Source organism: Mogibacterium kristiansenii (assembly GCF_009695905.1).
Classification (GTDB): domain Bacteria; phylum Bacillota; class Clostridia; order Peptostreptococcales; family Anaerovoracaceae; genus Mogibacterium_A; species Mogibacterium_A kristiansenii.
Map to the genome: position 1 here is coordinate 1 of NZ_VUNA01000002.1, position 57671 is coordinate 57671.

At 50.2% G+C, this 57671-nt stretch carries 48 protein-coding genes, 2 tRNA genes and 2 other RNA genes (1 of these 52 running past the window's edge); 49 read left to right on the forward strand and 3 right to left on the reverse strand.

Annotation, left to right across the window (positions count from 1 at the left end; genetic code table 11):
* The first annotated feature begins 800 nt into the window (after nucleotides 1-800).
* Nucleotides 801-3665, forward strand: coding sequence for an excinuclease ABC subunit UvrA (uvrA, locus tag FYJ65_RS01195; RefSeq protein WP_154553531.1), 2865 nt, complete (start codon nucleotides 801-803; stop codon nucleotides 3663-3665).
* Between the two features lie 52 nt (nucleotides 3666-3717).
* Here uvrA and FYJ65_RS01200 read toward each other — a convergent pair whose 3' ends face one another.
* Together FYJ65_RS01200 and FYJ65_RS01205 are read right to left on the reverse strand one after the other, a co-directional pair.
* Entirely contained in the window at nucleotides 3718-4194 is a 477-nt protein-coding gene (locus tag FYJ65_RS01200) for a pyridoxamine 5'-phosphate oxidase family protein (protein ID WP_154553532.1), read from the reverse strand.
* Between the two features lie 148 nt (nucleotides 4195-4342).
* Entirely contained in the window at nucleotides 4343-5707 is a 1365-nt protein-coding gene (locus FYJ65_RS01205) for a YjiH family protein (RefSeq protein WP_154553533.1), read from the reverse strand.
* A gap of 420 nt (nucleotides 5708-6127) precedes the next feature.
* Between FYJ65_RS01205 and thiC the strand changes: the two genes are divergently transcribed.
* The 8 genes from thiC (at nucleotide 6128) to FYJ65_RS01245 (ending at nucleotide 12853) form a co-directional block, all read left to right on the forward strand.
* On the forward strand, nucleotides 6128-7417 hold the full coding sequence (gene thiC, locus FYJ65_RS01210) for a phosphomethylpyrimidine synthase ThiC (RefSeq protein WP_334296001.1): 1290 nt from the start codon (nucleotides 6128-6130) through the stop codon (nucleotides 7415-7417).
* A 142-nt stretch (nucleotides 7418-7559) separates the two neighbouring features.
* Entirely contained in the window at nucleotides 7560-7754 is a 195-nt protein-coding gene (gene thiS / locus FYJ65_RS01215; RefSeq protein WP_154553535.1) for a sulfur carrier protein ThiS, read from the forward strand.
* A gap of 109 nt (nucleotides 7755-7863) precedes the next feature.
* Complete coding sequence (locus tag FYJ65_RS01220) at nucleotides 7864-8634, forward strand: thiazole synthase (RefSeq protein ID WP_154553536.1); 771 nt, start codon at nucleotides 7864-7866, stop codon at nucleotides 8632-8634.
* 12 nt (nucleotides 8635-8646) lie between these two features.
* Complete coding sequence (thiH, locus tag FYJ65_RS01225; RefSeq protein WP_154553537.1) at nucleotides 8647-9900, forward strand: 2-iminoacetate synthase ThiH; 1254 nt, start codon at nucleotides 8647-8649, stop codon at nucleotides 9898-9900.
* Nucleotides 9884-10531: a thiamine phosphate synthase gene (locus FYJ65_RS01230; protein WP_154553538.1), complete on the forward strand. Its 648-nt coding sequence runs from the start codon at nucleotides 9884-9886 to the stop codon at nucleotides 10529-10531. The genes thiH and FYJ65_RS01230 overlap by 17 nt, the downstream gene beginning before the upstream one ends.
* Entirely contained in the window at nucleotides 10531-11325 is a 795-nt protein-coding gene (locus FYJ65_RS01235; RefSeq protein WP_235898154.1) for a HesA/MoeB/ThiF family protein, read from the forward strand. The genes FYJ65_RS01230 and FYJ65_RS01235 overlap by 1 nt, the downstream gene beginning before the upstream one ends.
* Before the next feature lie 5 nt (nucleotides 11326-11330).
* Nucleotides 11331-11618, forward strand: coding sequence for a hypothetical protein (locus FYJ65_RS01240; protein WP_154553539.1), 288 nt, complete (start codon nucleotides 11331-11333; stop codon nucleotides 11616-11618).
* Nucleotides 11579-12853, forward strand: coding sequence for a RyR domain-containing protein (locus tag FYJ65_RS01245; protein WP_154553540.1), 1275 nt, complete (start codon nucleotides 11579-11581; stop codon nucleotides 12851-12853). The genes FYJ65_RS01240 and FYJ65_RS01245 overlap by 40 nt, the downstream gene beginning before the upstream one ends.
* Before the next feature lie 81 nt (nucleotides 12854-12934).
* Here the strand turns inward: FYJ65_RS01245 and FYJ65_RS01250 are convergent, their stop codons facing one another.
* The gene (locus tag FYJ65_RS01250; protein ID WP_154553541.1) at nucleotides 12935-13486 is read right to left on the reverse strand and encodes a transcription repressor NadR; all 552 of its coding nucleotides are present in this window, start codon (nucleotides 13484-13486) and stop codon (nucleotides 12935-12937) included.
* Between the two features lie 166 nt (nucleotides 13487-13652).
* Here FYJ65_RS01250 and FYJ65_RS01255 point away from each other — a divergent pair, with 166 nt between their 5' ends.
* From FYJ65_RS01255 to FYJ65_RS01450, 40 genes are all read left to right on the forward strand, one after another.
* Nucleotides 13653-15422: a Na/Pi cotransporter family protein gene (locus FYJ65_RS01255; RefSeq protein WP_154553542.1), complete on the forward strand. Its 1770-nt coding sequence runs from the start codon at nucleotides 13653-13655 to the stop codon at nucleotides 15420-15422.
* Nucleotides 15423-15590: 168 nt separating this feature from the next.
* The gene (locus tag FYJ65_RS01260; RefSeq protein ID WP_235898155.1) at nucleotides 15591-16607 is read left to right on the forward strand and encodes a serine O-acetyltransferase; all 1017 of its coding nucleotides are present in this window, start codon (nucleotides 15591-15593) and stop codon (nucleotides 16605-16607) included.
* A 90-nt stretch (nucleotides 16608-16697) separates the two neighbouring features.
* Nucleotides 16698-18023 carry a uracil-xanthine permease family protein gene (locus tag FYJ65_RS01265; protein ID WP_154553543.1) on the forward strand — a complete coding sequence of 442 codons (1326 nt, stop codon included), beginning with the start codon at nucleotides 16698-16700 and terminating at the stop codon, nucleotides 18021-18023.
* A gap of 167 nt (nucleotides 18024-18190) precedes the next feature.
* On the forward strand, nucleotides 18191-18691 hold the full coding sequence (locus tag FYJ65_RS01270; protein WP_154553544.1) for a hypothetical protein: 501 nt from the start codon (nucleotides 18191-18193) through the stop codon (nucleotides 18689-18691).
* Nucleotides 18692-18705: 14 nt separating this feature from the next.
* Nucleotides 18706-19140, forward strand: a complete 435-nt coding sequence (dut, locus tag FYJ65_RS01275; RefSeq protein ID WP_154553545.1) for a dUTP diphosphatase — start codon at nucleotides 18706-18708, stop codon at nucleotides 19138-19140.
* A 7-nt stretch (nucleotides 19141-19147) separates the two neighbouring features.
* Nucleotides 19148-20170 (forward strand): deoxyguanosinetriphosphate triphosphohydrolase, encoded by a 1023-nt coding sequence (locus FYJ65_RS01280; protein ID WP_154553546.1) that lies wholly within the window; start codon nucleotides 19148-19150, stop codon nucleotides 20168-20170.
* A 22-nt stretch (nucleotides 20171-20192) separates the two neighbouring features.
* Nucleotides 20193-21965: a DNA primase gene (dnaG, locus tag FYJ65_RS01285; protein ID WP_154553547.1), complete on the forward strand. Its 1773-nt coding sequence runs from the start codon at nucleotides 20193-20195 to the stop codon at nucleotides 21963-21965.
* Complete coding sequence (rpoD, locus tag FYJ65_RS01290) at nucleotides 21965-23089, forward strand: RNA polymerase sigma factor RpoD (RefSeq protein ID WP_154553548.1); 1125 nt, start codon at nucleotides 21965-21967, stop codon at nucleotides 23087-23089. Before dnaG ends, rpoD begins: the two co-directional genes overlap by 1 nt.
* Before the next feature lie 3 nt (nucleotides 23090-23092).
* Nucleotides 23093-23845, forward strand: a complete 753-nt coding sequence (locus FYJ65_RS01295; protein ID WP_154553549.1) for a tRNA (adenine(22)-N(1))-methyltransferase — start codon at nucleotides 23093-23095, stop codon at nucleotides 23843-23845.
* Complete coding sequence (locus tag FYJ65_RS01300; protein WP_154553550.1) at nucleotides 23820-24887, forward strand: YkvI family membrane protein; 1068 nt, start codon at nucleotides 23820-23822, stop codon at nucleotides 24885-24887. Before FYJ65_RS01295 ends, FYJ65_RS01300 begins: the two co-directional genes overlap by 26 nt.
* Before the next feature lie 32 nt (nucleotides 24888-24919).
* An RNA gene (gene rnpB, locus FYJ65_RS01305) (RNase P RNA component class A) lies at nucleotides 24920-25264 on the forward strand.
* Nucleotides 25265-25327: 63 nt separating this feature from the next.
* Entirely contained in the window at nucleotides 25328-29650 is a 4323-nt protein-coding gene (locus FYJ65_RS01310; RefSeq protein ID WP_154553551.1) for a 2-hydroxyacyl-CoA dehydratase, read from the forward strand.
* Nucleotides 29651-29748: 98 nt separating this feature from the next.
* Nucleotides 29749-30468: a YebC/PmpR family DNA-binding transcriptional regulator gene (locus FYJ65_RS01315; RefSeq protein WP_154553552.1), complete on the forward strand. Its 720-nt coding sequence runs from the start codon at nucleotides 29749-29751 to the stop codon at nucleotides 30466-30468.
* An 8-nt stretch (nucleotides 30469-30476) separates the two neighbouring features.
* A non-coding RNA gene (gene ssrS, locus FYJ65_RS01320) (6S RNA) lies at nucleotides 30477-30656 on the forward strand.
* A 139-nt stretch (nucleotides 30657-30795) separates the two neighbouring features.
* Nucleotides 30796-31890 (forward strand): P1 family peptidase, encoded by a 1095-nt coding sequence (locus FYJ65_RS01325; RefSeq protein WP_154553553.1) that lies wholly within the window; start codon nucleotides 30796-30798, stop codon nucleotides 31888-31890.
* A gap of 26 nt (nucleotides 31891-31916) precedes the next feature.
* Nucleotides 31917-34508 carry a DNA polymerase I gene (polA, locus tag FYJ65_RS01330; protein ID WP_154553554.1) on the forward strand — a complete coding sequence of 864 codons (2592 nt, stop codon included), beginning with the start codon at nucleotides 31917-31919 and terminating at the stop codon, nucleotides 34506-34508.
* Nucleotides 34509-34536: 28 nt separating this feature from the next.
* Entirely contained in the window at nucleotides 34537-35139 is a 603-nt protein-coding gene (gene coaE / locus FYJ65_RS01335; RefSeq protein ID WP_206157251.1) for a dephospho-CoA kinase, read from the forward strand.
* 46 nt (nucleotides 35140-35185) lie between these two features.
* Nucleotides 35186-35267: transfer RNA gene (locus FYJ65_RS01340), tRNA-Leu, on the forward strand.
* Nucleotides 35268-35368: 101 nt separating this feature from the next.
* Nucleotides 35369-35455: transfer RNA gene (locus tag FYJ65_RS01345), tRNA-Leu, on the forward strand.
* Nucleotides 35456-35481: 26 nt separating this feature from the next.
* Nucleotides 35482-35898, forward strand: coding sequence for a preprotein translocase subunit YajC (yajC, locus tag FYJ65_RS01350; RefSeq protein ID WP_235898156.1), 417 nt, complete (start codon nucleotides 35482-35484; stop codon nucleotides 35896-35898).
* A 172-nt stretch (nucleotides 35899-36070) separates the two neighbouring features.
* The gene (gene secF / locus FYJ65_RS01355; protein ID WP_154553556.1) at nucleotides 36071-38317 is read left to right on the forward strand and encodes a protein translocase subunit SecF; all 2247 of its coding nucleotides are present in this window, start codon (nucleotides 36071-36073) and stop codon (nucleotides 38315-38317) included.
* A gap of 79 nt (nucleotides 38318-38396) precedes the next feature.
* Nucleotides 38397-40541 (forward strand): RelA/SpoT family protein, encoded by a 2145-nt coding sequence (locus tag FYJ65_RS01360; RefSeq protein ID WP_235898157.1) that lies wholly within the window; start codon nucleotides 38397-38399, stop codon nucleotides 40539-40541.
* Entirely contained in the window at nucleotides 40538-41155 is a 618-nt protein-coding gene (locus FYJ65_RS01365) for an MBL fold metallo-hydrolase (RefSeq protein WP_154553558.1), read from the forward strand. Before FYJ65_RS01360 ends, FYJ65_RS01365 begins: the two co-directional genes overlap by 4 nt.
* Nucleotides 41148-42542, forward strand: a complete 1395-nt coding sequence (gene hemZ / locus FYJ65_RS01370; RefSeq protein ID WP_206157253.1) for a coproporphyrinogen dehydrogenase HemZ — start codon at nucleotides 41148-41150, stop codon at nucleotides 42540-42542. The genes FYJ65_RS01365 and hemZ overlap by 8 nt, the downstream gene beginning before the upstream one ends.
* Complete coding sequence (gene hisS, locus FYJ65_RS01375; RefSeq protein WP_154553560.1) at nucleotides 42532-43788, forward strand: histidine--tRNA ligase; 1257 nt, start codon at nucleotides 42532-42534, stop codon at nucleotides 43786-43788. Before hemZ ends, hisS begins: the two co-directional genes overlap by 11 nt.
* On the forward strand, nucleotides 43788-45563 hold the full coding sequence (gene aspS / locus FYJ65_RS01380; protein WP_154553561.1) for an aspartate--tRNA ligase: 1776 nt from the start codon (nucleotides 43788-43790) through the stop codon (nucleotides 45561-45563). The genes hisS and aspS overlap by 1 nt, the downstream gene beginning before the upstream one ends.
* A complete protein-coding gene (nadD, locus tag FYJ65_RS01385) occupies nucleotides 45556-46173 on the forward strand; it encodes a nicotinate (nicotinamide) nucleotide adenylyltransferase (protein ID WP_154553562.1) in 618 nt (205 codons plus the stop codon). Before aspS ends, nadD begins: the two co-directional genes overlap by 8 nt.
* Nucleotides 46166-46723, forward strand: coding sequence for a bis(5'-nucleosyl)-tetraphosphatase (symmetrical) YqeK (yqeK, locus tag FYJ65_RS01390; protein WP_206157255.1), 558 nt, complete (start codon nucleotides 46166-46168; stop codon nucleotides 46721-46723). Before nadD ends, yqeK begins: the two co-directional genes overlap by 8 nt.
* A complete protein-coding gene (rsfS, locus tag FYJ65_RS01395; RefSeq protein ID WP_154553564.1) occupies nucleotides 46724-47068 on the forward strand; it encodes a ribosome silencing factor in 345 nt (114 codons plus the stop codon).
* Nucleotides 47069-47073: 5 nt separating this feature from the next.
* Nucleotides 47074-49551, forward strand: a complete 2478-nt coding sequence (gene leuS / locus FYJ65_RS01400; RefSeq protein ID WP_154553565.1) for a leucine--tRNA ligase — start codon at nucleotides 47074-47076, stop codon at nucleotides 49549-49551.
* Between the two features lie 8 nt (nucleotides 49552-49559).
* Nucleotides 49560-51494 (forward strand): ribonuclease J, encoded by a 1935-nt coding sequence (locus tag FYJ65_RS01405; RefSeq protein ID WP_154553566.1) that lies wholly within the window; start codon nucleotides 49560-49562, stop codon nucleotides 51492-51494.
* 12 nt (nucleotides 51495-51506) lie between these two features.
* Nucleotides 51507-51845 carry a YlbF/YmcA family competence regulator gene (locus FYJ65_RS01410; protein WP_154553567.1) on the forward strand — a complete coding sequence of 113 codons (339 nt, stop codon included), beginning with the start codon at nucleotides 51507-51509 and terminating at the stop codon, nucleotides 51843-51845.
* A gap of 39 nt (nucleotides 51846-51884) precedes the next feature.
* Nucleotides 51885-52445, forward strand: a complete 561-nt coding sequence (efp, locus tag FYJ65_RS01415; protein WP_154553568.1) for an elongation factor P — start codon at nucleotides 51885-51887, stop codon at nucleotides 52443-52445.
* Nucleotides 52446-52485: 40 nt separating this feature from the next.
* Nucleotides 52486-53532: an endolytic transglycosylase MltG gene (gene mltG, locus FYJ65_RS01420; protein ID WP_154553569.1), complete on the forward strand. Its 1047-nt coding sequence runs from the start codon at nucleotides 52486-52488 to the stop codon at nucleotides 53530-53532.
* An 18-nt stretch (nucleotides 53533-53550) separates the two neighbouring features.
* Entirely contained in the window at nucleotides 53551-54222 is a 672-nt protein-coding gene (locus FYJ65_RS01425) for an O-methyltransferase (protein WP_154553570.1), read from the forward strand.
* Nucleotides 54223-54227: 5 nt separating this feature from the next.
* Nucleotides 54228-55451: a peptidase U32 family protein gene (locus FYJ65_RS01430; RefSeq protein ID WP_154553571.1), complete on the forward strand. Its 1224-nt coding sequence runs from the start codon at nucleotides 54228-54230 to the stop codon at nucleotides 55449-55451.
* Between the two features lie 4 nt (nucleotides 55452-55455).
* Nucleotides 55456-56766 (forward strand): hemolysin family protein, encoded by a 1311-nt coding sequence (locus tag FYJ65_RS01435; protein ID WP_154553572.1) that lies wholly within the window; start codon nucleotides 55456-55458, stop codon nucleotides 56764-56766.
* Between the two features lie 10 nt (nucleotides 56767-56776).
* Nucleotides 56777-57130: an Asp23/Gls24 family envelope stress response protein gene (locus tag FYJ65_RS01440; protein ID WP_154553573.1), complete on the forward strand. Its 354-nt coding sequence runs from the start codon at nucleotides 56777-56779 to the stop codon at nucleotides 57128-57130.
* An 8-nt stretch (nucleotides 57131-57138) separates the two neighbouring features.
* Nucleotides 57139-57531, forward strand: a complete 393-nt coding sequence (nusB, locus tag FYJ65_RS01445; RefSeq protein WP_154553574.1) for a transcription antitermination factor NusB — start codon at nucleotides 57139-57141, stop codon at nucleotides 57529-57531.
* Nucleotide 57532: 1 nt separating this feature from the next.
* Nucleotides 57533-57671: the 5' portion of a tRNA (adenosine(37)-N6)-threonylcarbamoyltransferase complex transferase subunit TsaD gene (locus FYJ65_RS01450; RefSeq protein ID WP_154553575.1), read on the forward strand. Its footprint extends 809 nt past the window's final position; only the first 139 of its 948 coding nucleotides appear in the window; the start codon lies at nucleotides 57533-57535; the stop codon falls past the right edge of the window.

Consider the following 57671-nt stretch of genomic DNA (forward strand, 5'->3'; position numbering starts at 1 on the left):
CAAGCACGGGCTCCATTGCACATAAAGTGTAGCTGGTGCTATGGACATCCATTCCGATTTTTAGTATTCTATTCATAAATGACCTCCTTTTGTATGTGGTAAACCACTGTCTATTGATTTAGTCGTCAATTACAGTATAGTGGCGAATCCACGATATTACAAATGTGAGGTCATTTCATATTATCTTGTTCTTTCGTTTCTCTTGCACCAAGTCTCAGGCCATTTTCGGCACGCGGCCGCGGGGGACTTGGTGCACGAATCCTCGCAAGGCCTTGTTCCTCCGTTCACTTTGCACCAAGTCTGCGGGCTGTTTCAGCGCGCGGCCGCCGTGGACTTGGTGCACAAATTCCCGCAAAGCCTTATTCTTCCGTTCGCTTTGCACCAAGTCTCAGGCCATTTTCGGCGTGGGGTCGCTGGGGACTTGGTGCACGAATCCCCGCAAGGCCTTGTTCTTCCGTTCGCTTTGCACCAAGTCTGCGGGTTGTTTCAAGACGCGGCCGCCGTGGACTTGGTGCACGAATCCCCGCAAAGTCTTCTTCTTTCGTTCGCTTTGCACCAAGTCTGCGGGTTGTTTCAAAGCGCGGCCGCAGCGGGAAAACCTACTACGGGACATGGTCCGGAACCAAGAAGGTTAAAATTAAATAATCCGATATGATGACCGGAAAATTGCGCTTCATGGAAATGGATGAAGCGCAATTTTCACATATTATCCCATCACATTTTAAGAACAAATGTTTGCACGCAGGCTCTGAAGATGCTATACTGTAACGTATCATAAATCATTTCAGAAAGGGTGCGAAATGGAGAAAAATATTGTCATTAAAGGAGCCTGCGAGAATAATCTTCAGGATTTGGATGTAACGATTCCCCGGGACCGGCTGGTGGTATTCACCGGCCTGTCCGGTTCCGGGAAGTCATCGCTGGCTTTTGATACCATATATGCCGAGGGCCAGAAGAAATACGTGGAAAGCCTGTCTGCTTATGCCAGGCAGTTTTTGGGATTGATGAAAAAGCCGGATGTGAAGGTGATCGAGGGCCTTTCTCCGGCTATTTCCATTGACCAGAAAACCACCAACAAAAATCCCCGGTCTACAGTAGGAACCGTTACCGAGATTTACGACTATTTGAGACTGCTTTATGCGCGAATCGGAATTCCGCACTGTCCGATTTGCGGCCGGGAGATCACCAGCCAATCTGTGGACAGCATTGTGGATCGGATTGCGGGACACGAAATCGGAACTCGGCTGACGGTACTGGCCCCGGTAATTCGAGGACGAAAGGGAGAACACAAAGGGGTCTTCGGACGAATTCAGAGAGACGGCTACACCCGAGTTCGGGTGGATGGCGAGATGCACCGCCTGGATGACGGAGAGATTCTTTTAGAGAAGAACAAGAAGCATACTATCGAAATTGCCATCGATCGGATAGTGGTGAAAGAAGACAACCGGAGTCGTATTGCGGAGGCGGTAGAGCTGGCCATTCGGGAAGGGGAAGGACTGGTGAACGTTCTTTTTGCCGAGAACCAAGAGGACGGAAGCCGAAAGGAATATGAGGAGACCTTCAGCACGATGCTGGCCTGCCCGGAACACGGCATCGGCATCGAGGAGATGGAGCCGCGGATGTTTTCGTTTAATGCGCCGTACGGGTCCTGTGAGACCTGCACCGGACTGGGTTTTACTCTGCGGATTAAACCGGAATCCCTGGTGACGGATGAGAACAAGAGCCTGGTGAAAGGCGCGATGGGGAATGTTTTTGCCTCGATGGACGCCATGGGATTCTATCGGCAGATGCTGCAGCAATTGGCCATTGACCACAACACGGACATCACCCGGCCGTACAAGGAGCTGCCGGAGGATTTCAAGAAGGAACTGATCTACGGAACGGGAACTCGGAAGCTGAAGTACACCTACACCAGTAAGAGCGGTCGTGTTTCCCATATGAATCATACTTTTGAGGGCATCATTCCGAGTCTGGAGCGCCGCTACGGTGAGTCCAAGTCCGACTACATCCGCGAGAAAATCGGGGCCATGATGACGGAGGCGGAGTGCCCGACATGTCACGGTCGGAAGCTGAAGGATACGGTTCTGGCGGTGACGGTGGGGGGTAAAAATATCATCGAAGTGACGGACATGTCCGTGATTCAGGCGATTGATTTTTTCCGGAAACTGGAATTGACGGAGCGAGAGAAAGCCATTTCGAAGCTGATTACCAAGGAGATTATGGACCGGCTTTCCTTCTTGCAGACGGTGGGACTGGGATATCTGACGTTGTCTCGGGCGGCGGGCACCCTTTCCGGCGGAGAGTCCCAGCGAATCCGGCTGGCTACTCAGATTGGATCCGGTTTGGTAGGCGTTTTGTATATTTTGGATGAGCCGAGCATCGGCCTTCACCAGAAGGATAACGACAAGCTTTTGCAAGCTCTTCGAAACCTCACGGACATGGGCAACACATTGATCGTGGTAGAGCACGACGAGGACACCATGTATGCGGCGGATCACATCGTGGATATCGGTCCGGGGGCCGGAATTTACGGCGGCAAGCTGGTGGCCCAAGGAACGGTGGAGGATATCAAGGCATGTAAGGAATCCATCACCGGTCAGTATCTGTCCGGGGTTCGGAAAATCGAAATTCCGGCGAAGCGACGGGAAGGAAACGGCCTGTCCCTTCGAGTGCTGGGGGCTGCGGAGAACAACTTGAAGAATATCGATGTGGAGATTCCGGCGGGAAAGCTGGTATGCGTGACCGGTGTATCCGGTTCCGGCAAGAGCAGCTTGGTGAACCGGATTATTTACAAAGGGGTTGCGGCGGTAACCAATCGGCTGCAGGAGACGCCGGGCAAATATCGGGAGATTCAGGGTATCGAGAACTTTGATAAGGTTATCGATATCGATCAGTCGCCAATCGGACGGACACCGAGATCTAATCCGGCGACTTATACGGGAATGTTCGACCATATTCGAGATCTTTTTGCCCAGATGCCGGAAGCGAAGGTTCGAGGATATTCCAAAGGCCGGTTCAGCTTTAACGTGAAGGGCGGCCGATGTGAGGCCTGCCGCGGAGACGGCATCACGAAAGTGGAGATGCATTTCCTGCCGGATGTGTACGTGCCGTGCGAGGTATGCGGCGGTGCCCGGTACAACCACGAGACTTTGGAAGTAAAATATAAAGGAAAGAATATTTCTCAGGTGCTGGAGATGTCCGTTTCGGAAGCCCTGCCGTTCTTTGCGAACCAGGCGGGAATCGAGCGGTATCTGAAGACGTTGGATGAAGTGGGTCTGGGATACGTGAAGCTGGGACAGCCGTCTACACAGCTTTCCGGCGGCGAGGCTCAGCGAATCAAGCTGGCCACGGAGCTTTCCAAGCGGAGCACCGGTCGGACTTTATACATCCTGGATGAGCCGACCACGGGACTTCATTTCGCGGATGTGGATAAGCTGATGTACGTGCTGAATCGTCTGGTGGACGACGGAAACACGGTGCTGGTAATCGAGCACAATCTGGATGTAATTAAATGTGCGGATCACATTATCGACCTGGGTCCGGACGGCGGTGACGGGGGCGGAACAATTGTGGCTATCGGCACCCCGGAGGAAGTGGCGATGTGCCCGGAATCCTATACCGGTCAGTATTTGAAGCGGATATTGGAGAAAGCCGGAAGGCTTTAATTGAAAAAACAGTGTCATCCATTCTGAGGGTGACACTGTTTTGTATTACTTCTTATTTCTCATGAACCCGCTTGCCGGTGATGTGATGGATGTCTAGCTCCAGAATCTGTGTGCGTGAGGCATTGGTTTTGGCAGTTTCAATGCCTTCTTCCCGGGTCGGATAGTACTTGATTCCCAGGCTGCACAGTTTATCAAAGGCCTTCTTCCCATCGGAAACAAGGTGAATCTCGCCGAATACGATGACGCTGTGCAGAGTGCAGGCCCAGTCCCCTTCCGAGTAGGTGCCTTTGTCCAGCACGCAGAAGGATACTTTCCCGTTGGCTTTAAGAGCATCGATTTTGTGTCCTTCTTTCGCGCAGTGAAAGTAGATCTTGTTTTCGCCTTCATCATAAAAATAATTCATCGGGATGCCGTAAGGGTATCCGTCCTCGCCAAAGAGGGACAACACGCCTCGGCCTTCCTCCGCCAGAATTTTCCGGCATTCCTCATCGGTAATCTGCTGTTTGAAGCGACGCATTTTGCGAAACATAGCGGCACCGTCCTTTCAATTTGTCTATAAACACTTGTTTCATATCAATAAAAGTGTACCACAAATGAGGACGCAGAAAAAGAAAAACGCATCCGGAGGAAATATCGAATATCCTTCGGATGCGTTTTCTAATTCAAAATCTCTGAAATTAGAACAACAGATGGGCAATCGGGCAGACGATTGTCAGGGAAATAATGGTTCGCTCCAGGAAGATGAGGAACAGTTCGAACAGGTTGATCGGCAGCTTGGAGCTGAGAATCAGTCCGCCTACTTCGTCCAAGAAAAGTACCTGGGTTACGGAAACCACCGCAACGATGAACCGAGTCATTGGAACCGCATTGGTGCCGGCGATGATTACCGATGGGGTGAACATATCGGTGAAGCCGACCACCATGGTGGAAGCCGCCGCAGCGACATCCGGCACCTGCAGGGCGCTGAGAAGCGGACGGAACGGCATGCCCAGCCAGTCGAAGACCGGAGTGTAGTTGGCCACCACAAGGGCTGCGGTACCGATGCACATAACGGTTGGCAGGACGCCGAACCACATGTTCAGGCAGTTTTTTGCGCCGTTTCTGAAGAATTCGCCAACACCTTTGTGGGCTGCGGCTCTTTTCATAGCCAAGTGCAGGCCGTACTCTTTCGAAGAAGTAAAACCTTCCGGCAGCGTTTCCGGCATGGCTTTGCCCGGAATCAGGTAATCGTTCGGCTTTTTCCGCAATGGATAGATTCTCGGACAGATTACCGCGCAGACGATTCCAATCAGGCAGATTATTAAGTAGTAGATGCCGAAATACTGGGTCAAATCCACCTGAGCCAGTACCACCATGGAGAAGGTGATGGATACGGCGGAAAAGCAGGTGGAAATGATGGATGCTTCTTTTGTGGAATAGTAGCCGCCCTCGTACTGATTGCAGGTGAGCATAACGCCCAGCGTGCCGTCACCGATCCAGGAGGTGATGCAGTCTACCGCCGCACGGCCCGGAACCTGGAACAGGGGACGCATAAACTTCGTCAGCAGGGCACCCACGAATTCCAGAAGACCGAAATCCAGCAGCAGCGGAAGCAGGAAGGAGGCAATCAGGAAGATGATGACCAATCCCACGATGAGGCCGAGGGCCATTCCGCCCTGATCCGGACCGGTAATGGCACCGATGAATTTCGAAAATCCCCGGCCCTGTTCGTTTCCAAGATTGAAGTAGGCCAGCCAGCAGAAGATGCATCCAAGCACACGGGTGGCCGCCCAGAACGGCGTGCAGCAGAACGCTTCCTTTAAGAGCGTATTTTCCATGATGAATTTCGGTTTGGCGAAAGCCATCAGGCACAGTACGGCCGAAACGGTCAGGATGAACAGGCAGAGACCGGGCAGGATGCTTTCGGCGATTGCAGAAATCCAGTCCGCGATGATTTTGACGGCGATGGTCCAGCTTCCGTCCACCTTGATTGGAATCATGAACAGGAAGATTCCGACGACGGAAGGCACAATGAACCGCGCCTTGCTAACGTTCTTTTCCATAATAATATTTTCCTCTCTCTTTCTTTGTTCGCAGCGGTTATGTATTATAACCCGTACAATGTGAAATTATACATGAGCATGAATATCATTACAATCCGTAAACGGAAATTAATTGACAGAATTTGGAATCGTGATACAATGGAACTGCAGTAAAAAAACATACGGGGAGCTGGAAGCAACCGGCTGAGAGGAAGGAATACTTCGACCCATAACCTGATTTGGATAATGCCAACGGAGGGAAGATAAGATCGTGGAACCCACGGATTACCGGAACGAAAGTTGGTAATCCGTGTTTTTTATTGCAGGCGGCAGACCGGGAGCACCACTTTCTGCCGCGGTAGAAAAAATTGTTCATTTGAATCCGGCAAAAATTGCCGGAAGAAAGTAAGGAGGATTATTTTGAGCAATTACACGACACAGATGGATGCTGCAAGAAAAGGCATTGTGACGGAGCAGATCCGTACCGTTGCGGCAAAGGAAAACATGGATGTCGAGGCGCTTATGAAACTTGTGGCAGAAGGAAAGGTTGCTATTCCGGCGAACAAGAGACATGAGTGCTTATTGGCAGAAGGTGTTGGAAGCATGCTTCGCACCAAGATCAATGTCAACCTCGGCGTATCCAGAGACTGCAAAGACTACGACATTGAGATGCAGAAGGTGATGAGCGCAGTGGACTTGGGCGCCGAAGCGATTATGGACCTGTCCAGTCACGGCAACACTCAGCCATTCCGGCAGAAGCTCACATCGGAATGCCCGGTAATGATCGGAACCGTTCCGGTATACGACAGTGTTATTCACTATCAGAGAGACCTGGCCACCCTGACGGCACAGGATTTCGTGGATGTTGTCCGCCTTCACGCAGAGGACGGAGTAGACTTCGTCACACTGCACTGCGGAATCACTCGTAAAACCATCGAGCAGATTCGGAAGCACAAGAGAAAGATGAATATCGTCAGCCGTGGCGGAAGTCTTGTTTTTGCATGGATGTGCATGACCGGAAACGAGAACCCGTTCTACGAATACTACGATGAGATTCTGGACATCTGTGAAGAATACGACGTTACCGTATCCCTGGGAGATGCTTGCCGTCCGGGATGTCTGGCCGACGCAACCGACGTATGCCAGATTGAGGAGCTGGTTCGCCTGGGCGAGCTCACCAAGAGAGCGTGGGATCACAACGTACAGGTAATGGTGGAAGGTCCGGGACACGTTCCGCTGGATCAGGTTGCCGCCAACATGAAGGTGCAGCAGAGCATCTGCATGGGCGCACCGTTCTACGTACTGGGACCGCTGGTGACCGATATCGCTCCGGGATACGACCACATCACCGCTGCAATCGGTGGTGCCGTAGCAGCCATGAACGGCGCGGCATTCCTGTGCTACGTAACACCGGCAGAGCATCTGGCGCTGCCGAACGTGGAAGACACCAAACAGGGTATCATCGCCTCCAAAATCGCCGCTCACGCAGCGGATATCGCCAAAGGCATTCCGAATGCGCGGGATATCGACGATAAGATGGCCGATGCCAGAAGAGAATTGGATTGGGATGCGCAGTTCGAGTGCGCCCTGGATCCGGAAACGGCGAAAGCCATCCGGGACGACCGTTCTCCGGAAGAAGATCACAGCGAAACCTGCAGCATGTGCGGTAAGTTCTGTGCGGTACGGAGCATGAACAAGGCTCTGTCCGGAGAATACATCGATATTCTCTAAGTTCTCATAAGGGAAAGTGCCGACTATTCGGTAAAAACAAGTGCGGTGCTGCGGCGGCTTCCGAGCCCCGGAGCATCGCCAAATGAAGACGAAAACAAGCAATCTGGATGCGCCGATTCTGTAAGTGAAGGAGGTGAAAGGGATGAAAATCAACGGGGAAGATCGGAAATTCGACAGACCCATGACCGTAGCGGAGATGCTGGAAGCGGAAGGCTACAAGAGAACCGCCGTTGCGGTGGAAGTGAATCTGGAAATCGTGCCGAAGACGGCCTACGACACAAGGGTTCTTCAGGAAGACGATGCCATCGAAGTGGTGAAATTCATGGGTGGCGGCTAAGCCGGACACCGATGACGAACGAATCTTTTTTTTATAGATAATCCCTAAAAACAATGATGCGGAACGTGCCAGTCACTTCCGGACCGATGCAGGAGAAAGGTGCATTCAAATGAAAGACGATAAATTAGTAATTGGCGGAAAAGAATTTAATTCGAGATTTATTCTGGGCTCCGGAAAGTACAGCCTGGATCTCATTAAGGCAGCGGTGGAGAATGCCGGTGCAGAGCTGATCACCGTGGCCGTTCGCCGGGCCAACACGAAGGACAGCGAGAATATTTTGGACTACATCCCGAAGAACATCACCCTGCTGCCGAATACCTCCGGTGCGCGGACGGCGGAAGAAGCGGTTCGCATTGCCAGACTGGGCAGAGAGCTGGGATGCGGAGATTTTGTAAAGGTGGAGATTATGCGGGACAGCAAGTACCTGCTGCCGGACAACCAGGCGACGGTGGAAGCGACGGAGATTCTGGCGAAGGAAGGGTTCATCGTCATGCCGTACATGTATCCGGATCTGAATACCGCAAGAGATCTGGTGAATGCCGGTGCCGCTGCGGTAATGCCGCTGGCTTCCCCGATCGGATCCAACAAGGGTCTGGCAACGAAGGAATTTATCCAGATTCTGATTGATGAGATTGAACTTCCGATTATCGTGGATGCGGGAATCGGCAGACCGTCTCAGGCATGTGAAGCCATGGAGATGGGTGCGGCGGCAATCATGGCCAACACCGCTTTGGCAACCGCCGGCGATGTTCCGCAGATGGCCAGTGCATTCGGTAAAGCCGTAGAGGCCGGAAGAGAAGCATACCTGGCCGGTCTGGGAAGAGTCCTTACCAGAGGTGCATCCGCTTCCGATCCGCTGACCGGATTCCTGCGGAACTAGGGGAGGTGCTTTATGGAAAATGATTTTTTGGTGGATTCCGAGCATCTGTCTCCCGCCGCTCTGGAGAAGAAACATCGTCTGGAGAACGACCCGTCCTCCCGAATCGATCATATGAAGTATCTGGAAGGAATGGATCAGATCGATCCGTCCCTCCGCCTTCGGGTGATGAAGGAAATGGCGGAATACGACCCGTCTGAGTACACGGTACGGGACGTGCAAAGGGCTTTGGAGCAGGAGACCTGTTCCGTTGAGGATCTGAAGGCACTGCTGTCGCCGGCAGCGGAGCCGTTCCTGGAGCAAATGGCTCGCCGGGCAAACCGGGTGACTTCCCGTCACTTCGGAAATTCCGTGAACATCTTCACGCCGCTGTACATCGCCAACTACTGCGAGAACTACTGTGTATACTGCGGATTCAACTGCTACAACCACATTCGGAGACTGAAACTGGATTCGGAACAGATTGAGCACGAGATGAAGGTCATCGCAGATACCGGAATTGAGGAGATTTTGCTGCTGACCGGCGAGTCTCCGGTAAAAAGCGATGTGAAGTACATCGGCGAGGCCTGCAAGCTGGCGAAGAAGTATTTCCGGAACGTGGGCATCGAAATATATCCGGTGAACGTGGACGATTATCGGTATTTGCACGAATGCGGGGTGGATTACGTCACCGTATTCCAGGAGACCTACGATTCCGATCGCTACGAGCAGCTGCATCTGGCCGGCAACAAGAGAATCTGGCCGTACCGCTTTGAAGCCCAGGAGCGTGCGCTTATGGGCGGCATGAGAGGCGTTGGAATGTCCGCATTGCTGGGGTTGTCGGATTTCCGAAAGGATGCCTTTGCCACGGCGCTGCACGCCTGTCTGCTGCAGAGAAAATATCCCCATGCGGATATTTCCATCTCCTGCCCGAGACTGCGTCCAATCGTGAACAACGACAAAATCAATCCGAAGGATGTGCACGAGACCCAGCTTTGCCAGATTCTGTGCGCATACCGGATTTTCCTGCCGTTTGCGCAGATTGTGGTATCCTCCCGAGAGAGCCGCTCTTTCCGAGACGGGATTACCCGGATTGCGGCTACCAAGGTTTCCGCCGGGGTATCTACCGGAATCGGCGACCATGAAGAGAAGTATACCGGAAAGAAGGGAGAAGCGGAGGGCGACGAGCAGTTCGATATCGACGACGATCGGAGCCTGGAGGAGATGTACCGAGATCAGGAGGCGGCCGGCCTTCAGCCGGTGATGAACGATTATGTGTACGTGCAGTAATCCGAAAATTTTGGTAATCACCAGCCGGAAGCGGTTTGAGGGGGAAGCGGACTTCTTGAAACAGATTGAGAAAATTGCTGCGGCGAAGCCATTCGGAATCGTGCTTCGGGAGAAGGATCTGCCGGTAAAAGAATATTCGGAGCTGGCTCGGCAGGTCCGGGACATCTGCCGGAGTGCCGATACTTCGCTGATTGTTCACAGTCACCCGGCGGTGGCGCGGGAGCTGGGCATCCCGGCGCTGCACATGCCGCTGGATGCCTTGGGAAAGATGAGTTCGGAGGAACGGAAGGAATTCGAGGTGCTGGGTGCGTCCTGCCACTCCGTGGAGGATGTGCTTCGGGCAAAAGCTTTTGGATGCGATTATGTGACGGCCGGGCACGTGTATGCAACGGACTGCAAACCGGGCCTGCCGCCTCGCGGCGCAGACTTCCTGGCGGAAGTCTGCGGTCCGGCCGCCCCCATGCCGGTGTTTGCGCTGGGCGGCCTGACCCCGGCCCGCGCACCGGAGGTGCGGCGGGCCGGGGCCGCGGGCTTCGCCATGATGAGCTCCGCCATGGATGCGGAGAACCCGGAGGAACTGTTCCGAAAGTACTCGGAATCCGATTCCTTTTCCGAACAAGGAATGATATAATGAAATCATGTAACGCAAAAGGGGAGCTAGAGATGATAACAGCGGAAGAAAAAGAACGGTATTCCCGTCAGCTTCTGATCCCGGAATGGGGAGAGGAAGCCCAGGAAAAATTAAAAGCGGCAAAGGTGCTGATAATCGGAGCCGGGGGCCTGGGGTCCCCGGCCTCCCTGTATTTGACAGCAGGAGGAGTGGGAACCATCGGAATCGTGGATGGTGATACAGTGGACCGCTCCAACCTTCAGCGTCAGATTATCCACGGGACGGGGAATCTGGGACAACCCAAGGTGGAATCCGCCGCAGAGACCCTTCGGGATTTGAATCCCAATGTGGAGATTATTCCCATTCACCGGATGGTCACCCGGGAGAACATCGGAGAGTTGATTGAAGACTATGATTTTATTCTGGATGCCACGGACAATTACCATACCAAATTCCTGATTAACGACGGCTGTGTGGAGAAGGGAAAACCCTACAGCCATGCGGGAATTCTGGGACTGAACGGACAACTGATGACTTACGTACCGGGAAAAGGACCTTGCTACCGGTGTATTTTTGGGGAAGAACCGAAACCGGGAGAAGCGCCGACGGCGAAAGAAGGGGGCGTCATCGGACCCATTGCCGGAATCGTGGGATCTTTTCAGGCGGCCGAAGCGATGAAATACATCACCGGAGTGGGACGACTCCTCACCGGGAAAATGCTCACCTTTGATCTTTTGACCGGACGCATTCGGGAAGTTCCTTTGCCGGATGCCAATCCGGAATGCACGGCTTGCGGAAGCCGACGGAAAGGATAGAGATTATGTTTAAAGACCCTAAATGTTATGTGGAATACGTTCCGGGGAAGAGCTTTAAGGAGGCTTTTGCCAACGACCGAATTCCCCTTCTGTCCATGCACCGACTTCGGGGCATGGATTACCGGATTACCCGGAAGATTTCTTATGAGCGGACGGTGAACGACTTTCTGTTGGTGCTGAACGTAAACGATTCCATGCGTTCCCTTCGGAATCGGCAGGATATGGTGGTCTATCCCGAAAAACAGGTTGCAAAATGGGCCGCTATCCGGGCTCCGGAAAATCCTTCGGCGTGAAGCAGATTGCGGAAACCAGCGGAAATTTTGCGGTGTATGCCATCAACCTGTCTCAGATTGAAAAGCCGGCCGCCCTCTTTGAGGCGCTGGACGAGGCGCTGTCCAACGCGGAGGGCAGCATCCCGCTGGTGTTCTTCGACGAATTTGATTCCGACCGGGAGGGAATCAACCGCGGCTGGCTCCGGTACTTCCTGGCACCGATGCAGGACGGAGAATACTCCCTGTGGGGCAAAACCAAGAAAATCAACAAGGCGGTATTCGTCTTCGCCGGCGGAACCGCACATTCCTTCAACGATTTTCTGCCGGGGGATGATGAAGAGCGAATTGCGGAGTTCCAGCGGGTAAAGGGCCCGGATTTCGTCAGCCGCCTGAAGGGCATTCTGAATATCCGAGGCCTGAATCCGGATTGTAAGACGGACCGCAGCCATATCATCCGCCGGGCGATGCTCCTTCGCCAGCAGATTATTCGCCGGATTCCTTCAGTGTACGATGAGGAGACCGGTAAGGTAAACATCTCCAACGGACTTCTTTCCGCACTCCTTCGGGTGTCGGAATACCGTCACGGAGCCCGCTCTTTGGAATTCATCCTGGCCATGTGCCGGCTGTCTCACGTGAGCCGATTCACGCCGTCCAACTTGCCCATGAACACCCAGTTGGATATCCATCTGAACGTGGCGGATTTCGAACGAAAGCTCACCTTCGAGCAGATCCTTGGGAGCATGGTGGAGAAATACGCCTTTATTTCCCACGAAGAATATCGGAAGCGCCGACTTCGGGAGGTGTCCATGAAACTGGCAAATGAAAGCGATAACCTGAATCCGAAAGCACTGGATCGCATCTGGGAAGAAGAGGAAATGGCGGACTGGGAGGACCTGGACGAGTTCTTCAAGGAAGGTTACCGTTCCCGCATTCGCTTTCTGGGAGAGCATCTGGTGCAGTTCGATGCGGTGCTGGGCATCCGGCCGATTGTGCCGAATGCTGTGGACACCATTCGGGAACTGTACGGTCCGGACCTGGAGCTGCTGTCGGAAATCGAACATCGCCGCTGGGTAAAGGACAAGCTGGAGGACGGCTGGACCGCCGGGGTGAAGGATTCCGAGCTGAAGCATTCGCCGGAGCTGGTTCCGTACGACGAACTGCCGGAAAGCACCAAAGCCTTCATCCGAAAAGAAATCCGTGAAGTCCCAAAACTACTAAAATCCGTGGGATACGAGCTTTACCGAAAATCCTATTAAATCTCATAAAAAAAGATGCCATGCCGAATCCTTGGGTATGGCGTCTTTTTCCTATTCTGTTCAATTCAATTCTATTCTATCCTATTCTTCCGGTGGTCCGAAATGCACCGGTTCTTCCGGCTGCAGCGGCGCCAGATAATTGTTTTTCTGAAGTTCCTCCTGGATGACATCCAAAATCTCCTCGCTGTCTGCCATTACGGTATGGTAGTGGTAGCCGGAGGTGGAGCGGGAAAGCAATCTGCTTTTACCCCCGTGCATCTCCGCCATGTAATGGGAGACGTCCAGGCGGGAGCGGATGTTCAGTTCACCGCGAACCACGCCGTACACCCGGTGGTAGATAAAAACATCTTTGATGGTGCCGCCCAGATCCACAATTCGGGTGAGTTCGTCTTCCACTTCATCTTCCGTGTGGATGACCTTAAAGACGCGAGTCGCCCGGCCGGTGCTTCGCTCCAATAGGTAGCCCCGGTTGGTGGGAGTGATGTGAATGCCTTGAGCCCGAAGCAGGGCGATGTCCTGCACAATGACCTGCCGGCTGACTCCGAAGGTTTTGGCCAGGGCGCTGCCGGAGATGGCACGGCCGCTGTTCTGTAATTTCTGAAGTATTTCGGATCGTCGAATTTCGCCGTTCATGAGGCGCCTCCTTTTCAAGTTCTGTCGGGTTCTTTGTTTCTATTATACACCATCGAGGCTTGTTCGTGGGACTTTACAAAGATTTGATGTTTGATTTACATCTCGCTGATAGTTGTAAAATCCATTCTCCGCTACAATAACCGTAGAAGAACAGGAGGATAGAAAAATGAACGAGACTTTACAGACGTTATTCGGTCTGCTGGGAGGACTGGCGATTTTCCTTTACGGAATGAATAAAATGAGCGATGCCCTTCAGAAGGCGGCCGGAGATAAGATGAAGCGGATTCTGGGATTCCTGACCAAAAACCCGGTAATGGGTGTTTTGGCCGGCGCACTGGTAACGACAGTGCTCCAGAGCAGTTCCGCCACCACCGTTATGATTATCGGATTCGTCAGCGCCGGGCTGATCAGCATGCCCCAGGCGATTTCAGTGATCTTCGGTGCCAACATCGGTACCACAATGACGGCACAGTTGCTGGCGTTTAAGCTCAGCGACTACATCTACCCGATCATTTTTATCGGTTTTATCATGTACTTCATCTCGAAGAAAGACAAAATCAAACAAATCGGCATGGTGATCTTCTCCTTCGGGCTGCTGTTCGAAGGAATTGAAATCATGGGCAGCGTGATGAAGCCGCTGGCAACCAGCGATGTGTTCATCCAGCTGATGGGTCAGGTAAAAGATATGCCGATTCTGGGCGTCGCCCTGGGAACCGTGATGACCCTGGTGGTACAGAGTAGTTCCGCTACCATCGCGGTGCTTCAGAACTTTGCTAGCCAGGCAGGACCGGACGGTGTCACCAGCATCATCGGATTGGCCGGTGCAATTCCGATTCTCTTGGGAGATAATATCGGCACCACCATCACCGCAGTCCTGGCATCTATCGGACAGTCCCGTGCCGCCAAGAGAGTTGCGGCGGCGCACTGTACCTTTAACATAACGGGAGCGGCAGTGGCGTTCTGCATCCTTCCGTACTTTGCAAAAATCGTACAGTACATTTCCACCAAAGGTCCGGAGGTGTCCGTCATATCCAGACAGATTGCCAATGCCCACACGCTGTTCAACGTAACGGTAACTCTGATCTGGCTGCCGCTGATCCCGCTGATGGTTCGTTGGGTCAGCTGGCTGATTAAGGGAGATCGGAAACCGGTAGAGAGCCTGGGAGAGCCGAAATTTCTGGACCGCCACGTGCTGACACAGCCGTCCGCTGCACTGTATCTGGTGTCCCGGGAAATCGGAAACGTTGCCAACCTGGTGGTGGACATGCTGCAGTCCGCAAAGGATATCGTGAAGAAATCGACGTCCACGGAAGAACAGACCCAGCTGCAGGATTTGTCTGCCGGCATTCGCGAACTTCATCAGAAGGTTTCCGAATACATCGTACAACTCTATGAAGAGAGTAAAATGAATGACACGCAGTCCGAGCAGGCGGCCGGACTTCTGGGAGTTGTCACCACGCTGAAGAGAATGGCGATTCGAAGCAACGAAATTCTGTCGCAGATTCACAGTATCATGAACAGCGGCCGAAACCTTTCCGGCATCGCCAGAGGGGAATTGGTGGAATGCTTTGAGGAGATTCAGCAATTCTTTATACTGGCCATGGATGCGGTAGCATATGACACGCCGATTTCCATGGAGCAGATTAACAAATCGAAGGCACAGCTCCGCCACTCGCAGAAGAGCTTCCGAAAGGCGCACCTGAAGAGAGTGCAGAACGGAGAATGCGATGCGGGATTGACGGATGATTTCAACGATATTATTTACAATATGGAACGTTTGGTGGACGATTGCGTGGAAATTGCCACAGAAGCGCAGGATAATGTGCATTTCGTACAGCGTTCCGAGGTCGGCGTCATTCTGCCGGATACGGTGGAATCGGAAGAAGGGTTGCCGGATGGACCGGCAGGCGCAGATTTCAGCAGTGTAAACGGGTAAATTATCGGATTCGGTTCCTGTAGTTCTATCCTGTAAGCTGAACCGATAGTTTAATACATTCGTAGAGGAAATGCACAATTTTGTGGCATTTCCTTTTTTTTATGAATAAAATATGTTACTATAGAACAAAATGTGTATGATTTAATGAAAGAAAGGGGAAAACGACCCATGGCGGGGAAGATAGCAAGGGCATATGAGGGCGCGGAGACTTACATTCCGATGCTGGATGATTGCAGCGATGAGGAGATGAATCTGGAAGTGGAGCAGGTCGTGGACGGAATTCTGAAGGATTACCAAAAGGGCCGGGATATCGACAATCTCAAGTTCTTCGAACAGCCGGACCGAGATCAGATTGTGGTGATTCTGGATGAGCTTCTGGCAGTGCTGTTTCCGGGATATTATCGGGAGAAGGTATACCATACGGTGCACACGGAGACCAAGATTTCCGTGATTATTGAAGACGTGATGTATCGTTTGCGGAAACAGATTGAGCTGGCACTTCTGTACGATGAACGGTATGCGGATGTGGACCGGGCGCAGCGGAAAAAGGCGGCAAAAAAAATCACGCTGGAGTTCTTCCGGCGGCTTCCGGAAATCCGGGAATATCTGGATACGGATATCGAGGCGACCTTTGAAGGCGACCCGGCAGCCAACAGCAAACACGAAATTGTTTTATCGTACCCTGGAATTCTGGCGACGGCGATCTATCGATTGGCCCACGGCCTGCAGCGCTTGAATGTACCGCTGATTCCTCGTATGATGACGGAATACTCCCATACCCAGACGGGGGTGGATATCCATCCGGGAGCAAAAATCGGAAAGTATTTCTGCATCGACCATGCCACCGGCGTTGTTGTGGGATCCACTTCGGTGATTGGGGAACACGTGAAGGTCTATCAGGGCGTGACCATTGGCGCTCTGTCCACGAAGGATGGTCAGAAGATGCACGGAACCAAACGACATCCAACAATCGAGGATTATGTCACCCTATACTCCGGCGCTTCGGTGCTGGGCGGCCGTACCGTAATCGGCGAGGGGGCGGTCATCGGCGGCAACGCATTCGTGACGAAGTCCGTGGATCCGCACACCACCGTTACCATTAAAACCCATGAGCTGGTGGTAGACCGAAAGAGCCACAAGAAGACCGACGAGAAAGAATTGGAACAGGATGACAGCTTAATTTAGAGCGTGCATGAAAATATATACAACAGATTTGCTTGAAATTGAAGTATAATGGCTGTTATATATTGTCGCTAAGAGAAGAAAGGGGAATTAATGAACAATTCAAAAGCTGATATTTCCAATATTTACAACCTGAACGGAAGAGTTCCGCTGGGAAAAGCGGTTCCGTTCGGACTGCAGCACATCCTGGCGATGTTCGTCGCGAATATCGCACCGCTGATCATCGTGGCAAACGCCTGCCACCTGGGGTCCGGTGAAACGGCCAAGCTGATTCAGACCACCATGGTGATTGCCGGAATCGGTACGTTGATTCAGCTGTTTCCGATATGGAAGGTGGGTTCGGGATTGCCGATTGTAATGGGCATCAGCTTTACGTTCGTGTCCGTAGCCTGCACCGTCGGCGCCCAGTATGGCTACAACGCTATCGTCGGCGCGGTAATCATCGGCGGCTTTATCGAGGGGACCATCGGTCTCTTCGCGAAATACTGGACCAAACTCATCACGCCGATTGTTTCGGATAGCGTCGTAACAGCCATCGGATTTTCTTTGTTGTCTGTCGGTGCCTCTTCCTTCGGCGGCGGCAGCGGAAACGAGCGGTTCGGTTCGGCTCAGAACTGGATTCTGGGAACGGCAACACTGCTGAGCTGCCTGCTCTTTGATATGCTGGCGAAATCCTACTGGAAACAGCTGTCCGTACTTTTCGGATTGATCGTGGGTTATATCCTCGCTGTATTCATGGGGGCGGTGGATTTCTCCGCACTGCATGACACCGCAGCGGTAAGCCTTCCGTCTATCATGCCGTTCAAGCCGGTGTTCAAAGCCAGTGCCATCGTGTCCATGACATTGATTTTCCTGGTATCCGCCACGGAGACCATCGGCGATACCTCTGCGCTTACAATCTCCGGATTGAACCGGCCGGTAACGGTAAAGGAAACCGAAGGCTCTATCGCCTGTGACGGATATGCCAGCATGCTGTCCGGTATTCTGGGATGCCTTCCGGTCACTTCCTTCAGCCAGAACGTGGGACTGATTGCCATGACCAAAGTCGTGAACCGAATGGTCATCGGAGTAGGCGCCTGCATTATGATCCTGGCAGGAATATTTCCGTTCTTCGGGGCTGTGCTGGCGACCCTTCCGGATGCGGTACTAGGCGGCTGCACCATCATGATGTTTGGCAGCATCGTCGTAAGCGGAATGAAAATGATTGCGGCATGCGGTTTCGAACAGCGGAACATCACCATTGCGGCACTGTCTCTGGGAATCGGAATCGGTTTCACCCAGGTTCCGGAAATCTTCAGCGTATTCCCGCCAATCATCTACACCGTATTTGCGGAAAACTGCGTTGCGGTCGTATTCATCGTGGCGATAGTGGCAAACCTGATTCTGCCGAAGGACAGCGAAGCGGCGAAGGAGGAATAGTTCGAATACGAAAAACAAAAATTCTGTGCAAGCATCTCTCGAGGTGTCTGCACAGAATTTTTTTCATTAATTCTCTTGCTTTTTCCGATGTATTAGTGCTATAATGTAAAACTGAGAAATTTTAGGTACATATTTTCCGTAAACGGAAAAAAGAGTAAGGAAAAAGGATGGATAAGACGGAATTTTACAACGTTCTGGATATTTCAGATCCGGAAGAGTTTACCTATTACGAGAACATGGCCTCCTTGCTGGAGGAGGATCAGACCATAGAACAGAACCTGATTGACGACTTGCTTCGGGAGGTGGATTTCACCCGCTTTCGGGATTTGGCGAAATCCTATTTTGAAGAATTCCTCAACCGAGTACCGGACGAGGAGACGGACCTCTACTTCCTAGCGGACACCATGCGCCGTTCGGTGGTAGGGTGCGAAGATCCGGAAAGCCTGGCGGATGCCATTTACCGCTTCCGAAAGTGGTACATCGTAGAACCTTCGGTCATCGATCGAAATACCGGGGAGGAAATCTGCGTTCGGGATGCGCGGTACAATATCAGTGCGGCAGCGTTCCTGGGAGAGAAACCGGAATATGATTTCCACAAGGCCTACAACTACGAGATTGACGGCTATGATGTCTCCGTGCAGGATATGGTAGAGGGAACAGAGATATAGAAAGGAATCATCTGATGAAATTAAGAATAATTTCTGAGAGCGGAAACGTTCCGGCTTATGCCACAGAGGGTGCTTCCGGGATGGACCTAAAAGCCTATCTTCAGGAACCCATGGTGCTTCAGCCGATGGAACGTCGCCTGGTACCCACCGGAATCTATGTGGAAATTCCGCAGGGTTATGAAGGCCAGGTCCGGGCCAGATCCGGGTTGGCTATCAAGAAGGGCATCGGTCTGGTGAACGGAATCGGCACCATCGATTCCGACTACCGGGGAGAACTGAAGGTGCCGCTGATTAACTGGGGATCGGAACCGTTTGAAATTCAGAACGGAGACCGAATTGCTCAGCTGGTAATCGCAAAATACGAGCGAGTGGAAGTGGAAGTGACCACCGAACTTCAGGATACCGTTCGCGGCGAAGGCGGTTTCGGTCACACAGGAATCAAGGGCTAGGATTACAATGAATTACCGGGAAGATATCGAGAAACGGGAATATGAAATATTGGATGCACGGGCGGCGAAAGCGGCGGAATCTCGAGGGCGGCAGATGGCGGAAGCGCCTTGCCGTTACCGGACGGATTTTCAGCGGGACCGGGATCGAATCATTCATTCCAAAGCGTTCCGGAGACTGGTGCACAAGACACAGGTTTTTTTGGCGCCGGAGGGAGATCACTATCGAACGCGGCTGACTCACACGTTGGAAGTTGCGCAGGTATCTCGAACGATTGCTCGGATTCTGAACTATAATGAGGACCTGACGGAGGCCATTGCCCTGGGGCATGACCTGGGACATACGCCCTTCGGTCACAACGGAGAGGCGATTCTGGACCGAGTCTATCCCGGCGGGTTCAAGCACCGCGAGCAAAGCCTTCGGGTGGTGGACCGATTGGAATCCTCTGCCAAGCGTCGGGGCCTGAATCTTACCACAGAGGTTCGGGACGGCATCCTGAATCACAGCGGACCGAATCTTCCTTTTACCATGGAGGGTCAGATTGTGCGCTTCAGCGATCGAATCGCTTATATCAATCACGATATTGACGATGCCATTCGAAGCGGTGTCATTTCCGAGAAGGACCTTCCGGAGAAGAACATCCGGGTGCTGGGGCGAACCCATTCGAATCGAATCAACAATCTGATCGACAATCTGGTACACGCCAGTGCCGATCAAGACCGCATTCAGCTCAGCCCGTCTTTTCAGGAGGCGTTGGATGAACTTCGGGAATTCATGTTTCGAAATGTCTATGACAGCGCTCGGGTAAAAAGAGCGGAGGACATGAACAAGGTGGAGATGGTGATTCGTCAGCTGTATGATTATTTCTGCAGTAATCCGGACCGCATGCCGGACCTGTACCGGGAAATTGCCGGAGAAGACGGGAGATCAGAAGCGGTAAAGGATTACATTTCCGGGATGACGGATCGATACGCGATTTCTCTGTATTCGGATCTGTTCGTACCGAAAGCCTGGACGGATTACAAGGGGTAGCCGGAGAATGTAGGAGGAAAGGATGGCATTTGACAATAATTTTATTGACGAATTGAAAACCAGGGTCAACATTGTGGATGTCATCGGCCGAGAAGTCTCGCTGAAAAAAGCGGGAAGCAGCTATAAGGGCCTGTGCCCGTTCCACAGTGAGAAAACGCCTTCCTTTAACGTGAATGAGGAGCGGCAGTTCTACCACTGCTTCGGATGCGGAGAGAAAGGGGATGTAATCCATTTTGTGGAGCGCTACTATAATCTGTCTTTCGTGGAGTCGGTGGAGAAGCTGTGCGAGGATTACGGAATTCGGATGCCGGAGCAGAAGCGGGGGCATCGCACGGATTACAACAAGTATTATGAAATCAACCGGAAAGCGGCTCGATTCTTCTTCCGGAAATTGACGGAAGGGCCCAATCCGGGGTATGCATATCTTCGGAAACGGGGACTGAAGGACAATACCATCCGGAAATTCGGACTGGGATATGCGCCGGACAGCTGGAATGCCCTGATGAACCACTTGGAAAAAGAAGGTGTGACCACGCAGGACATGCTGAAGCTGGGGTTGATCCAGCAGGGTCGGAAGGGGTATTACGACAAATTCCGAAATCGGGTGATTTTCCCAATTATCAACACGGCGGGAAAGGTTATCGGGTTTGGCGGCAGAGCGCTGGGAGACGTGCAGCCGAAGTACCTTAACTCCTCCGAAAGCGATATTTTCTTAAAGAAAAACAACCTTTATGCCCTGAACATCACGAAGAAGGATATCTCTTCGGAAGATCAGGTGCTGATGGTGGAAGGATATATGGATGTGATTTCCCTGTATCAGAATGGGATTCACAACGTGACCGCTTCGCTGGGGACCGCACTGACGGAGAACCAGGGACGGTTAATTAGCCGGTACACGAAAAACGTGGTGCTGTCCTACGATGCGGACAATGCCGGAATAAACGCGGCGATGCGAGGAATCGATATCATCCGCAAAGCGGAGTGCGATGTCCGAGTTTTGCAGATCAACGATGGTAAGGATCCGGATGAGTTTGTCCGAAAGAATGGGAAGGAAGCGTTTCTGGAACTGATTCGAAATGCGGTTCCCGCAACGGATTTCCGGCTTTCCGTCTTGAGACGGGGATTCGATTTCAAATCGGACAACCAGGTGCTGGAATACATACGACGCTGCGTTCCGGTGATGGAACAGCTGAGCCCGGTGGAGCAAGATATCTACATTCGAAAGCTTTCCGAGGAGTTCGGGATTTCCGAGTATGCGATTGCCGGCGAAATTCGAGCGGACAGCGGAAAACAGGCCGCCCGGGTACCGCAGTACCGCAACCGGCGAGAGCACAGTCAGGGAAGCAGTACCGAAATACGGATGGACTTTACCTTTCTGGTATTGGCCATGGCGAATCGGTATTATGTAAAAAGAATGGAAGCGGACGGCGTACGCTTCCGCACCGCAGTGGGAAGTAGGATTTTCCAAGCGGTGAAGAATCTGGCCGGGGAAGAGTACCCACCGGGAGTGATGGGCGTGGATATGCAGAGAGTGTACAACGCCTTGGATCCGGAGGATGAAGTGCTTCTCCGAAATGCAGTCAAGAACATTCGGCTTGGGCCGGATGATGAAATATTTTATAACGAATGTCTGGCATCCTATCAGATGATTTACTTTCGGGAGCGAAGGGCCGAACTTCAGAACGAGCTGGCGACGGCTCAGAAGATGGGTAATGAAGAAGATATGACCCGAATAGCGAAGGAACTGATGGAGCTGGATGCACAAATGCAGAGCAGAAAGATGAGGGGTAATTAATGGCAAAAGTATCCGCACGCACAATTGAAGAACATGTGAATGCAATGATTACTCAGGGAAAGACGAACGGAAACGTGCTTTCTCTTACTGAAGTGGGGGACTACCTTTCGAAATTAAACATCAGCAAGGAGGAAATCGATGAAATCTACGATCGAGTAGAAAAGAATGGGATTTCTCTGGTGGATTCCCGTGAACCGAATTCCGAAGAGCTGGCAGACGAAGAAGGCGATGATGACGGCGTCGTTCTTACCAAAACCGGTGAAATCGACGTGGAAGCCACCGTTCCGAAAACCCTTCCGACGGACGATCCGGTTCGTATGTATTTGAAGGAAATCGGAAAGGTATCCCTGTTGACGGCAGATGAAGAGCGGGAATTGGCGATTCGTATGGAGCAGGGCGATGAAGAAGCGAAGAAAAAGCTATGTGAAAGCAACCTGCGTCTGGTAGTCAGCATCGCAAAGAGATATCTGAATCGTGGACTGTCGTTCCTGGATCTGATTCAGGAAGGAAACCTGGGTCTGATTAAGGCGGTCGACAAGTTCGATTACACAAAGGGATATAAATTCTCCACCTATGCAACCTGGTGGATTCGTCAGGCGATCACCCGATCCATCGCGGATCAGGCGAGAACCATTCGTATTCCGGTGCACATGGTGGAAACCATTAACAAGCTGATTCGAATTTCTCGTCAGCTGCTTCAGGAGTACGGCCGTGAACCGACTTCGGAAGAAATCGCAAAGGAAATGGGAATCACCGTAGAGAAGGTCCGGGAGATCAAGAAGATTTCTCAGGATCCGGTATCTCTGGAAACCCCAATCGGCGAGGAGGAAGACAGCCATCTGGGAGACTTTATTCCGGATGATGATGTACCGGCACCGGTAGATGCAGCGGCATACTCCATGCTGAAGGAACAGCTGATGGAAGTGCTGGACACCCTTTCGGATCGAGAAAAGAAGGTATTGATGCTTCGGTTCGGACTGGAAGACGGCAGACCTCGAACGCTGGAAGAAGTCGGAAAAGAATTCAACGTTACTCGAGAGAGAATTCGTCAGATTGAGGCGAAGGCTCTTCGCAAGCTGAGACACCCGAGCCGCAGCAAAAAGCTGAAGGATTATCTGGAGTAAGCGATGCGAATCAGTAAAAGACTTGAGGCACTGTATGAGGCAGTGAATCCGGGAGAGTCGGTGGCAGATATCGGGACGGACCACGGTTACGTCCCGATTCTTTTGCTTCAAAACGGCATCTCGGAAAAGGTGATTTTGAGCGATATCAGCACCGGCTCCCTGGCAAAGGCAGAGGAGAATTTTCGTCAGATGGGAATTGAGATTCCGGAGACCTGCTTCCGTATCGGGGACGGTCTTTCCTCCATCGAGCCCGGAGAAGTGGATGCGTTGATTATCGGCGGCCTGGGCGGACGAACCATCCGTCAAATTTTGGCGGATGATCCGGAGAAAACGGCGACTTATCGCAAACTGATTTTACAACCCCGAAACAACAGCGGCGAATTGCGATACTATTTGTATCAGCAGGGCTATGATATCCGGCGGGAGATTCTGGCGCCGGAGGGGAAATTCGTATGTGAGGTTATCGTAGCGGTAAAAACAACCGAGGAGAAGAGAACGCCGCCGTACGATGCGCAGGACATTCGATGGAAGTATCCGGAGAGTATGATTTCCTGTAATCCGGAACTGCTGGGGCAGCGCATCGGCTGGCTGTCGGGGCGGCTTTTGGAGCAGGTGGAGAGCCTGCGGAAGAGCAAGGATGTTCCGCAGGAGCGAATCCGGAAACTGCTGGAACAGCGGGACTACATATTGGAATTAGAAAAAAGAAACAAGAAATATCACGAGGAACATTATGGAGAGAAAACTCAGTGCAATTAATATCGCAATGATGTATCTGGGGGCGATTCTGGGCGCAGGATTTGCCTCCGGGCGGGAGTGCTGGCAGTTTTTTGGAGTGTTCGGGAGAAAGGGATATTTCGGTGCTGTTTTTACCACGGTGGTTTTCGTGGTACTGGCTCTGATGCTCACCTACATTGCGCGAAGCAAAAATACCATGGACCTGGGAAAGCTGATTTCGCCTTTTGATAATTATGCGTTGGAATCGGCCATCGGATACATTCTTGCGGGAATCTATTATACGTTAATCATATCCATGAGCGCGGCAGGGGGGGCGCTCCTGCATCAGGAGCTGGGAATCGACCGGCGAATCGGCGGAATTCTATTGGTAGTGCTGGTGTTGCTGACGGTGTTCGGCGATTTTGAGCGGCTGACTCGAGCTTTCGGGTTTCTGGTGCCCGGAGTGTTCGTCATCGGCATCGTAACGATTATAATGATCATTGTATCGGGAAAATTTCATCAGAGCGGCGCAGTGTCCGGATTTCCGGCCAGTGAGATGGCACCGTATTGGTGGATTTCCGGAATTGTTTTTGCGGCGTACAACAGCTTGGGATTTATTACCATGGCGGGAGGCTGTGCGCTTCAGGCAAAGGATTCCAAAACCGCTTATCGTGGGGCTTTCTTGGGCTCCTTTCTGCCGGGACTGATGACGATCTTGCTGTTGGTGGCCCTTCGAAAGGATATGGCCTTTTCCGCCACACTGGATCTTCCCATGCTGGGATATTCGCTGCGGATTTCCAAGGTGCTGAATGTTGTGTATGCCCTGATTCTCTACGGGTCCATCTATTCCACCGCGGCGGGAACCTTCTACGGCTTCAGCACAAAGCTTCCCCGCAATCGATTCAAGAAACCGATTATGGTGGCGGCCGCTTTTGCGGGATTCGGCATCGGATTGTCCGGATTTAAAACGTTGGTGGCGTACCTGTATCCGCCGCAGGGATACATCGGTATCATTTTCATTGGAATGATTGTTATGAACTTTTTTAAAGAAAAAAGCAAATCTTCACAGAAACTTCATATTTAAAAGCAGAAAAAATGTAAAAATAAAATGATGCATGGGTAAACCTGACGATCGCGCACTTCGGTGTGAGGAAAGTCCGGGCTCCGCAGGGCAAGGATGCCGGATAACGTCCGGCGTAGGTAACTATAGGGAAAGTGCAACAGAAACATTCCGCCGAAACGGGTAATGCCGTGGTAAGGTTGAAATGGTGAGGTAAGAGCTCACCGGCGTTCTGGAGACAGGACGGCCGTGTAAACCCCATCCGGAGCAAGACTAAGAACGGGTCGTAGAGTGCAGTTGCCCGCTGCCGCCCTAAGGTAAGTCGCTGGATGCTGCAAGCAATTGCAGTACAAGATGGATGATCGTCTAATACAGAACCCGGCTTACGGTTTGCCCATGTATGTTTTTTCTGTAAGATAGGAGGAGGGGCACGATGCAGAAATGCATCGTTCTTATTTTTAAGTATGAGACTAGGAATTGATGTAGGTTCAACGACGGTAAAACTGTTGATTCTCGATGAGAACAACAAGATTATGTATTCTCGATACGAACGGCACATGTCCAACGTGTTCGAGAAAGTGGGGGAATTGCTGCAGCAGCTTCTGGGTGAAAAGGGCGATATGGAAGTGGAGGCGGTGATTACCGGTTCCGGCGGATTCTCGCTGGCAAAGCTGTTCGGTATTCGCTTTGAACAGGAAGTAATCGCCTGCAGTGAAGCGGTGCAGACCCTGATTCCGGAGACGGATGTGGCCATCGAATTGGGCGGCGAAGATGCAAAGATTACATTCTACGGATCTACCGTAGAGCAGAGAATGAACGGAACCTGTGCCGGCGGCACGGGTGCTTTTATTGACCAAATGGCGGTGCTTCTGAACACGGATGCATCGGGATTGAACGAGGCGGCGAAGGATTACAAAACCATCTATCCGATTGCTTCCCGCTGCGGTGTCTTCGCCAAGACGGACATTCAGCCGCTGATTAACGATGGCGCCAAAAACGCAGATATTGCGGCGTCCATCTTCCAGGCGGTGGTGAATCAGATGATTAGCGGCTTGGCCTGCGGTCATCCGATTAAGGGCAACGTGGCGTTCTTGGGCGGCCCGCTGCAGTTCCTTTCGGAGCTGCGGAAGCGCTTCGTGGAAACACTGAATCTCACGGAAGACGAGGTGATTTTTCCGGAAAACGCCAATTACTTCGTGGCCATCGGCGCGGCCTTGCTGGCGAAGGAGAAGGATCGGGTCACCTTATCCGATTTGATTTACAAGATTGAGCATGCGGATGCCACGCAGATGGACGGAACAAAGCGACTGGAACCTCTTTTCCGGAATGAAGAGGAGTACCGGGAGTTTCAGGCACGCCATGCAAAAGCCAAGGTAAAAAGAGGTGATATTCAGGCGGCAGAGGGTCCGGTGTTCCTGGGTATCGATGCCGGTTCTACAACTACCAAGGCGGCGGTCATCAATCGGGACAAGGAATTGATTTTCGAACACTACCAGAATAATGAGGGAGACCCGCTGGCAGTGGTTCGGAATATTTTGCTGGAAATGTACCGGGCGCTCCCGGAAAAAGCATATATCGGTCGGGCGGTAGTTACCGGATACGGAGAAGGCCTGATTCGGGCGGCATATAAAATTGATGCCGGTGAAATCGAGACCATGGCGCACTACAAAGGAGCGGAACAGTTCCTGCCGGGCGTTACGTTTATTCTGGATATCGGCGGCCAGGACATGAAGTGCATGAAAATCAAGGACGGGGCCATCAGCAATATCATGCTGAACGAAGCATGCTCCGCCGGCTGTGGCTCGTTTATCGAGACCTATGCCAAGTCCGTGGACCTTCAGGTACCGGAATTTGCCCACCGTGCACTAAAGGCGGAAAACCCGGTAGACCTGGGTACGCGCTGTACTGTTTTTATGAACTCCAAGGTAAAGCAGGCCCAGAAAGAGGGAGCCACCATTGCGGATATTTCCGCCGGCCTGTCCCTCTCCGTCATCAAAAACGCGCTGTACAAGGTTATTAAACTTCGGAACCCAAAGGAGACCGGCGACAAAGTGGTAGTGCAGGGCGGCACCTTTATGAATGAGGCGGTGCTTCGAAGCATTGAGCTGATTCTGGGAAAGAACGTGGTTCGGTCGGATATCGCGGGACTGATGGGTGCCTTCGGTGCGGCAATCGTCGCGTGCGACAACTACACGGAGGGTGAACACTCCACGGTTCTGACGCCGGATCAAATCGATTCTTTTGAGGTAAAAACAAGCAACGGCCGATGCGGGGGCTGTGGCAACAACTGCATTCTCACGATTTCTCGTTTTTCCGACGGCAGCCGATATATTACCGGTAACCGCTGTGAGCGGGGTGCGGGATTGGCGAGTGCCAAAAACGATATTCCGAACCTGTACAAGACGAAGCTGGAGTTGCTCTTCGACCGTCCGGCAGTGGAACCGGATCGGGCGCCAAAGGGCGTGATCGGAATTCCGCGTGTGCTGAACATGTATGAAGACTATCCGTTCTGGCATGCGTTCTTTACCGAGCTGGGATTCCGGGTAATTCTGAGCCCGCCGAGCAACAAGGAAATGTACGAGAAGGGAATGGACACCATCTCCTCGGATACGGCGTGCTACCCGGCGAAGCTGGTGCACGGACATATTAAATGGCTAGTAGAAAACGACATCAAACGGATTTTCTATCCGTGCATCAATTACGAGGTAAAAGAAGATTTCACTGCTCCGAACCATTACAACTGCCCGATTGTGGCCACCTATCCGGAGGTTATCGACAAAAACATGGCAGAGTACTTCTGTGAAAACGGGGTGGAATTCTATCATCCGTTTGTTCCGTACGATAACGATCGGCGCTTCGTAACGGAGATGACCAAATTTTTCTCCGGGAAACGGGATATTGACCGGAAGGGCATGGAAAACGTGGCGAAGCACTATAAGCTGGATGACACCAGGATCTATAAGCTCTTTGCCATGAACTTCTCTAGAAGAGAGATTTCTCAGGCGATGCATGCCGGCCGGGAAGCATACCGGGAATTCAAGAAAAATGTTCAACTAGAAGGCCGAAAGGCATTGAAATATATGGAGGAGCACAAGCTCCACGGCATCGTACTGACAGGAAGACCGTATCATCTGGATCCGGAGGTCAATCACGGAATCGATAATGTCATCAATCAGCAGGGTATGGTGGTGCTGACCGAGGATTCCGTCAGCGGCATGGCAGAATTTCCGAGACCGATTCGGATACTGGACCAGTGGGTGTACCACTCCCGCCTGTACAAGGCGGCGGTCTTTGCCGGACAGCGAGACAATCTGGATGTGGTGCAGCTGAACTCTTTCGGATGCGGTCTGGATGCGGTAACCACCGATGAGGTGGATGAACTGCTGGGGCAGAACAACAAGCTGTACACGGTTTTGAAAATCGATGAAGGATCCAACCTGGGTTCCGCGAAGATTCGAATCCGCTCTCTGAAAGCGGCGTTAGAAGAGAGAAAGAAAACCGGCGTACACACCCGTAAGGTGGCTTTGCCGTATCAGCGGAAACTCTTTACGAAAGAGATGAAGGATGAAGGGTATACGCTCTTGGTTCCGCAGATGTCGCCGATTCACTTCCAATACTTCGAGGCAATTCTGAAGCGGTCCGGATACAATGCGGTGCTCTTGCCGCGGGTTACCCAGAACGCGGAGGAAGAAGGACTTCGGTACATCAACAATGATGCGTGCTATCCGACCATCGTGACATTGGGGCAGATTATTTCTGCGCTGAAATCCGGAGAGTACGATCTGGATAAGGTAGGCGTATTCATGTCCCAGACCGGAGGCGGATGCCGTGCCAGCAACTACGTAGCACTCCTTCGGAAAGCTTTGAAGGATCTGGGAATGGAACAAGTTCCGGTCATTTCCTTTAATATGGTGGGACTGGAGAAGAATCCGGGATTCAAGATTACTCCAAAGATGGGCATCATGCTGGTATATGCCGTTTCTTACGGAGATTTGATGATGAAATGCCTGTACCGCACTCGCCCGTACGAAAAAGTGCCGGGAAGTGCGGAAGCGCTGATGGCATCCTGGTTCGATCGGATCATTGCAAACACGGAGAATATGAAACTGAGCGAATTCAAACGCAATATCGCACAGATAGTAAAGGAATTCGATGAGCTGCCAATTCACGAAGATTTGAAAAAACCTCGGGTGGGCATCGTCGGAGAGATTCTGGTTAAATATCATCCGAATGCCAACAACAACCTGGTGGATCTGATTGAATCCGAAGGCGGCGAAGCGGTTGTCCCGAGTTTTATCGATTTCTTCGAATACGGTTTCGTGAACAAGATGTTCAATCACAAACATCTCTCCGGAAGCCGCAAGGAAATGATTGTGAATAAAATATTGCTGAAGGCCATTGAGTTCTATCGGGACAACGTTCGAAAGGCTTGCCGGAACAGCAAGCGATTCAGAGCAGATGCCTACATAGAAGAAACGGCAAAGAACGCAGAAGAAATTCTGTCCGTGGGCAATCAGTGCGGTGAAGGATGGCTTCTCACCGGTGAAATGGTGGATTTGATCGACTCCGGGGTAAAGAACATCCTCTGCCTGCAGCCGTTTGCCTGCTTGCCGAACCACGTTGCGGGAAAGGGCATGATTAAAGCACTTCGAAGCTACGATGAAAAGGCGAATATCGTGGCCATTGACTACGATCCGGGCGCCAGCAACGTGAACCAGTTGAATCGAATCAAGATGATGATGGCGACGGCGTTCAAGAACATGGCGGAAGAGGAAGAAGACAATTAATTTTGTTTTTATTCTGTCAGAGAAGTCTCTTGTGTTGTATTCGAAGCGAGAGTGGTGTATAATAGCAACTGAAATAAAGGAAGATAGGAGGTCCACCATTGGGTAGACATGGTACAATCGCCGGCAGAAAGTCGGCACAGGACGCTCGCAGAGCGGCAATGTTCACAAAATATACTAGACAGATTATCGTAGCAGCGAAGGAAGGTGGAGATCCGGATTTTAACTCCTCTCTCCGAGTTGCGATTGATAAGGCAAAGGCAATTGGCATGCCGAATGATAATATCAACCGGGCCATTAAGAAGGGTACCGGCGAGCTGGAAGGGGAGTCCTATGAGGAACTGACTTTCGAAGGTTACGGTCCATCCGGTGTCGCAATTATCGTAGAGGCTCTGACCGATAACAAGAATCGTACCGCTGCATTTGTTCGTTCCGTATTCGATAAGAACGGCGGAAACCTGGGAACACCGGGTTGCGTATCTTATATGTTCGCACGGAAAGGCGTGATTTACATCGAGAAGCAGGATGGCATGGACGAAGATGCGGTAATGATGGATGCTTTGGATGCCGGTGCGGAAGATATGATTGTGAATGAAGACAATTTTGAGATTCGTACCGAACCGACGGACTTCCACGCAGTTCTGGAAGGCATTCAGAAGGCAGGATACGAGGTTGCGGATTCCGACCTGGAATATATTCCGTCGATGGAAGCAACGGTAGACCCTTCGGTAATGAAGCCGCTGAACAAGCTGATTAACTCTTTGGAGGACAATGACGACGTTCAGAAGGTTCACTATAACTGCGAATTAGACGAAGAGTAATCAATTACAATCTCCTGGAGCATGCGTTGGTTCGTGTAAATTGAACCTACACTTCTCATTCGGGATTCCGGGTTCAGAAGCGGAGGACGAGCCTCGGTGGAGGATGTCTGAAGTCATGACAGGAAGTACCCACCTTATCGTAAACGATAGGGCGTCAATTTCAGTGCTGACGGTGTGCTGGGAGACTTTGAAATTAAACCTATCTCCTTTTGCGAGATAGGTTTTTTTATACGCGGAGAGAAATTTTTAGTTTTTTGTGGAGAGTGTTCTGTTTTTCCGATATAATAAAATAACTGGATGCTGTCGACAGAATTAAAGGAGCGATTTATGTTTGGACGAGTAGACATAACCGACATCAAGGGGTTTAAACTGGGAAATGCGGAGAACACAGATGCGGCCACCGGCTGCACGGTGATTGTTGCGGAAAAAGGCGCGACTGCCGGAGTGGATGTGCGGGGCGGCGGACCGGCTACGCGGGAAACGGACTTGCTTCGCTCGGAGAATACAATTGATAAGATTCACGCTGTGGTAATCAGCGGCGGCAGCGCATACGGATTGGAAGCGGGTTCCGGCGTCATGCGAGAACTGGAGAATATGAAAATCGGACATCGGGTCTGTAATTGCATTGTTCCGATCGTTTGCCAGGCATCACTTTTTGATTTGAATGTGGGACAGTCCGATGTTCGCCCGGATCGCACTATGGGCGTGAAGGCGGTGCACAACGCTTTCTGCGGCGGAGAGTTTCATCACGGAAATTACGGTGCCGGCACCGGTGCGTCCGTCGGTAAATTCTATGGCATGAATCGAGCAATGAAGACCGGCCTGGGAACGTTTGCTTGCTCCGACGGCGAGATTGAGGTGGGTGCCATTACGGCGGTCAATGCGTTTGCCGATGTATACGATGGAAGGAATCAAGTGATTGCCGGCCTGCTCAGTGCCGACGGAAAGCGCATTGACGGAACAATCCGTCCGCTGAAGAATTGCGTTGCGGCGGAATCCAGCTATAATATGAAGAGCAAGATGGAGCCTTTCTTCAATAAGCGCAGAGAAGAGGAAGAGTTAGAGGAACCGGAAACGACGGAAGAAACTCCGGCTGTAAACGAACAATCGAAAGACATGGGATATGATATTACTTTTAATACCACAATTTCCTGCCTGGTTACAAATGCCAAGCTGACCAAGGCCCAGTGCAACAAGCTGGCATCTATTCTCCACGATGGGTATGCCCGGGCGATTAAGCCGGTGCACAGCATCATGGACGGAGATACGATTTTTGTGATGGCGACTGGAGAAAAGGACGTGAATTTCGATGCATTTGCAGCTTTGGCAACGGATATCGTTCAGTACAGCGTAATCGACGGAGCTATTTCTGCGGAGAGTGCGTACGGACTTCCGGCGGCGCGGGAATTTCTCCGGAAATAACTGAGATTCAAGAGGAGACATTTTTCATGAAACGATTTGTCATAATTGACGGAAACAGCCTGCTTTTCCGTGCTTTTTTCGCCATGCGGGAAATGGTGACGCGGGACGGAATCTACACGCAGGGTGTTTTTGCTTTTATCAATATGCTGAATAAAATCCTGGAGGACTACCATCCGGATTACATTGCGGTGGCTTTTGATATGAAGGCGCCGACGTTCCGGCATACGGCGTATCCGGAATACAAGGCGGGCCGGCTGAAGACGCCGATGGAACTTTTGTCCCAGATTCCGCTGATGCAGGAAGTTCTTCAAGCGATGAACATTACGGTTCTGGAAAAAGAAGGCTTTGAGGCAGATGATTTGATCGGCACCATGACCGCAAAGGCGGCGGATGCAGGTCTGGAATCCCTGATTATCACCGGCGATAAGGATGCGCTCCAGCTGGTGGGCGAGAACACCTACGTCGTTCTGAATCGAAAGGGGATGACGGATTTTGACCTGTACGATCTCGAAAAAATGCAGGAACGGTACGGACTGACCCCACAGGAGTTTATTGATTTAAAGGGCCTGATGGGGGATAAATCCGATAATATCCCGGGGATTCCCGGCGTGGGAGAAAAGAAGGGAATCACCTTGCTGAAGGAGTACGGCTCCGTGGAAGGCGTGGTGGCGCATGCGGATGAAATCAAGGGAAAGCTGGGCGAAAACGTTCGGGCGAACTTGGAGGAAGCCGAACTTTCCAAATGGCTGGCGACCATCAAGCGGGATGTGGAGCTTCCGGTTTCTTGGCCGGAGCTGGCGTACGGAGAACCGGATTACGATCGGCTGATTGCGCTGTACAAGAAATTGGAGTTCAAAAAATTCCTTCAGAATCTGGAAAGACAAACGCCGGATGAGGTTACGGTCGAACCGGAGAAAGACCTTCTGGAAGGTGTGAAGGAAGTTTCCTATGAGGATTTGTTGGATTCTTTGAAGAATAACCGGACGCTGATTATCGAGATGGATACGGACGATAATCATAAACAGCTTCCGGAGGTGAAAGGTGTTCGCCTGTACAATCCGGAGCAGATGCACTATGCGGAATGTACAGTGACGCCTCTGGATTTTGAAATCCGCATGGGCAGCCTTTTGGACAAGGAACCGGAACTGGTGGGGCTTGGTTTGAAACCGATGGCCTATACCTTGCTTCAGTACGGAATGGACCGTTTTACGCTGCATCATGATGTGGAAGTGGCCGAGTACCTTTTGGATCCGAATCGGAGCAAGTATAACCTCACCAATATGTTTTTACACTATGCGAACGAGACGCTGGACGGGGAGGATGCCCAGAAGCGGCTGATGGCTTTAGATTGCATTTATCGGAAGCAGCTTCCGGCACTGGAAGAGAAGGGGATGCTGTCCCTGTTCCGAGATTGTGAAATGCCGCTGATCCGCACCATTGCAGGCATGGAGTCTCAGGGAATGAAAATCAATCCGGAGATGCTGAAGTCTGCCGGGGAGGAGCTGGACACCCAGATTGCAAAGCTGGAAGCGGAAGTGTTCGAAGAGGCGGGAACCACTTTCAATATCAATTCGCCAAAGCAGTTGGGTGAGGTTCTGTTCGAGACGATGGGTATTCCGTATCCGAAGAAAACCAAGGGAAAGAACAAGTATTCCACGGCGGCGGATGTGCTGGAGAAGTTGGAGGAAGATTATCCGGTGGTGTCCAAGGTGCTGATGTTCCGAAAAGCATCGAAGCTGAAGAGTACCTATGTGGACGGGCTGCTGGGCTTAATCGGAAGCGATGGACGGATTCATCCTCATTTTAATCAGACGGTGGCGGCCACCGGAAGGCTCAGCTGCACGGAACCGAACCTTCAAAATATTCCGATTCGCGATGAGAACGGACGAAATATCCGAAAGGCCTTTATGGTGTCGGAACCGGAGAACGTGTTCGTGGGTTCGGATTATTCCCAGATTGAACTTCGCCTGATGGCGGCGCTTTCCGGGGATCCGGTGTTGCTGGAGGCGTTCCGTACCGGAGAGGATATTCACCGGCTTACCGCATCCCGGGTATTCGATATCCCGATGGAGGACGTGACCCCGCTGGATCGTTCCAGGGCAAAAGCGGTGAACTTCGGCGTCATCTACGGCATGAGCGGATTCGGGCTGAGCGAGAATCTGGGAATTACCCGGAAGGATGCCCAGCGCTACATCGATGACTATTTCGAAAAGCATCAGGCGGTAAAGGACTATCTGGACCGTCAGGTGGAAATCGGAAAGGAAAACTTCGAGGTAAAAACGATTATGGGCAGAATCCGTCAGATCCCGGAATTCAAGTCTCGCCGGTACATGGATCAGCAGCTGGCGGCGCGGCTGGCGATGAACAGTCCGATTCAGGGAAGTGCAGCGGATATCATCAAGGTGGCCATGAACAAGGTGGATGCCGAGCTGAGAGAGCGGGAGATGAAATCCAAGCTGGTCCTGCAGATTCACGATGAACTGATTGTGGAAGCGGTGCCGGAGGAGTTGGAGCAGGTGGAAGAACTCCTTCGGAGAAATATGGAAAATGCGGTGGAACTGTCCGTTCCGCTGGACTGCGACATGCATTCCGGGAAGACCTGGTTTGATTTGAAATAAGGACTTTTATATCGAAATGAGGCGAGCCATGCGAACAATTGCAATTACCGGCGGAATCGGGTCGGGAAAAACAGCAGTGACGGATTATCTGGAAGAAAAGGGGTTTCCGGTAATCGACACGGATTGCATGGCTCATGCCATGACAGCACCGGGCGGCAAAGCCATCCCGTACATTCGGAAGTATTTTGGAGAGGACTTCATTCTTCCGGATGGTTCCATGGATCGGGAAGCCATACGCAATGTGGTATATCACAATCCGGAGATGATGAAGGTCTTGGAAAAGGGAACGACGGAAGTGATAGTACGAGATACAAAAGCGGAGATTGAACGGATGAGAACACTGGGCGCTCCGGTGACTTTCGTGGCGATTCCCCTGCTTTTCGAAAGCGGATCCGATGGGTCGGAATACGACGGCGTGTGGGCGGTAACGGCTTCGGAAGAGGTGCGCGTGAAGCGGGTGATGGCGCGAGACGGACTGACGGAAGAGATGGTTCGGCGGATTCTGAAGAAGCAGGTTTCCGACGAAGTGCGCCGAGAGAAGGCATCGGAGCTTATCGATAACTCCGGGACGCTGGCGGAACTCCGGAGTAGGGTGGATTTTCTTTTGCGAAAAAATCATTTAATCTCATAAAAAGACTTGCATTCAATAGTAAAAGATGATATTATAAATGAGTCATGTGGCTGTGGCGGAATGGCAGACGCGCATGCTTGAGGGGCATGTGGGAGACCGTGCTGGTTCGAGTCCAGTCAGCCACACCAAAGTTCCTGACTCTGTCAGGAACTTTTTTTCTCAAGATTCACTTTTTTGAAAATAAAATATTTAAATATTAGTCATAGTATGATATAATACTCCTTGTTGGGCCGGCGTGGCGGAATTGGCAGACGCGCGGGATTCAAAATCCCGTGATAGTGATATCGTATGGGTTCGACCCCCATCGCCGGCACCATCTATTTTTTTATGGAGGATAATTACATGAAAACAAATGCGACAATGATGAACCTGATTCTTCTGGTGTTCTTTATCGGTATTATCTATTTCATGATGATTCGCCCGCAGCGCAAGCGCGATAAAGAGGCGAAGGAAATGAGAGACGGTTTGACCCGCGGTGATGAAATTATCACCATCGGCGGATTCATCGGAAAGGTCGTTGCCATCAATTCCGATACCGTTGTGATTAATCTGAATGCCGGAAAGGGCAGCACTAACGTAGAACTTCTGAAGACTGCAATCGGCAGCGTGAAGACACCGAACACCGCAGCTCGTCAGGAGAAGAAGGAAGCAGCGGAAGAGACAAAGGAACGGGATGTAAAGACTTCCACCACGAAGAAGGTTACTCCGAAGAAGCTGACTCCGAAGAAGGATGAATCCGAGAATAAGGATGCGGAATAAGATTTCTGATTACGAGAACAAGGATGCCAAATGGTATCCTTGTTTTGCTATACACGAAATTGGAATGGTGAAAAACTTGAATTTCCAATGGCTATGATGTAAAATGGTACGTAAAATGCAATGTATTGCTATGTACATTATTACAAATTCTTAGAAAGGCACTTAAGGTCAAATGAAAAAAGGTACACGTAAATTTCTATCAATTGTCGTGGTATTGGTTATCGCAGTGGGGGCATTTGTTTCGTTTAAGGGTATCGGGCCGGTTCCGAGACTTGCGGATAAGATGAAGTACGGACTGGATATCAACGGCGGTGTCTATGTTTTGATGGAAGCTGAGACCAACGAAAAGGGTACGCAGCTGTCTAAACTGATGGATCAGACGAAGTCCGTCCTGGAAAACCGTGTCAACGCCATGGGTATTTCCGAAGCCTCCGTTTCCATTGAGGGAAACAATCGAGTTCGTGTAGAGATGCCGGGTGTGGAAGATGCACAGGCGGCTATCGATCAGATTGGTAAGACGGCTCAGCTGAAACTGTTCCTGGCAGACGGTACGGAAGTCATGAGCGGTAATGAGATTACCGATTCTTCTTTTACCACCGACTCCAAGAACGGCGGATATAAGATTACCATTGACTTCTCGTCCAAGGGGTCCGATGCATTCGCAAGTGCAACTGAAAAAGCGGCATCCGGAACGGTGAAGTCCACCATGAAAGACGAAAACGGTCAAGCGGTTTCCAACACCGCAATTGTCATCAAGCTGGATGACGAAGTGGTATCGGCACCGAGCGTAAGCGAAAAGATCGCATCCAGAAGCTGTGAAATTACCCGTCCGGGCGGATTCAGTGAAGATGAGGCTTCTTCTACCTCTGCGCTGATCCGAGGCGGTGCACTGCCGGCAACCCTGAAGGAAATCAGTTCCTCTGTAGAGACGGCGACCATCGGTGCAAATGCGCTTCATAAGAGTATTGTGGCCGGCGCCATCGGTCTTGGAATCGTTATGCTGATTATGCTGATGGCATACGGCGCACTTGGAATCATTGCGGACCTGGCACTGCTGCTGTACGTAGAGGTAACCCTGTGGATTATGGCAGGATTGGGATCGGTTCTCACCTTGCCGGGAATTGCGGGTATCATCTTGTCCATCGGTATGGCGGTAGACTCCAACGTAATTATTTTTACCCGAATTCGGGAAGAAATCGAAAAGGGAAAATCCATTCGTGTTGCGGTGGATACCGGATTTAAGTCCGCGCTGACGACGGTAGTGGACTCTCAGACCACTACACTGATTGCAGCTATCGTGCTGTATCTGATCGGTACCACATCGGTTAAGGGATTTGCGCTGACATTGATGATCGGTACAATCTGCAGTATCTTCACCGCAGTATTCATCACACAGCTGTTTGTAACTGCATTGACAGACATTCCGGCACTGTGCAAGATGAGACACTTCGGAATGCACGAAGACGGCACTCCGAGAATGAAGTGGACCAAACACGTTCACTTTATCGAAAACCGAAAGAAGTATTTCGCACTGAGCTTGATTGTTATTCTGCTGGGTGTGGGATGCGCGGCATTCAAGGGCTTCAATTACGGAATCGATTTCACCGGCGGTACGATGATTCAGCTGGAGATGGGTCAGAAGGTGGATTCCGATGAAGTGGCGAAGACCATCGAAAAATACGATTTGAATCCGACCATCGTATACGCTTCGGATAACCACAGCCAGGTGGTGATCCGTACCAAGAAAGCACTGAATGCGGATCAGAGAGGGCAGGTTGTTTCCACGCTGTCCAAGAAGTATAACCTGAATAAGAAGTCGGTACTGGCTTCCGAGGAATTCGGACCGACCGTCGGTAAAGAGCTGAGACAAAATGCGATTAAATCCATTATTATCGCAGCACTGTGCATGCTGGTATACATCCGATTCCGGTTCAAGACCTGGAAGTATGGAGTCGCTGCGGTAGGCGGTCTGCTGCACGATGTGCTGGTGACTCTTTCCATGTACGCGATTTTCGGATTTACCATCAACAACCCATTCATCGCCGGCATTCTGACGGTTGTGGGTTACTCCATTAACGATACGATCGTAATCTTTGATCGTATTCGGGAGAACAAGCGGTTCTACAAGAGAAAGGAACTTATTCCGCAGATTAACGACAGCATCAACGAGACGCTGTCCCGTTCGATTATGACGTCCATTACAACGCTGATTGTTATGGTGCCGCTGTACTTTATGGTATCTTCGGAGATTCGGGAATTCCTGATTCCGCTGATTATCGGTGTCATTTGCGGAACCTATTCCTCCATCTTCATCTGCAGCCCGCTGCTTTACGAGATGAAGAGAAAGGAAAGCATGTCCCGGTATGAACTGCAGAAAGAGAAAAAAGCAAAGGCAAACAATTCCGGAATTGTAAAATAAATTTCAAATAAAGGGGTGTTCACGGGTGACGACTGATTTTAGTATGACAACAGAACAATATATTGAAGATCTCAAGACGATGAATGAGAGATATGATGATCCGATGATTATCAAAGCCTTTGAAATCGCCAACAGACTTCATAACGGCCAGATGAGAAAGAGTGGAGAACCGTATATCATTCATCCAATTGCGGTCTCCAAGATTCTGGCCAGTTTTGGCATGGATAATGAAACGGTCGTCGCCGGACTCCTTCACGACGTGGTGGAGGATACGGAGTACACTCGAGAAGAGCTGGTAGAGGATTTCAACGAAGAGATTGCTCTGCTGGTGGACGGCGTAACCAAACTGGGAAACATCAAGTATGACTCCAAAGAAGAACTTCAGGCGGAGAATTTCAGAAAAATGTTCCTTGCCATGTCTAAGGATATTCGCGTCCTGATTATTAAACTGGCGGACCGTCTCCACAATATGCGAACGATGGAGTTCATGCCGCCTCATAAGCGGAAGGAGAAATCCGCAGAAACGCTGGAGATTTATGCGCCCCTTGCCGGACGTCTGGGAATCTACAGCATTAAATTCGAACTGGAGGATTTAGCATTTAAGTATCTTCATCCGGAAGATTACGAATCGCTGTCGGTTCAGGTAAGCAAACGGAAGGAAGAGCGAGAGAAAGTCGTCGATCAGCTGATTGATGAAATCAGCGATGAGCTGGACAAAGCAAACTTCCATTACGATGTAATGGGACGTTCGAAGCATCTGTACAGCATCTACAAGAAGATGACACTTCAGCACAAGCAACTGGATGAAATCTTTGATTTGATTGCCATTCGTGTCATCGTAAATACAGTGAAAGACTGTTATGCCGTGCTGGGACTGGTTCACACCAAATGGACGCCGATTCCGGGACGGTTTAAAGACTATATTGCAATGCCGAAGCCGAACATGTATCAATCCCTGCACACCACTGTGTTGGATGAAAACGGGGATCCCTTCGAGATTCAGATTCGAACCTACGAGATGCATCGAATCGCTGAATACGGTATTGCGGCACATTGGAAATATAAAGAAGGAAAGGGCGGTTCCGGCGGAGACTCGTCGGAACAGAAGCTGGCCTGGCTGAGGCAGGCATTGGAGTGGCAGAAGGAAACCGATGACTCCATGGAGTTCTTGGAAACTCTGAAGATGGATTTGTTTGATAATCAGGTGTTCGTATTCACCCCAAAGGGAGACGTTATCGAATTGCCGGCAGAGTCGACGCCACTGGATTTTGCATTTAAGATTCATACGGATGTAGGCATCCGTTGCGTAGGGGCCAAGGTGAACGGCAAGATGGTTACCATCGACCATGAACTGAAGACCGGGGATATCGTGGATATCATCACATCTGCGAATTCGGCCGGACCGAGCATGGATTGGCTGAATATCGCTAAGAGCTCTCAGGCCAAGAACAAAATCCGAAACTGGCTTCGGAAAGCCAACAAAAATGATTCCCTAGATCGGGGGAAAACCAATATCGCGAATTACATTAAGAAGAAGGGCTACGACCCACATCTGGTGGCGAAGAATGCCTACCTTCTGAAAGCGGTAAAGGACCTGAAATTGAATAATGTCAATGAGCTGTATCTGCAGATTTCCAACGGCGGAAGTGCGCTGGCAAAACTGGGACAGCGGCTGATTGATTATTTCATCGAGGACAATAAGAAGGAAGAAGTCCGCAAAGAAGAAGAAATCAAGAAGAAGAAACAGGTTCATCGGGAAAACAGTTCTGATGGAACCGGGATTATCGTAAAAGGCTCGGATAACCTGTTAATTCGTATCGCCAGATGCTGCACTCCGGTTCCGGGAGATGATATTATCGGATTCATCACAAAGGGCCGTGGCATTACGGTGCATCGGAAAGACTGCAGCAATATCGTGAGCCTGCCGGAGCAGGAAAAAGGACGATTGATTCAGGTGGAATGGGAAACTCCAAAGGAAGGACAGACCTATTACACGGATATCAATATCTGCTGCAAGGACCGCCGGGGAATGTTCAGCGATATTTCTAAGGTGTGTGAAGACATGGATGTTCGCTTGGTAGGGGTGAACATGAAACCGGCAGATATGGAGTACGTTAACGTGACGATTACCGTGGCCATTACCGGAACACATCAGATTCAAAGACTGCTGATTGCGCTGAGGAATGTCCCGGGGATTGATAAGGTATACAGGACGAGATCATGATTACGGTAAAACGATACAACGAAAATATGCTTCAAGAAAATACTTATATTCTCACGGATTCCGAAACAAATCAGGGAATGGTAATCGATCCGGGATGCTATACCCCGGCTATGAAAAAGGAGCTTCGGAACTTGAACGAACTGAAGTACATCATATTGACCCACGCTCACGGAGACCATATGGGTGCGCTGAATGCCATTCGCAAGGATTATCCGGATGCGGTATTGATTGCCGGGGTCAAGGAAAAGGAACTACTGCTGGATGCCGAGAATAACGGATCTATGGAATTTTCGCCGGAGCCGGTGAGCACGGAGGCAGACCGATATGTTTCGGAAGGTGATTCGGTAACTTTAGGAAGTATAGAATTTACTTTTATGGAAACACCGGGACATACGCAAGGCGGAATCTGCATCTGCGGTGACGGTAAAATTTTCACCGGAGACACCCTGTTTTTCCGAAGCATCGGACGGACGGATTTGTATTCCGGAAATATTGAACAGATGCGGAAGTCACTGCAGAAACTGATGAGACTGCCGGATGAAATTCAGGTGCTGCCGGGACACGGACCGGGCACCTCTATCGGCGCAGAGAAGAAAGGAAATCCATTTGTATAGATTCTATCTAAACGGAATCAAAAATGAATATCACCTGGAGGAGTTGGCGCGGGAATTTTTGGCAAATGATGAGTTCGAAATCATCCCGGTGGACTTTCACGAAGGCTTTTCGCCACGATTAACGGATAAAAGTTATCTGTTGAATGGCGAAAAAGATGCGGATTTGGACGGTGTGAAAAGAGAATTGTACCGCATCCTGTCGAATTTAACCGGAATTACCCCCGAGTGGGGGATACTTACCGGGGTACGGCCGCTGAAATTGGCCTTTTCCGTTTACGATCGGTGCGGCGACATCGCACAGACCATGGAAACGATGGCGCAGAAGTACCTGCTTCATCCGGATAAAATCGAACTCCTGCGTAGGATCCTCAATTATCAGCTGTCTTATATGGAGCGCCCGGGAACGGACAGCCTTAGCTTGTACATCCATATTCCGTTTTGCCCGACGAGATGTTCGTACTGTTCATTTGCCAGCAGTGTTGCGACATCGGAAGAGATTGCAGAGTATCTGGAATTTCTTTTGCGGGAAGTGGAATATACCGGGGCAAAATTCCGAAAGATGGGCCAGTTGGTGGAAAGCGTGTACTTCGGCGGCGGGACTCCGACCACTTTGGAAGCGGATCAGTTGGGCCGCTTGGTAGATGCGATTCAATCGGCTTTTCAGCTGGATTTATCCCGTATTGAATTCACCATCGAAGCGGGGAGACCGGACACCATCACTCGAGATAAGCTGGAACAGATTCATGAAAAAGGGGTTAATCGTATCAGTATCAATCCGCAATCCATGAATCCGCAAACTTTGCGGGAAATTGGACGGGAGCACAGCCCGGAGGATATCCGAGAGGCATTCCGTACCGCTGCAGCGATGGGTTTTCGAATCATCAACTCCGATGTGATTGCGGGATTGCCGGGAGAGACTCCGGACGATTTCAAGAACACTTTGGAAGAATTGGTGTCACTGGGAGCCAACAATATTACGGTGCACACCCTATCGGTAAAAAGAGGATCGAAGCTGAAAGAACAGGATCCGGAGTATTACCGAAGAGATACAGAAAATGTGCGGACTATGCTGAAATTTTCGGAAGAATTTCTTACTGCGCATGGTTTTGAACCGTATTATATATACCGGCAAAAACATCAGATGGGTTCTTTTGAGAACGTGGGGTACTGCAAGCCGGAAGCCCATTCGGTGTATAACGTGCGAATAATGGAAGAAAAACAGACCATCATCGGCCTGGGGGCCGGTGCAATTGGCAAGAGATATTACCCGGAGTCGGACCGTTTAGAACGAATTCCGAATGTGGGGAACAGTGCGATTTATAAAGAGCGTTTCGATGAAATGCTTTTACGAAAGAATAATTACTGGGAGGATAGAGATGGCAATTAAAGCACCTAAGGGTACGAAGGACATGATGCCGGAGGATGCCTACAAGTGGCACTATATTGAAGATGCCTTTTTTAAGATTTGTGACGAATACGGCTTTGGTGAACTTCGTACACCGATTTTTGAGGATACGAACCTGTTCAACCGAGGCGTTGGGGAGACCACGGACATCGTCCAGAAGGAAATGTACACCTTCGAAGATCTCGGTCACCGCAGCATTACGCTGAAACCGGAAGGGACATCTCCGGCGGTTCGTGCTTTTATTGAAAGCAAACATTTTGCAGATATGCAGCCGAGCAAGTATTGCTACAACACCCCGTGCTTCCGATATGAGAAGCCACAGGCAGGCCGGCTTCGTCAGTTCCATCAGTTCGGCATTGAGAACTTTGGAGCATCGTCCATGATGGCGGATGCGGAAATCATCGCAATGGCGGATGATTTTCTGAAGCGCATGGGCATCGATGAAATCGAGCTGCACATCAACAGCGTCGGATGCCGGGAATGTCGTACAAAGTATCGGAAAGCGCTGCAGGATTTCCTGCGGCCGCATTACGATGAACTGTGCAGTACCTGTCAGTCTCGTTTTGAAACGAACCCAATGCGTATTCTGGACTGCAAATCCAAGGACGATCAGGAAATCGTCAAGGATGCGCCGCTGATGGTAGATTATCTCTGTGATGATTGCCGAGACGCATTCGAGGAACTTCAGGAAAACCTGAAGGCCATGGACATTCAGTTCAAGGTGGATCCGAAAATCGTTCGGGGATTGGATTATTACACCAAGACCGCTTTTGAATTTGTCACCACAAAGATTGGTGCACAGGGTACGGTCTGCGGCGGCGGCCGATACGATCATTTGATTGAGGAAATCGGCGGACCGTCTATGCCGGGTGTAGGATTCGGTCTGGGCAAGGAACGACTGCTGATGTTGATGGAAATGTGCGGATCGGATTTCGGCAAACCGGTACAGCCGGAAATCATGATTGCATTCATCGGCAATCGTGCGAAACACTACGCGTTGAATCTGGTACAGTATCTGCGGCACAACCACGTTCGTGCGATTGTGGATACCCAGGAGCGAAATTTGAAAGGCCAGATGAAGTATTCCAACAAGGTGGGTGTGAAGTATTCCATCGTTATCGGGGACGATGAGATCGAAAGCGGAGAACTGACCCTGAAGAATATGGAAACCGGCGAACAGACAAAAATTGTTAAGGAAGAAATTTTGGATAAAATCAGGAGAGGATAATGTCAGAAATTTACAAGCGCACACATATGTGCGGCGAGCTGCGGCTTGCAGATGAGGGAAAAGAAGTCATTCTGAACGGCTGGGTGGCCAAGCAGAGAAGCTTGGGAAGTCTGGTGTTTGTGGACCTTCGGGATAAGACGGGAATTACCCAGATTACTTTTAACGAAGATATTCCGGAAGAGCTGATGGAGGCGGCAAAATCTCTGCGGAGTGAGTTTTCTGTCGGCATCAAGGGTATCGTTCATGAGCGCAGTGCTAAGAACGACCACATTTCAACCGGTGAAATTGAAGTGTTTGCAACGGACATGGTAATTTATTCCAGTGCAGAGACTCCGCCGATTTACATCCGAGACGATGATAATGTAGATGAATCTCTTCGTCTCAAATACCGTTACTTGGATCTGAGAAAGAATAAGATGCAGAGAAATCTGCTGTTCCGTCACAAGGTCACCAAATGTGCACGAGACTATTTCGATGAAAACGGATTTGTTGAGGTGGAAACCCCAATGCTGATTAAGTCCACACCGGAAGGTGCACGGGACTATCTGGTGCCGAGCCGGGTGAAGAACGGTGCATTCTATGCGCTGCCGCAGTCTCCGCAGATGTTCAAGCAGCTGCTGATGGTTGCCGGTACGGATCGGTACTTCCAGATTGTAAAGTGTTTCCGTGATGAGGATTTGAGAGCAGACCGCCAGCCGGAATTTACTCAGATCGACTTGGAAATGTCCTATGTGGATCAGGAAGATGTCATCGCGATGCAGGAAGGTTTCCTGAAGAAACTGATGAAGGACCTGAAGGGAATGGATATCGAGACTCCGTTCCCGAGACTGACCTGGACGGAAGCCATGGAACGCTACGGTTCCGATAAGCCGGACACCCGCTTCGGAATCGAACTGGTTCTTCTGAACGATTTGGTACAGAATTGCGACTTTGCCGTATTTACCGGTGCACTGGAAAATGGCGGTGATGTTCGGGGTATCTGCGTACCAGGTGGTGCAGCTCAGTATTCCAGAAAGAAGATTGACAAGCTGACCGAGGAGGCAAAGCATTACGGTGCGAAGGGCCTCGTATGGATTAAGAAGGAAAACGGGGAATACAATTCTTCCGTGAAAAAATTCTTTACCGAAGAGCAGCTGGCCGAAATCATGGACCGACTGGGTGCGGAAGACGGGGATGTTGCATTTATCGTCAGCGACCGGAAGAAGGTCGTGTTCGACACCTTAGGCTGGCTGAGACGGAAGATTGCCGATCAGATGGGAATGTTGGATGATAATCAGTTTAACTTCCTGTGGGTGGTGGACTTCCCGATGTTCGAGGAAGATGATGAAGGAAACATCAAAGCAATGCACCATCCGTTTACTCAGCCGAAGCTGGATGAACTGGATAAGCTGGACGGAAATATCCTGGATCTCAAGGCCGATGCGTATGACATCGTATTGAACGGCGTGGAGCTGGGCGGCGGAAGCGTCCGTATTCACGATAAGGAACTTCAGGCGAAGATGTTCCACGTTTTGGGCCTCAGTGATGAGGAGTGCAGAGAAAAGTTCGGCTTCCTGATTGATGCGTTCAAATACGGTGCACCACCGCATGCCGGCCTGGCATATGGTTTGGACAGAATGGTAATGCTGCTGCTGGGTGAAAAGAGCATCCGTGAAGTTATTGCGTTCCCGAAGAACCAGAATGCAGAGTGTCTGGTAAGTGAAGCGCCGGGACTGGTTGACGAGAAACAACTGGAAGAATTGGGCATTCAGGTCGTTGCTTCCGAAAATGAATAAGACAGCATTATTCGGAGGGACCTTTGACCCGATTCATCGAGGTCATATTAATCTGGCGACAGAAGCGGTTCGGGAATGTGAATTAAATCAACTGATTTTTCTGCCCAACTACATCTCTCCCTTCAAAAAGGACAGCAATGTGACACCGGGAGAGATGCGGGCGGAAATGATTCGGCGAATTCTTCCTTTAAATTCGGCATTTTCCATTTCGGAATACGAATTGGAGCGACAAGAACCTTCCTATTCTTATGATACATTACGCTATTTTCGGGAACGGATGCCGGATGCGGAGATTTCTTTTATCATCGGGTTCGATTCGGTGCTGACCATCGAAAAGTGGTATCGGGGTCCGGATCTCCTTCGGGAATTTCCGCTGATTACGGGGGTTCGGCCCCATGTTTCTACGGAGGAAGGGCTGGAGAAAATTGAACATTTTCGGAAGAAATATCACAGCCGGTTTCACGTATTAAATCTAAACCCCTTCGATGCTTCCTCTACGGAAATCCGAGAATATGTGCGGAAAGGAAAGGATATTTCGGGACTGGTGGTTCCGGAAGTGGAAGAGTATATAAGAAACAATGGAATCTATCTCGATGGAATTGATGAGTGAATATTTAAAGCGCAATCTGAAGCCACGGCGATACACCCATTCACTGGGAGTGGTAGAAACAGCGACTAGGCTTGCGGAAATCTACGGAGCAAATCGAGAAAAGGCTCATCTGGCAGCGCTGGTGCACGATATTGCGAAGTGCTTGACACAGGAGGAGAGCAACCGGTTGGTACGATTCTACGGGCTCCCATGGAAGTACCGGAATAATCAGCCGTTGGCCCATTCCAAATTGGGCGTGGCGCTCTTGCGGGATGAATTCGGCGTCACCGATGAAGAAGTGCTGTCTGCGGTTTCCTATCATACGACGGGAAAAGCGGAAATGTCTCTTCTGGAAGAGATTATTTACGTGGCCGATGCCATTGAACCGGGACGGGATTATGAAGATGCTCCAAGACTTCGTGCTTTGGCCGAGAAAGATTTGCATGCCGCATGCCTGGAAGTTCTGGAATTCAGTATCCGGGACTTGAAATCTTCGCACAGAGAAATTGATTCCGACACATTGAAAGCATATACTTATTTACGTCAAATCATTGGAAACAAGGAGAAATAAATGGATAATTACAAAGTAGCCAAAGAATTGGCAGAAGTATTGTCCCAGCGCAAAGCTTCGGATGTAGTGCTGATTGATATTGCAGAGAAATCTTCTTTTGCAGACTACTTTATCAATTGCACTGCAAGCTCGGAACGTCAGCTGGGCGCACTGCAGGAAAGCGTAGACGAGAAAGCCTACGAACTGGGGCTGGAGCAGAAGGGCTTAGAGGGAAAGTCCGGAAACAGCTGGATCCTCGTGGACTACGGTGACATTATAGTAAATATTTTTACTGCAGAAATGCGGGAGCGTTATGCACTGGATAAAATCTGGGGCGATTGCAAAATCGAAAGAATTGAGGACTAAGGACAATGAAGGAAAAGTACAATTTCACAGAAATTGAAAAGAAGTGGCAGGACGTATGGGAAAAAGAAGATGCGTTCAAGACCGTAGAGGATTACGACAAAGAAAAGTATTATGTTTTGGAAATGTTTCCATATCCTTCCGGCAAGCTGCACATGGGACATGTGCGGAACTACTCCATCGGAGACGTAATTGCACGTTTCAAGAGACTGAAGGGATACAATGTTCTGCATCCGATGGGATGGGACTCTTTTGGACTGCCGGCAGAAAACGCGGCCATTAAAAATGATATTCACCCGGCAATTTGGACGGACAGCAACATTGCGGAAATGCACCGTCAGCTGCAGGGCCTGGGCTTCAGCTACGATTGGGATCGAGAGGTTGCTACCTGTAAGGAAGAATATTACAAGTGGATGCAGTGGATTTTCATTCAGTTTTACAACAAGGGACTGGCATACAAGAAGGACAATCCGGTGAACTGGTGTCCAAGCTGTCAGACCGTATTGGCGAACGAGCAGGTCGTAGACGGCTGCTGTGAGCGTTGCCACACGCCGGTTACAAAGAAGCGCCTGTCCCAGTGGTATCTGAAGATTACCGATTATGCGGATCGCCTGCTGAAGGATTTGGACAAAATGCCGGGCTGGCCGGAAAAGGTAAAGCTGATGCAGAAGAACTGGATTGGCCGTTCCACCGGTGCGGAAGTGACCTTTGAGATTGAGAACTTCAGCAAGAAGCTTCAGATTTATACCACTCGTCCGGACACGCTGTTCGGCGTAACCTATATGGTTCTGGCACCGGAGCATCCATTTGTACCGGAACTCACCAACGGTACGGAGTATGAAGATGCAGTAAAAGCATATCAAGAAGAATGTCAGCACAAGTCCGAAATCGAGAGAACTTCTCTGACAAAGGAGAAGACCGGCGTATTCACCGGATGCTATGGAATCAATCCTGTAAACGGAAAGAAGGTTCCAATTTTCATCTCCGATTACGTTATGATGGATTACGGAACCGGTGCCATCATGGCGGTTCCGGCGCATGACCAGCGCGACTTCGAGTTTGCGAAGAAATTTGACCTGGACATCGTTCCGGTTGTGGACAGCCAGAATCCGGAAATCGACATCAATAACCTCACAGAAGCTTTCGTTGCGGAAGGCACCATGATTAACTCCGGAAAGTACACCGGAATGAACAACAAGGAAGCGATTGAAGAGATTACCAAGGATCTGGAAGCGGACGGACTGGGCAAAGCTCAGGTGAACTACAAGCTGAGAGATTGGCTGATTTCCCGCCAGCGTTATTGGGGATGCCCGATTCCGATGGTTTATTGTGAAGAGTGCGGATGGGTTCCGGAGAAGGAAGAGAATCTTCCGGTAAAGCTTCCGACCGATGTGGAATTCACCGGCAAGGGAGATTCTCCACTGAAGACTTCCAAGACCTTTGGAGAGACTACCTGCCCATGTTGCGGCAAGAAGGCGGTTCGCGAATTCGATACCATGGATACCTTTGTAGATTCTTCCTGGTATTTCTTAAGATACTGCGATGCCCACAATTCCGAGAAACCTTTTGACAAGAAAAAGGCGGACTACTGGATGAACGTGGATCAGTACATCGGCGGCGTAGAACACGCCATCCTGCACCTGTTGTACGCTCGTTTCTTCCAGATGGTAATGCATGATTTGGGCTTGGTGGATGCGGAAGAACCGTTTGATAATCTGCTGACTCAGGGCATGGTTATCAAAGACGGTGCGAAGATGAGTAAATCTCTGGGCAACATCGTCAGCCCGGAAGAAATTCAGGCAAAGTACGGTGCGGATACCGCCAGACTGTTCATCCTCTTTGCAGCACCGCCGGAAAAAGAACTGGACTGGAGCGATGCCGGTGTGGAGGGAAGCTACCGTTTCCTGAACCGTGTATATCGTCTGGTACAGGAATATGTGAACGAAATCCGCGGCGATTTCCGTGGAAGTGAAACCATCACTATTCAGAGTGCAGAAGATAAGGCTTTGAATTTCCAGTTGAATGCTACCGTGAAGAAGGTAACGGAAGATGCCGGCGGAAGATTCAGCTTCAACACTGCGATCAGTTCCATCATGGAATTGGTGAATGCGCTGTATAAGTACAAGCAGGGCGAAGTGAACGTTCCGCTGATGAACGATGCCATTGAAAAGCTGATTCTGATTCTGAACCCGTTTGTTCCGCATATTACCGAAGAACTGTGGAACGACCTGGGTCATGAAGATCGGGTATATCAGCAGAATTGGCCGGAATTCGACCCGGCTGCACTGGAACTGGAAACCGTTGAGATTATCGTTCAGGTAAACGGAAAACTGAAGGACAAGATGGCTTTCGGGAAGAACGCAGAGAAGAGTGCAATTGAAGAAACAGCACTGGCAAGCGAACGCGTGCAGGATGCGATTGCAGGTAAATCTGTTGTAAAAACCATCGTGGTTCCAAACAAACTGATTAACTTTGTAGTAAAATAGAAATGCCTATGAAACAAGAAAAAGATTTACAACTGAATAACAAGAAAAAAAATCCGGCACCCCGGAAGAAGAATTCCGGGGCAGCTTCCGGAAAAGTAAGAAAAGCGTTGAAACCTTCTGACGGAACGGCGAAAAAGAAGGGAAACAACACTCCTCAGAATTCGAAGTCCCATAAACAAAAGGGGGCAGCAAAGCCGGAGAAATCAAAGAAGTCCCTTCCGGCAATCCCGTTCCATCAGGGAAAGAATCGGAACAAGTCCAACGGAAAGAATCAGAAACAGGTTCGCCCGAAAGAGTCCTTCCGCATCATCCCGTTGGGGGGTATGAAGGAAATCGGAAAGAACATCACGGTAATCGAGTATCGGGATGAAATTCTGATTGTGGACTGCGGAATGTCCTTCCCGGAAGATGAGATGTTCGGAATCGACGTGGTTATTCCGGACTTCACCTATTTGAAGGAAAACATGGAGAAAATCAAGGGATTAATCATTACTCACGGACATGAGGACCACATCGGCGGTGTGCCGTATCTGGTAAAAGAAATCAACGTTCCGGTGTATGCTTCCGGTCTTGCGGCGGGATTGATTCAGCATAAATTAAAGGAAAAGAATCTTACCGCTGACGTGCATGTGATATCTTCAGGTGATATAATTCATATAGGAAGCTTCATCGTGGAGGCAATTCACACCACCCACAGCATTGCGGATTCTTTTGCGTTTTCCATCAAGTGCCCGGCAGGACACATCGTTCATACGGGAGATTTCAAGGTGGATTACACTCCGCTGGAAGGAAAGCAGATTGATTTGGCTCGCTTTGCGAAACTGGGCGACGAGGGCGTGGATGTACTTCTTTGTGACAGTACCAACGTGCTCCGTCCGGGGTTCACACCGTCGGAACGAATCGTAGCGGAGTCCATGAACCGAATTTTTGAGGAAACGGATAAACGAATTATCATCGCTACGTTCTCTTCGAATATTCATCGAATTAAGCACTTTATGGAAGCGTCCATTCATCATGGCCGTAAAATTGCGGTTTCCGGTCGTTCCATGGAGAACGTGATGCAGATTGCAAAGGATTTGGGATATATCGACCTGCCGGAATCTGCTTTTGTGGACATCCGGAATATCAATAATATCCCGGACAGCAACCTGACCATCGTTACAACGGGAAGCCAGGGCGAACCGATGTCCGCATTGACTCGAATGGCCAACGATAATCACCGGGCGGTGAAGCTGAAGAAGGGCGATGTCGTCGTCTTCTCCTCCTCGCCGATTCCGGGAAACGAGAAGACCATCACCAATGTGGTCAATAAGCTGTATGAGAAGAAAGTTCGGGTGTACCTGTCGGATTTCGTGGACATCCACGTATCCGGTCACGCCTGCCAGGAAGAGCTGAAATTGATTCACACCCTGGTGCGGCCGAGATATTTCATTCCGGCTCACGGCGAATACCGTCACTTGAACGAGCACGCAAAATTGGCAGAGAGCCTGGGAATGAGCCGTAGCAATATCTTTGTCATGACCAATGGTGATTCGCTGGTGGTCAAGGGCGGTCGTGCAAAACAGGAGAATGGATACGCCACGGCGGACGATGTTCTGGTGGATGGCTACGGCGTCGGAGATGTTGGAAACGTGGTACTCCGGGATCGAAAGCAACTGTCGGAAGCGGGATTGATTGTGGTATCGGTGGCCATCGATACCTATTCCAAGCAGCTGGCGGCAAACCCGGAACTGATTACACGTGGTTTTATCTACGTCAAGGAGAACGGTCCGTTAATCAACGATGCCACCGAGGTGGTCTATGAAACCATCGAGCGTTGCCGCAATCGGGACTCTATGGACTTGAGCTCATTGAAGTCGGCGATTCGTGACGACCTTCGGGGTTACATTTATAGAAAGACGCGGCGGAGTCCGGTGATTCTTCCGGTCATCCTATACGTGTAGAAAGGAGTTTCGATGAACGTTTACGAAGAAGCCCACGATCTTGCCCGGGCAATTAAGGAAAGCAACGAATTCAAGGAATTCGACCGTTTAAAGAAGGAAGTGGACCAAGATCCGCAGCTCAGCGCGATGCTGAAGGATTTGCAGATGAAACAAGTTCAACTGCAGACGAAGCAGATGGCAGAAGGAAAACTGGATTCGGAACTGATGGGACAGATTCAGTCTATGGTCACCATGCTTACGGCAAAGCCTCAGGCAGCACAGTATCTGCAGGCGGAAGCGAGATTCTCCATCATGATGAAGGATGTGAGTGAAATCCTGGCAGATGCCATCAATATTAAGTCAATGTTATAAGTTATTTTTAAAGATTTTTAAAGAAAGAGAGAAACAATTATGATTAGCGCAGGTGAATTCAGAAAAGGTGTTACTTTTGAAATGAATGGCGAACCACATGTTGTAGTGGATTTCCAGCACGTTAAGCCGGGAAAGGGTGCCGCATTTGTTCGTACAAAGTATAAGAACATTCTGACCGGAGCGACCAGAGAAGAAGCGTTCAACCCGAACGACAAGTTCCCGAAGGCTCACATTGAGACGAAGCAGATGCAGTATCTGTACAATGACGGTGAACTGTACTACTTCATGGATCAGGAAACCTACGATCAGATTCCGCTGACCTACGACCTGGTAGAGGATGCCATCAAATACATCCGTGAGAACGATACCGCTACCGTTAAGTTTTACAAAGACAACGCATTCACCGTAGAAGCTCCGAACTTCGTTGACCTGGAAGTAACCGAAACCGAGCCGGGCGTGAAGGGTGATACCGCAACCAACGTTACAAAGGCTGCAACCGTTGAAACCGGTGCCGTAATCCAGGTTCCGATCTTCATCAACGAAGGAGAAAAGATTCAGATTGACACCAGAACCGGTGATTATCTGGGACGTTCCAAATAGTTTATTTTTTCCAAATATCGGGTATTAGCAAAGGGCTGTTATGAAAAAAGCAATCAAAAAAGCAATGGTAATACTGGCGATTATATTTGCGCTGATTATCGGATCCAGCGTGCTCTTGTCCACATTGAACAAGCCGCTGGACCGAAGCAACGCAACGCTGATTGACGTCACAGTTGAAGAAGGTGCGACGACCGATGATATCGCCAACGCACTGAAAGACGCAGGTGTCATTCGCAGTACTACCAGATATAAGATTTGCTCCAAAATCTGGCACTACGATTCCAACTACAAGGCAGGGGTATATTCCGTTTCGCCGAGCATGACGTGCAGCGATATTGCAAAGGTCATCGTATCCGGAAAAGAAACCACCAATTCCTTTACAGTTCCGGAGGGATCCACTATCGAGACGGTGGCGGAGACTCTGGCCAAAGATGGACTGGTAGATAAAAAGAAGTTCCTGGAGGCTGCGCAGAATTCCGACGCCTACAGTGATTTTGGTTTCTTGAAAGATGCCCAGAAGGGGAAGAATCATCTGGAAGGATATCTTTTCCCAAGTACCTATCAGGTTGCACCAAAAGCGGATGAAGAGCAGATTATTACAACTATGCTGAATCAATTCGATACTGTTTTTACAGACGAATACAAAGCCAGGGCAAAAAAGCTGGGGTATACCGAGAATCAGATTATCATTATCGCTTCCATCATTGAAAAGGAAGCGCAGGTGGATGAGGATCGCCCGAAGATTGCCAGCGTCATCTACAATCGATTAGACGACGGCATGAATCTGCAGATGTGCTCCACGGTGCAGTATATTCTGGGAAAAGCGAAACCGGTTCTGTCCGTGGCGGACACGAAGATTGATTCTCCGTACAACACTTATATTCACTCCGGCTTGCCGAAGGGACCGATTTGTTCTCCGGGGGAGGCATCTATTAAGGCGGCTCTATACCCGGCAAAAACAAACTACATGTATTTCGTGGTAAGCGAAAAGTTGGACGGTTCCCATAATTTCAGCAAATCCTACTCGAAATTCGAGAAAGATACCCGGGCATATGAGAAGGCTCTGGCAAAGAAAAACAAGAAATAGAAGGAGCCGAATTTTCATATGAACATTACCAATGAGAAAGTGACAGACTACATCGTGTCATTCTACCAACCGTGGAATGACACGATGGGGAAGTTGCGGGAGCAAAGCGAAGCAGATCAGATTCCATTGATTCTAAAAGAAACGGAGATGTTGTTTCGCACGCTTTTACCCCTGAGGCCCGCCCATCGAGTGCTGGAAATCGGCACCGCGTATGGGTATTCTTCCATATTTTTTGCACACCTCCTTCCGGAGAGCCATATTACCACGGTGGAGCTTTCGGATACCAATTATCAAGTGGCGGTGGATAATATATGGGAGCAGGGGCTGACCGATCGAATTCAGGTGATTCACGGCGATGGCTCGGTTGTGCTGGACGAACTGATTCAAAATGCCGAAGCCGGAAATACGGAACCCTTCGATCTTATTTTTATCGACGCAGCGAAGAGTCATTATATGGAATTCTTCAAAAAAGCAGAGAAGCTGTGCAGCAAGAATGCACTGATTGTCTGCGACAATATTTTGATGAAGGCTTTTCTGGTGGACTTGTCTTTAGACCGAAAGCGCCGTCATCGAACCAGCGTAAAAAGAATGAATGAGTTTTTGGAATACGTTCACAGCCGGAATGATTTAGAGGTATCCTTGCTGAGCTGTGGTGATGGATTGTTGCTTATTAAAGAGAATAAAAAATAGAATTTATGCAGAAAATTGAATTGTTAGCTCCTGCGGGAGATATGGAAAAGTTAAAAACAGCGGTACGGTACGGAGCCGATGCGGTGTACTTCGGCGGAGAGGTGTTCAGCCTTCGTGCCGGGGCCGGAAACCTGACTGTGGACGAAATGAAGGACGCCATGGAATTTCTTCACACTCACGGGGCGAAGGGGTATCTGACCATCAACATCTATCCTCACAACGAGGATATTCTGCCGCTTCAAGAATATATTCAGCAGATACGGGATATTCCCATCGATGCGTTCCTGGTATCCGATCCGGGGGTCATGCAGCTGGTGAAGGATGGAATCCCGAATGCCGAGATTCATCTCAGTACTCAGGCCAATACCACAAACTACTTGAGTGCGAATTTTTGGGTATCTCAGGGAGTGAAGAGAATCGTTGCGGCTCGGGAAATGAGCCTGAAAGAAATCCGAGAGATGCGGGAACACCTCCCGGAGGATATCGAAATCGAAGCTTTTCTTCACGGTGCTATGTGCATCTCGTACTCCGGCCGATGCCTGCTGAGCAATTATATGGTGGGCAGGGATGCGAACCGGGGACAGTGCACTCATCCGTGCCGGTGGAAATACCACTTGATGGAAGAAAAAAGACCGGGAGAATATTTCCCGATTGAAGAGGATGATCGGGGAAGTTATATTATGAACTCCCGGGACCTTTGCATGCTGGATTGCTTACCGGATATGATTAATGCCGGCGTTACGTCTCTGAAAATTGAAGGACGGATGAAATCGGCTTACTATGTAGCAACGGTGGTTTCCGCATACCGGGCAGCATTGGACAGCTATATGAAGGATCCGGAGAATTACGAGTTCAAACAGGAATGGTACGATGAACTGTGCAAGGCCAGCCACCGGGAATTCACCCACGGCTTCTTTTATCAGAAGCCAAGCAACCGGGATCAGAATTACCTTACCAGCGATTACGTTCGGGAGTACAGTTTTATCGGCGTGGTGTTGGGCGTAGATGAGGCGACCGGCGAGACCATCGTACAGCAGCGGAACAAGTTCTGCGTTGGAGATGAGATTGAAATTATGAGTCCGGGAGAACCATCCTATACGGAAGAGGTTCCTTCCATGAAGGATGAAGACGGGAATGCGATAGAAAGCGCACCGCATCCGAAGCAGGAGGTGAGAATCCCGTTCCGGAAAGTTCCCGCAAAGTATTCGATCTTAAGAAAAAGGAAGTAGAGATATGACATCTGACACGAGTGAAATACCTATATATGCATATATTATAACCATTGCTTTGCTGTGCATCGTGTATGCATTGGTGGCAGCGGCAAAACGTTCATTGGATAATACGGACCGAAACACCATTAAAGAATTGAGCGAATCGGATCCGGAGGACAGCAGAGTTCAGGCGGTGATGCGTTTCATTCAGAAACCATCGGAATACCATTATGCGGACTTGTTTCTGAGTTACCTGACGCTGATTATGTCCTTTTTCCTCTTCCATTCGCTGATGAAACGGGAAATGGGGGATAACCATTGGATGATTTTGTGGGATATTCTGTATTTTGTGGCTTTTATCGGCGTGGCGGACATCCTGCCCAAAAAGCTGGCATCTCAGTCTCAGAATGCTTCAGGAATTGGATTTGCGGGCTTTCAGCGGATGGTGTATTACATCACCTGGCCGTTTGTAAAGATATGTGTGTGTTTGGCCAACGTATTTCTGTTGATACTTCGGAAGAACACGGATGTGGACAACATCTACTTCTCGGAAGATAAGGTTATGTCCATGCTGGACCGAGGACAGGAATCCGGAGATATCAAGGAGGAAGCCCATCGGATGATTGACAGCATTTTCGAATTCGACGACTTGCTGGCATATGAGATTATGACGCCTCGAACAGATGTGTTCATGATTGATATTGACGACGACCGAGAAGAGTACTTCGATGAACTGATGGAACTGCGTTATTCCAGAATTCCGGTTTATCGGGACGATCCGGACAACATCATCGGAATCCTGCATATTAAGGACTATCTGTTCCAAGCCAGTCAGCACGGATTCGATAACGTTAATTTTGAGGAAATCCTTCGAGAGCCGTATTTCGTTCCCGAAACGAAGAACATCGATGCACTGTTCATCGAACTTCAGAAAAGCACCAACCACGTGGCCATTCTGATTGATGAGTACGGTGGATTCAGCGGTATCGTTTCCATCGAGGATATTATTGAGCAGATTGTGGGCGATATTGCGGATGAGTTCGACGAGGACGACCGGGTCATCGAGAAAATCAGCGATTCAGAGTTTATCGTTGATGGCAATGTGTATTTGGACGATCTGACGGATGAACTTCATGTGGATTTGGAATCGGAGAACAGCGAGACCGTAGGCGGTTTTATCATCGATTTGATGGGAGAAATTCCGAAAGAAGAAGTGAAATACAAACCGATTCAATACGGAAACCTCTCCTTTACCATTCTGGAAGTGAAGGATCGTCGAATCGAGAAGATGAAAATTGAAATTCTGCCGGAAGAACCGACAGAGGATGCATAAAAAATAACTCATGAGTAAATCAAAAGACTTCAAAGAAAAGAATACAATTGAGGATTCCGTGATTGCCGGGTATGCTGCGCAGGAAACCATGAAGCTGCCCGGAGTTATCCGAATGGCGCCGGGAATTGCGGAAAGCTTCTCCCGGAACATTCTGGGCAGGATTACGGAAACACAAGGTGTTCACGTAAACGATGAGGATGGAAAGGTTACTGTGGATATTCACATCATCGCAGCGTATGGGGTGAACATACCACAGCTTTCGTACGACATCCAGAACCGGGTGAAAAAAATCATCGAGAAGGAGACGGGAATTTCCGTCGAAGCAGTTAATATCTGTATTGAGGGAGTTGAAAAGAGCAGGTAACGAGTACTATGAAAAGAGAAGAAATTAGAGAAATGACGATGCAAGTGGTATATCAGATGGATGTGATGGGCGATTTCGACTACCGGAACATCTCCTTGATTACCGAGAATGAGCAGATTCAGAAAGAAAAGCAGGCTCTTCAGACCCTGGATGTTATCCGCGATCACCGGGATGAAATTGATGAGATGATTGATTCTCATTCCGATCGTTGGAAAACGAACCGAATGGGAAAGACGGATTTGGCAATTTTCCGTATTGCCGTTGCAGAAATTTGCTATATGGATGCCATTCCGGACAGCGTTTCCATTGACGAAGCGGTGAAGATGGCGAAAAAATACGGGGAAGACCGTTCGTATGCATTTATCAATTCTGTTTTAGGGAAGATTGCCAAGGATAAATAGTATGGCTAAAGTAGTATTGGGAATCGATACATCTAATTATAAGACGTCGGTAGCGCTGACGGATGAGAATGGAAACATCCGATATCAGCGCTCCGAATTTCTAAAGGTAGAACAAGGAAAAAGAGGTCTGAGGCAATCCG

Excerpts from the sequence above, each read along its gene's own strand:
- FYJ65_RS01240 (WP_154553539.1), top strand. The coding sequence starts at position 11,331 with ATGTTTAAAGACCCTAAATGTTATGTGGAATACGTTCCGGGGAAGAGC.
- yqeK (WP_206157255.1), top strand. The coding sequence starts at position 46,166 with ATGAGTGAATATTTAAAGCGCAATCTGAAGCCACGGCGATACACCCAT.
- FYJ65_RS01245 (WP_154553540.1), top strand. The coding sequence starts at position 11,579 with ATGGGCCGCTATCCGGGCTCCGGAAAATCCTTCGGCGTGAAGCAGATT.
- dut (WP_154553545.1), top strand. The coding sequence starts at position 18,706 with ATGAAATTAAGAATAATTTCTGAGAGCGGAAACGTTCCGGCTTATGCC.
- hisS (WP_154553560.1), top strand. The coding sequence starts at position 42,532 with ATGGCAATTAAAGCACCTAAGGGTACGAAGGACATGATGCCGGAGGAT.
- FYJ65_RS01265 (WP_154553543.1), top strand. The coding sequence starts at position 16,698 with ATGAACAATTCAAAAGCTGATATTTCCAATATTTACAACCTGAACGGA.
- FYJ65_RS01325 (WP_154553553.1), top strand. The coding sequence starts at position 30,796 with ATGTTTGGACGAGTAGACATAACCGACATCAAGGGGTTTAAACTGGGA.
- nadD (WP_154553562.1), top strand. The coding sequence starts at position 45,556 with ATGAATAAGACAGCATTATTCGGAGGGACCTTTGACCCGATTCATCGA.
- thiC (WP_334296001.1), top strand. The coding sequence starts at position 6,128 with ATGGATGCTGCAAGAAAAGGCATTGTGACGGAGCAGATCCGTACCGTT.
- FYJ65_RS01235 (WP_235898154.1), top strand. The coding sequence starts at position 10,531 with ATGAAATCATGTAACGCAAAAGGGGAGCTAGAGATGATAACAGCGGAA.
- nusB (WP_154553574.1), top strand. The coding sequence starts at position 57,139 with ATGAAAAGAGAAGAAATTAGAGAAATGACGATGCAAGTGGTATATCAG.
- FYJ65_RS01280 (WP_154553546.1), top strand. The coding sequence starts at position 19,148 with ATGAATTACCGGGAAGATATCGAGAAACGGGAATATGAAATATTGGAT.
- FYJ65_RS01220 (WP_154553536.1), top strand. The coding sequence starts at position 7,864 with ATGAAAGACGATAAATTAGTAATTGGCGGAAAAGAATTTAATTCGAGA.
- dnaG (WP_154553547.1), top strand. The coding sequence starts at position 20,193 with ATGGCATTTGACAATAATTTTATTGACGAATTGAAAACCAGGGTCAAC.
- efp (WP_154553568.1), top strand. The coding sequence starts at position 51,885 with ATGATTAGCGCAGGTGAATTCAGAAAAGGTGTTACTTTTGAAATGAAT.
- aspS (WP_154553561.1), top strand. The coding sequence starts at position 43,788 with ATGTCAGAAATTTACAAGCGCACACATATGTGCGGCGAGCTGCGGCTT.
- FYJ65_RS01410 (WP_154553567.1), top strand. The coding sequence starts at position 51,507 with ATGAACGTTTACGAAGAAGCCCACGATCTTGCCCGGGCAATTAAGGAA.
- rpoD (WP_154553548.1), top strand. The coding sequence starts at position 21,965 with ATGGCAAAAGTATCCGCACGCACAATTGAAGAACATGTGAATGCAATG.
- FYJ65_RS01435 (WP_154553572.1), top strand. The coding sequence starts at position 55,456 with ATGACATCTGACACGAGTGAAATACCTATATATGCATATATTATAACC.
- FYJ65_RS01205 (WP_154553533.1), bottom strand. The coding sequence starts at position 5,707 with ATGGAAAAGAACGTTAGCAAGGCGCGGTTCATTGTGCCTTCCGTCGTC.
- FYJ65_RS01295 (WP_154553549.1), top strand. The coding sequence starts at position 23,093 with ATGCGAATCAGTAAAAGACTTGAGGCACTGTATGAGGCAGTGAATCCG.
- rsfS (WP_154553564.1), top strand. The coding sequence starts at position 46,724 with ATGGATAATTACAAAGTAGCCAAAGAATTGGCAGAAGTATTGTCCCAG.
- FYJ65_RS01300 (WP_154553550.1), top strand. The coding sequence starts at position 23,820 with ATGGAGAGAAAACTCAGTGCAATTAATATCGCAATGATGTATCTGGGG.
- thiS (WP_154553535.1), top strand. The coding sequence starts at position 7,560 with ATGAAAATCAACGGGGAAGATCGGAAATTCGACAGACCCATGACCGTA.
- uvrA (WP_154553531.1), top strand. The coding sequence starts at position 801 with ATGGAGAAAAATATTGTCATTAAAGGAGCCTGCGAGAATAATCTTCAG.
- FYJ65_RS01405 (WP_154553566.1), top strand. The coding sequence starts at position 49,560 with ATGAAACAAGAAAAAGATTTACAACTGAATAACAAGAAAAAAAATCCG.
- FYJ65_RS01250 (WP_154553541.1), bottom strand. The coding sequence starts at position 13,486 with ATGAACGGCGAAATTCGACGATCCGAAATACTTCAGAAATTACAGAAC.
- FYJ65_RS01365 (WP_154553558.1), top strand. The coding sequence starts at position 40,538 with ATGATTACGGTAAAACGATACAACGAAAATATGCTTCAAGAAAATACT.
- polA (WP_154553554.1), top strand. The coding sequence starts at position 31,917 with ATGAAACGATTTGTCATAATTGACGGAAACAGCCTGCTTTTCCGTGCT.
- FYJ65_RS01310 (WP_154553551.1), top strand. The coding sequence starts at position 25,328 with ATGAGACTAGGAATTGATGTAGGTTCAACGACGGTAAAACTGTTGATT.
- yajC (WP_235898156.1), top strand. The coding sequence starts at position 35,482 with ATGAAAACAAATGCGACAATGATGAACCTGATTCTTCTGGTGTTCTTT.
- FYJ65_RS01230 (WP_154553538.1), top strand. The coding sequence starts at position 9,884 with ATGTGTACGTGCAGTAATCCGAAAATTTTGGTAATCACCAGCCGGAAG.
- secF (WP_154553556.1), top strand. The coding sequence starts at position 36,071 with ATGAAAAAAGGTACACGTAAATTTCTATCAATTGTCGTGGTATTGGTT.
- coaE (WP_206157251.1), top strand. The coding sequence starts at position 34,537 with ATGCGAACAATTGCAATTACCGGCGGAATCGGGTCGGGAAAAACAGCA.
- FYJ65_RS01360 (WP_235898157.1), top strand. The coding sequence starts at position 38,397 with ATGAATGAGAGATATGATGATCCGATGATTATCAAAGCCTTTGAAATC.
- FYJ65_RS01270 (WP_154553544.1), top strand. The coding sequence starts at position 18,191 with ATGGATAAGACGGAATTTTACAACGTTCTGGATATTTCAGATCCGGAA.
- FYJ65_RS01200 (WP_154553532.1), bottom strand. The coding sequence starts at position 4,194 with ATGTTTCGCAAAATGCGTCGCTTCAAACAGCAGATTACCGATGAGGAA.
- FYJ65_RS01260 (WP_235898155.1), top strand. The coding sequence starts at position 15,591 with ATGGCGGGGAAGATAGCAAGGGCATATGAGGGCGCGGAGACTTACATT.
- FYJ65_RS01440 (WP_154553573.1), top strand. The coding sequence starts at position 56,777 with ATGAGTAAATCAAAAGACTTCAAAGAAAAGAATACAATTGAGGATTCC.
- FYJ65_RS01430 (WP_154553571.1), top strand. The coding sequence starts at position 54,228 with ATGCAGAAAATTGAATTGTTAGCTCCTGCGGGAGATATGGAAAAGTTA.
- FYJ65_RS01255 (WP_154553542.1), top strand. The coding sequence starts at position 13,653 with ATGAACGAGACTTTACAGACGTTATTCGGTCTGCTGGGAGGACTGGCG.
- thiH (WP_154553537.1), top strand. The coding sequence starts at position 8,647 with ATGGAAAATGATTTTTTGGTGGATTCCGAGCATCTGTCTCCCGCCGCT.
- mltG (WP_154553569.1), top strand. The coding sequence starts at position 52,486 with ATGAAAAAAGCAATCAAAAAAGCAATGGTAATACTGGCGATTATATTT.
- leuS (WP_154553565.1), top strand. The coding sequence starts at position 47,074 with ATGAAGGAAAAGTACAATTTCACAGAAATTGAAAAGAAGTGGCAGGAC.
- FYJ65_RS01425 (WP_154553570.1), top strand. The coding sequence starts at position 53,551 with ATGAACATTACCAATGAGAAAGTGACAGACTACATCGTGTCATTCTAC.